The 57,671-nt window shown below is 33.8% G+C and carries 51 protein-coding genes (2 of these 51 running past the window's edge); 39 read left to right on the top strand and 12 right to left on the bottom strand.

Annotated elements, in window-relative coordinates:
- From EG346_RS02175 to EG346_RS02135, 9 genes are all read left to right on the top strand, one after another.
- A protein-coding gene (locus EG346_RS02175) for a DUF4138 domain-containing protein (RefSeq protein ID WP_123876859.1) crosses the window boundary here: on the top strand, window positions 1-317 show its end. 553 nt of this gene lie to the left of the window's left edge; 317 of the gene's 870 nt are visible here — the last part of the coding sequence; the start codon falls outside the window, past its left edge; the stop codon is at window positions 315-317.
- A 5-nt stretch (window positions 318-322) separates the two neighbouring features.
- On the top strand, window positions 323-589 hold the full coding sequence (locus EG346_RS02170) for a hypothetical protein (protein WP_123876858.1): 267 nt from the start codon (window positions 323-325) through the stop codon (window positions 587-589).
- Window positions 590-593: 4 nt separating this feature from the next.
- Window positions 594-2,585, top strand: coding sequence for a type IV secretion system DNA-binding domain-containing protein (locus tag EG346_RS02165; RefSeq protein WP_123876857.1), 1,992 nt, complete (start codon window positions 594-596; stop codon window positions 2,583-2,585).
- 1 nt (window position 2,586) lies between these two features.
- Window positions 2,587-3,435, top strand: coding sequence for a M23 family metallopeptidase (locus tag EG346_RS02160; RefSeq protein WP_228426549.1), 849 nt, complete (start codon window positions 2,587-2,589; stop codon window positions 3,433-3,435).
- Window positions 3,425-4,132: a hypothetical protein gene (locus tag EG346_RS02155; RefSeq protein WP_123876856.1), complete on the top strand. Its 708-nt coding sequence runs from the start codon at window positions 3,425-3,427 to the stop codon at window positions 4,130-4,132. The genes EG346_RS02160 and EG346_RS02155 overlap by 11 nt, the downstream gene beginning before the upstream one ends.
- A gap of 16 nt (window positions 4,133-4,148) precedes the next feature.
- On the top strand, window positions 4,149-7,400 hold the full coding sequence (locus EG346_RS25015) for a DUF3945 domain-containing protein (protein WP_123876855.1): 3,252 nt from the start codon (window positions 4,149-4,151) through the stop codon (window positions 7,398-7,400).
- 79 nt (window positions 7,401-7,479) lie between these two features.
- Complete coding sequence (locus EG346_RS02145; RefSeq protein ID WP_123876854.1) at window positions 7,480-8,160, top strand: hypothetical protein; 681 nt, start codon at window positions 7,480-7,482, stop codon at window positions 8,158-8,160.
- Window positions 8,157-13,361, top strand: a complete 5,205-nt coding sequence (locus tag EG346_RS02140) for an Eco57I restriction-modification methylase domain-containing protein (protein ID WP_123876853.1) — start codon at window positions 8,157-8,159, stop codon at window positions 13,359-13,361. Before EG346_RS02145 ends, EG346_RS02140 begins: the two co-directional genes overlap by 4 nt.
- A gap of 145 nt (window positions 13,362-13,506) precedes the next feature.
- Window positions 13,507-13,944: a DNA-directed RNA polymerase subunit alpha C-terminal domain-containing protein gene (locus EG346_RS02135; protein ID WP_123876852.1), complete on the top strand. Its 438-nt coding sequence runs from the start codon at window positions 13,507-13,509 to the stop codon at window positions 13,942-13,944.
- A 229-nt stretch (window positions 13,945-14,173) separates the two neighbouring features.
- Here EG346_RS02135 and EG346_RS02130 read toward each other — a convergent pair whose 3' ends face one another.
- Entirely contained in the window at window positions 14,174-15,778 is a 1,605-nt protein-coding gene (locus EG346_RS02130) for a helix-turn-helix domain-containing protein (RefSeq protein ID WP_123876851.1), read from the bottom strand.
- 376 nt (window positions 15,779-16,154) lie between these two features.
- Here EG346_RS02130 and EG346_RS02125 point away from each other — a divergent pair, with 376 nt between their 5' ends.
- From EG346_RS02125 to EG346_RS02115, 3 genes are all read left to right on the top strand, one after another.
- On the top strand, window positions 16,155-16,355 hold the full coding sequence (locus tag EG346_RS02125) for a hypothetical protein (RefSeq protein WP_123876850.1): 201 nt from the start codon (window positions 16,155-16,157) through the stop codon (window positions 16,353-16,355).
- 127 nt (window positions 16,356-16,482) lie between these two features.
- Window positions 16,483-18,000 carry a MauE/DoxX family redox-associated membrane protein gene (locus EG346_RS02120; RefSeq protein WP_123876849.1) on the top strand — a complete coding sequence of 506 codons (1,518 nt, stop codon included), beginning with the start codon at window positions 16,483-16,485 and terminating at the stop codon, window positions 17,998-18,000.
- A 21-nt stretch (window positions 18,001-18,021) separates the two neighbouring features.
- Window positions 18,022-18,297, top strand: coding sequence for a DUF6520 family protein (locus EG346_RS02115; protein ID WP_123876848.1), 276 nt, complete (start codon window positions 18,022-18,024; stop codon window positions 18,295-18,297).
- Between the two features lie 164 nt (window positions 18,298-18,461).
- Here the strand turns inward: EG346_RS02115 and EG346_RS02110 are convergent, their stop codons facing one another.
- From EG346_RS02110 to EG346_RS02100, 3 genes are all read right to left on the bottom strand, one after another.
- Complete coding sequence (locus EG346_RS02110) at window positions 18,462-21,098, bottom strand: S9 family peptidase (RefSeq protein WP_123876847.1); 2,637 nt, start codon at window positions 21,096-21,098, stop codon at window positions 18,462-18,464.
- 14 nt (window positions 21,099-21,112) lie between these two features.
- Window positions 21,113-22,501 (bottom strand): RagB/SusD family nutrient uptake outer membrane protein, encoded by a 1,389-nt coding sequence (locus tag EG346_RS02105; protein ID WP_123876846.1) that lies wholly within the window; start codon window positions 22,499-22,501, stop codon window positions 21,113-21,115.
- Window positions 22,502-22,663: 162 nt separating this feature from the next.
- Window positions 22,664-25,555 (bottom strand): SusC/RagA family TonB-linked outer membrane protein, encoded by a 2,892-nt coding sequence (locus tag EG346_RS02100; RefSeq protein ID WP_123876845.1) that lies wholly within the window; start codon window positions 25,553-25,555, stop codon window positions 22,664-22,666.
- 932 nt (window positions 25,556-26,487) lie between these two features.
- On the opposite strand from EG346_RS02100, the gene EG346_RS02095 reads away from it, so the two are divergent.
- From EG346_RS02095 to EG346_RS01975, 25 genes are all read left to right on the top strand, one after another.
- Window positions 26,488-27,021, top strand: a complete 534-nt coding sequence (locus EG346_RS02095; RefSeq protein ID WP_123876844.1) for a helix-turn-helix domain-containing protein — start codon at window positions 26,488-26,490, stop codon at window positions 27,019-27,021.
- 465 nt (window positions 27,022-27,486) lie between these two features.
- Window positions 27,487-28,233 carry a DUF6577 family protein gene (locus EG346_RS02090; protein ID WP_123876843.1) on the top strand — a complete coding sequence of 249 codons (747 nt, stop codon included), beginning with the start codon at window positions 27,487-27,489 and terminating at the stop codon, window positions 28,231-28,233.
- A 22-nt stretch (window positions 28,234-28,255) separates the two neighbouring features.
- Window positions 28,256-29,323 carry a nucleotidyl transferase AbiEii/AbiGii toxin family protein gene (locus EG346_RS02085; protein WP_123876842.1) on the top strand — a complete coding sequence of 356 codons (1,068 nt, stop codon included), beginning with the start codon at window positions 28,256-28,258 and terminating at the stop codon, window positions 29,321-29,323.
- Between the two features lie 745 nt (window positions 29,324-30,068).
- A complete protein-coding gene (locus EG346_RS02080) occupies window positions 30,069-30,896 on the top strand; it encodes a DUF695 domain-containing protein (protein WP_164466374.1) in 828 nt (275 codons plus the stop codon).
- A 75-nt stretch (window positions 30,897-30,971) separates the two neighbouring features.
- The gene (locus EG346_RS02075; protein ID WP_123876840.1) at window positions 30,972-31,193 is read left to right on the top strand and encodes a hypothetical protein; all 222 of its coding nucleotides are present in this window, start codon (window positions 30,972-30,974) and stop codon (window positions 31,191-31,193) included.
- A gap of 14 nt (window positions 31,194-31,207) precedes the next feature.
- The gene (locus tag EG346_RS02070; RefSeq protein WP_123876839.1) at window positions 31,208-32,302 is read left to right on the top strand and encodes a hypothetical protein; all 1,095 of its coding nucleotides are present in this window, start codon (window positions 31,208-31,210) and stop codon (window positions 32,300-32,302) included.
- 8 nt (window positions 32,303-32,310) lie between these two features.
- On the top strand, window positions 32,311-33,396 hold the full coding sequence (locus tag EG346_RS02065; RefSeq protein ID WP_123876838.1) for a putative toxin: 1,086 nt from the start codon (window positions 32,311-32,313) through the stop codon (window positions 33,394-33,396).
- A gap of 24 nt (window positions 33,397-33,420) precedes the next feature.
- Complete coding sequence (locus EG346_RS02060) at window positions 33,421-33,786, top strand: hypothetical protein (RefSeq protein WP_123876837.1); 366 nt, start codon at window positions 33,421-33,423, stop codon at window positions 33,784-33,786.
- Window positions 33,786-34,763 (top strand): hypothetical protein, encoded by a 978-nt coding sequence (locus EG346_RS02055; RefSeq protein WP_123876836.1) that lies wholly within the window; start codon window positions 33,786-33,788, stop codon window positions 34,761-34,763. The genes EG346_RS02060 and EG346_RS02055 overlap by 1 nt, the downstream gene beginning before the upstream one ends.
- The gene (locus EG346_RS02050; protein WP_123898009.1) at window positions 34,763-35,542 is read left to right on the top strand and encodes a DUF2314 domain-containing protein; all 780 of its coding nucleotides are present in this window, start codon (window positions 34,763-34,765) and stop codon (window positions 35,540-35,542) included. Before EG346_RS02055 ends, EG346_RS02050 begins: the two co-directional genes overlap by 1 nt.
- Before the next feature lie 191 nt (window positions 35,543-35,733).
- Window positions 35,734-36,141 carry a hypothetical protein gene (locus tag EG346_RS02045; RefSeq protein WP_123876834.1) on the top strand — a complete coding sequence of 136 codons (408 nt, stop codon included), beginning with the start codon at window positions 35,734-35,736 and terminating at the stop codon, window positions 36,139-36,141.
- 110 nt (window positions 36,142-36,251) lie between these two features.
- The gene (locus EG346_RS25535) at window positions 36,252-36,365 is read left to right on the top strand and encodes an immunity protein Imm33 domain-containing protein (protein WP_456236598.1); all 114 of its coding nucleotides are present in this window, start codon (window positions 36,252-36,254) and stop codon (window positions 36,363-36,365) included.
- 28 nt (window positions 36,366-36,393) lie between these two features.
- The gene (locus EG346_RS02035) at window positions 36,394-36,957 is read left to right on the top strand and encodes a hypothetical protein (RefSeq protein WP_123876833.1); all 564 of its coding nucleotides are present in this window, start codon (window positions 36,394-36,396) and stop codon (window positions 36,955-36,957) included.
- Between the two features lie 8 nt (window positions 36,958-36,965).
- Entirely contained in the window at window positions 36,966-37,547 is a 582-nt protein-coding gene (locus EG346_RS02030) for a hypothetical protein (RefSeq protein ID WP_123876832.1), read from the top strand.
- Window positions 37,548-37,611: 64 nt separating this feature from the next.
- The gene (locus EG346_RS02025) at window positions 37,612-38,310 is read left to right on the top strand and encodes a DUF4240 domain-containing protein (RefSeq protein ID WP_228426539.1); all 699 of its coding nucleotides are present in this window, start codon (window positions 37,612-37,614) and stop codon (window positions 38,308-38,310) included.
- A 380-nt stretch (window positions 38,311-38,690) separates the two neighbouring features.
- Entirely contained in the window at window positions 38,691-39,767 is a 1,077-nt protein-coding gene (locus tag EG346_RS02020; protein WP_123876831.1) for a PDDEXK nuclease domain-containing protein, read from the top strand.
- A 1,029-nt stretch (window positions 39,768-40,796) separates the two neighbouring features.
- A complete protein-coding gene (locus EG346_RS02015; protein ID WP_123876830.1) occupies window positions 40,797-41,033 on the top strand; it encodes a hypothetical protein in 237 nt (78 codons plus the stop codon).
- 40 nt (window positions 41,034-41,073) lie between these two features.
- Window positions 41,074-41,472 carry a single-stranded DNA-binding protein gene (locus EG346_RS02010; protein ID WP_123876829.1) on the top strand — a complete coding sequence of 133 codons (399 nt, stop codon included), beginning with the start codon at window positions 41,074-41,076 and terminating at the stop codon, window positions 41,470-41,472.
- A gap of 12 nt (window positions 41,473-41,484) precedes the next feature.
- Window positions 41,485-41,694 carry an addiction module toxin RelE gene (locus EG346_RS02005; RefSeq protein ID WP_123876828.1) on the top strand — a complete coding sequence of 70 codons (210 nt, stop codon included), beginning with the start codon at window positions 41,485-41,487 and terminating at the stop codon, window positions 41,692-41,694.
- Between the two features lie 18 nt (window positions 41,695-41,712).
- Window positions 41,713-42,150 carry a hypothetical protein gene (locus tag EG346_RS02000; RefSeq protein ID WP_123876827.1) on the top strand — a complete coding sequence of 146 codons (438 nt, stop codon included), beginning with the start codon at window positions 41,713-41,715 and terminating at the stop codon, window positions 42,148-42,150.
- Window positions 42,151-42,201: 51 nt separating this feature from the next.
- Entirely contained in the window at window positions 42,202-42,753 is a 552-nt protein-coding gene (locus tag EG346_RS01995; RefSeq protein WP_123876826.1) for a PRTRC system protein E, read from the top strand.
- 11 nt (window positions 42,754-42,764) lie between these two features.
- Complete coding sequence (locus EG346_RS01990) at window positions 42,765-42,983, top strand: PRTRC system protein C (protein WP_123876825.1); 219 nt, start codon at window positions 42,765-42,767, stop codon at window positions 42,981-42,983.
- Between the two features lie 86 nt (window positions 42,984-43,069).
- Window positions 43,070-44,245: a hypothetical protein gene (locus EG346_RS01985; RefSeq protein WP_123876824.1), complete on the top strand. Its 1,176-nt coding sequence runs from the start codon at window positions 43,070-43,072 to the stop codon at window positions 44,243-44,245.
- Between the two features lie 41 nt (window positions 44,246-44,286).
- Window positions 44,287-45,033 carry a PRTRC system protein B gene (locus EG346_RS01980; protein WP_123876823.1) on the top strand — a complete coding sequence of 249 codons (747 nt, stop codon included), beginning with the start codon at window positions 44,287-44,289 and terminating at the stop codon, window positions 45,031-45,033.
- A 2-nt stretch (window positions 45,034-45,035) separates the two neighbouring features.
- Window positions 45,036-45,842 carry a PRTRC system ThiF family protein gene (locus EG346_RS01975; RefSeq protein ID WP_123882535.1) on the top strand — a complete coding sequence of 269 codons (807 nt, stop codon included), beginning with the start codon at window positions 45,036-45,038 and terminating at the stop codon, window positions 45,840-45,842.
- A gap of 184 nt (window positions 45,843-46,026) precedes the next feature.
- Here EG346_RS01975 and EG346_RS01970 read toward each other — a convergent pair whose 3' ends face one another.
- From EG346_RS01970 to dinB, 4 genes are all read right to left on the bottom strand, one after another.
- On the bottom strand, window positions 46,027-46,566 hold the full coding sequence (locus EG346_RS01970; protein WP_123876822.1) for a transposase: 540 nt from the start codon (window positions 46,564-46,566) through the stop codon (window positions 46,027-46,029).
- A gap of 100 nt (window positions 46,567-46,666) precedes the next feature.
- Window positions 46,667-47,287 carry a hypothetical protein gene (locus EG346_RS01965; protein ID WP_123876821.1) on the bottom strand — a complete coding sequence of 207 codons (621 nt, stop codon included), beginning with the start codon at window positions 47,285-47,287 and terminating at the stop codon, window positions 46,667-46,669.
- Window positions 47,288-47,612: 325 nt separating this feature from the next.
- Window positions 47,613-50,666, bottom strand: a complete 3,054-nt coding sequence (locus EG346_RS01960) for a DNA polymerase III subunit alpha (protein WP_123876820.1) — start codon at window positions 50,664-50,666, stop codon at window positions 47,613-47,615.
- Between the two features lie 8 nt (window positions 50,667-50,674).
- Complete coding sequence (gene dinB / locus EG346_RS01955) at window positions 50,675-51,820, bottom strand: DNA polymerase IV (protein ID WP_123876819.1); 1,146 nt, start codon at window positions 51,818-51,820, stop codon at window positions 50,675-50,677.
- Between the two features lie 77 nt (window positions 51,821-51,897).
- Here dinB and EG346_RS01950 point away from each other — a divergent pair, with 77 nt between their 5' ends.
- Together EG346_RS01950 and EG346_RS01945 are read left to right on the top strand one after the other, a co-directional pair.
- Window positions 51,898-52,677 (top strand): XRE family transcriptional regulator, encoded by a 780-nt coding sequence (locus tag EG346_RS01950; protein ID WP_123876818.1) that lies wholly within the window; start codon window positions 51,898-51,900, stop codon window positions 52,675-52,677.
- Between the two features lie 3 nt (window positions 52,678-52,680).
- The gene (locus tag EG346_RS01945) at window positions 52,681-53,160 is read left to right on the top strand and encodes a thermonuclease family protein (protein WP_123876817.1); all 480 of its coding nucleotides are present in this window, start codon (window positions 52,681-52,683) and stop codon (window positions 53,158-53,160) included.
- Window positions 53,161-53,329: 169 nt separating this feature from the next.
- Here the strand turns inward: EG346_RS01945 and EG346_RS01940 are convergent, their stop codons facing one another.
- The 4 genes in view from EG346_RS01940 to dndD are tightly spaced (at most 7 nt apart) and all read right to left on the bottom strand, a layout consistent with a single transcriptional unit that may run on beyond the window.
- The gene (locus EG346_RS01940; RefSeq protein WP_123876816.1) at window positions 53,330-54,553 is read right to left on the bottom strand and encodes a DNA sulfur modification protein DndB; all 1,224 of its coding nucleotides are present in this window, start codon (window positions 54,551-54,553) and stop codon (window positions 53,330-53,332) included.
- 7 nt (window positions 54,554-54,560) lie between these two features.
- Window positions 54,561-55,079: a hypothetical protein gene (locus tag EG346_RS01935; RefSeq protein WP_123876815.1), complete on the bottom strand. Its 519-nt coding sequence runs from the start codon at window positions 55,077-55,079 to the stop codon at window positions 54,561-54,563.
- Window positions 55,080-55,085: 6 nt separating this feature from the next.
- Complete coding sequence (locus EG346_RS01930) at window positions 55,086-56,663, bottom strand: DndE family protein (RefSeq protein WP_123876814.1); 1,578 nt, start codon at window positions 56,661-56,663, stop codon at window positions 55,086-55,088.
- On the bottom strand, window positions 56,653-57,671 hold the 3' end of the coding sequence (gene dndD / locus EG346_RS01925) for a DNA sulfur modification protein DndD (RefSeq protein WP_123876813.1). 1,099 nt of this gene lie beyond the right edge of the window; 1,019 of the gene's 2,118 nt are visible here — the last part of the coding sequence; the start codon falls outside the window, past its right edge — the gene reads right to left on this strand; the stop codon is at window positions 56,653-56,655. Before dndD ends, EG346_RS01930 begins: the two co-directional genes overlap by 11 nt.

Here is a 57,671-nt window from a genome sequence, read left to right as displayed (position 1 = left end):
GTGATTATATTTTTTTAGATATGACCATAAAAAATAATTCTAATCTGAGCTACGATATTGAGGATTTGAAATTTTCCTTAGAAGACAAAAAAATTCACAAAGCAACCAACAACCAAAGTGTAGATCTGACTCCCATTTTGCAACTGAATCCTCAAAAACATTTCAGGAAAAATTTCAGAAATATTTATGTTTTCAAAAAATTTACTTACCCAAACAGTAAGGTAATGATGATTCGTCTCATTGAAGAACAACTATCGGGGCGCACTATTGAAATGAAGGTGAACTATTCTGAAATTCTTAAAGCCGATACTTTTTAATTATTATGGAATCAACATTATTAATCATTGCACTCCTTCTTTTTTGTTTTTCTCTATTACTCTTCTTGTCTTCTTTATTAATGGTACATCACTACAAAAAAGTTGCAATTAAGGTAAAGCAAGATATTATAGAAACAAATTTGAAAATAGCTGAAACGCACAAATATTTTGAAAGACTTGATAAGATAAAAGAAGATTTTGACAAGTCAAAAATCCAATTAAAAGCTTTAGAATATTTTAGAACCTCATTGGGACAATTTTCACAAAATTAAGATCATGCAAGAACAACAACATCAAATAAAGATTTATGGCTTTCTTCAAAAAGCAGTGTATGCTGTCGTTGTGTTAGATTGTGCTTCGCTTTTTTACCTTAATGCCGATGTTCCGGTAGTATCCAACTTATTGAAAAATTTTTCAAAGTTGAGTTTTATTTATCCTCCTGTCAATGCCAAGTTTGCAACATTGATTTTGATTGGATTAGTAGCTGTCGGAACAAAAGCCAAGAAAAAGAAAGACCTCAATATTAGTACAGAAATTATCGTCCCTATGATTTTAGGATTGCTGATGATTTTCTCTTCACTGGTGTGGCAAAATGAGGCAGGAAATGCAAAACTTCCAAAAGTATTTCCAGGCTTCAATCTCTATCAGGTAATTTACGCCGTACTCTCTTTCTTAGGAGCCGTTATTCTTCAAATGGGTGCAGACAGTATTTCAAAACTGGTGCAGCAGAAAATGGGAAAAGACCGGTGGAATGTTGAAGAAGAATCTTTCGATCAAAATCGAGAATTAATAAACACTGATACTTCGATTAACATTCCTTATATCTTCAGATATAACAATAAGACATATGAAGGGTACATTAATATTGATCCTTTTAGAGGAACGATGGTCATCGGAACACCGGGTTCCGGGAAGTCGTTTGGTGTCATTAATCCTTCAATAAGACAAATGATAGCCAAAGGTTTTTGCCTCTGCATCTACGATTTTAAATTCCCGGATTTAGCCCAAATTGCATACTACCATTATTTGTTGAAAAAAAGTAAGGAATCCGACTACGATTACCATTTCCACGTCATCAACCTGAATGAAGTTGAAAAATCAAAACGAGTTAACCCGTTTCATAAAAAGTATATCCAAACTTTGGCAGAAGCGCAGGAAATGGCAGAATCAATGGTATCATCTTTACAAAAAGGAGGGTCGAGCTCAGGAGGAGGTTCTGAAGCTTTCTTTACCCAATCTGCGATCAATTTCCTTTCATCCTGCATTTATTTTTTTGCAACATTCGAAAATGGAAAATATTCGGATTTGCCTCATATTCTTTCTTTTATGAACAGAAGTTATAAAGAAATTTTTGATACTCTTTTTACCAATGAAGAAATTTTCTCTTTGCTTTCGCCTTTCAAAACGGCTTATGACAACAAAGCTTTTGACCAATTGGAAGGACAGGTTGGAACACTTAAGATTTTCCTTTCCCGCTTGGCGACTAAAGAAAGTTTTTGGGTGTTTTCCGGCGATGAAGTGGAATTGAAGATAACCGACAGAGATAATCCTTCCATTATTATTCTGGCATCAGACCCAGGGACACAAGACATTAATTCGGCGCTTTATTCTTCAGTATTAAACAGGACGTTGAGATTAATTAACTCCAAACACAATTTACCCGGAGGAATTATCGCAGACGAATTTCCGACGATTTATATTCATAAAATTGATAACATCGTAGCAACCGCACGAAGCAACAGGGTTGCTGTAATGCTTGGATTACAGGAAATTCCGCAGCTCCGGCAATTCTACAAAAAAGAAGTTGCTGATACGATTTCTGCAATTGTTGGAAATATTCTTTCCGGGTCTGCAAGAGACAAAAATACACTCGATTGGTTGGAAAAACTATTTGGGAAAATTAAACAGAAGTCATACTCACAATCCATTTCCCAACAAGGAACAACGACCAGTATTAATGAAAAAATGGATAATATGATTCCTGCCGGAAAAATTGCGGCTCTGAAAACCGGAGAAATGGTTGGAATGATCGCACAGGGAGAGGGAAATGATGCTGAGGAATATAAAACGTCTGCAATTAGAGGTAAAATTAATTTGGATATGAAAGCCATTCAAGAGGAAGAAAGCAACTACGTGAAAATGCCTTCTTATTATTCTTTTGTGGATAAAAAAGGGGTTAACCGAAAAGAAGAAGTGTTGATGACCAACTTTAGAAAGATCAATAAAGAAGTGGAACTCATTGTGAATGAAAATATTAAAGCTGCATAAAATGAAAAAACTAAAATCAAAATACACATTTACTTTGATGGTACTGTTTTACAGTTGCTTATCATCTGCGCAATTCAATACGATTACAGCAACAGTACCGAAAAAATCTGAAAATCCAAAAGCATCTGAGAAATTGAATATCGAAGAGCCATTAAAACAAAAAAAGGATAAAAAATCATGGAAACAAGTTTTAAATATCACCACAAAATCGGATTTAAAAAATGAAATAGATTCCTTGAAAACTTTAATTAAAGAATATAGCAGTGTGAAAGAAGTAAGAAAAAATGAGTTTGAAAAATTGAAGGATTCTTTGATCCTGCTAACACAGCATAAACTGGAAGAGAAAAAGCAATCATCAAAAAAACTAAACTCATTGGCTACTTATGATTTTGTTGAAGAACCGGAAGCCTATTTGTCAAAAATTGTGATGCCCCTTAAAAACAAAATTACAGTTACATCTTCCTACGGAACAAGAATGCATCCTATTTTCGGAACAAAAAAAATGCACAATGGCATCGACCTAAAAGCCGGTTATGAAAATGTGTATTCTGTAATGGACGGAGTCATTACTTCGGCTGGATGGGATTCTAAAGGCGGAGGAAATTTCATAAAAGTAAAACATTTTGAACGTTTCGAAACCTCGTACCTACATCTCTCAGAAATATATTATCGAGCAGGAGAACAAGTAAAAGCCGGCTTTATCATTGGGAAAAGTGGAAACTCAGGAAACTCTACAGGTCCACATCTGCATTTTTCGGTAAAAGAATTCGGACAAAGCATCAATCCTGCTCATTTTTTAAACGACCTCATAAAAGTAAACAATTTAATAGCAAACCATTATGAACACTAACACTTTACCCACAGACGAATTAAAGAAATACGGAATTATTAATGAAGATAATTCTTTCTCTAAAAAACTGAATACAGAGGATATTCAGAAATTTTTGCAAGGATATACCATTGTTGCAGATCACGACAAAAACAGGGCAACTTTTCAGCTTACGGATAATAATTCCAAACTGAAAGTCATCTTTTTAGAAAGAGACAAAAATATTTCTGAAATTCTCGAAAATAGTAAAAATAACATTCAATACACTGATACAGAGAATGTTTCTAAATCTGCAAGCGAATTGAATTTTGAGAAAAAAGCCTTCATTTTCGACAAAGAAACCAATCAAGTTGTGGAGTTTGATTTCATTAAAAACGCAAGAGAATTGACCGCAATTATAGCAGATAAAAAGAATACTGAAGAACTCAATCGTTACAAAACGGAACTTCTAAAACTAAAATCTTTCCTGCAAGATAAAATTGACCAATTCCCCGAAATGGCAAAAGAAATTACGAATGATTTGAATATTGTGTCCAAAGAATTCAATACGGTTGCTGGAATTTCTGAAAAACAAAATCACTCTCAAAAACGGGAGAAATCAGATATTCAATTGAATGTGAATGACCCTGATGTCTATCAGGATGCTAATCGCATTAGAGAGGAGGAAAGCCAGGAGCAGGACGAGGAGATACAAAAGTCACGAGGATTTAGAAGGTAATTAAGAACTTGAAAAAATGGAAAATGAACTAACCTGGATAGATAGGAATATTACTCCAAGAACCGGAGCCTATAAAAATTTTGTAAAAGAAATGGAAAGTACTTCTCCCGAACTATTTTTTCGGGACGGAGAGCGGATGTTTAGCGATAGAGAGAAAAAGTTTATGGCAATTTATCAATCTAAGGGTAAAGAATTTATTCAAGGTTCAAATTTTACATTGAAAACATTTTTTAATTCAAATCCGGATTTCCCTATTGAAGATAAATTTAATAATCCCGTTGAATTAGTCAGATTCATTGAAAAGGAACAGCTAAACAATAAAGTAATGATTCTGCAAAATGCTATGAAATTTACTGAAACAATTATTGACAGCGAAGGAACGAAGCATAAACTACTTTCAGATTTCTGGGCTCAGGAGCTGGAAATAAAAACTGATTTAAGTTCTGGATTAACAAATAAACAAATTGACGAACGCCAGGCTTTTCATTACCGCAATTATGAGCGTGAATCTAAAATGTTAGGGATAGAAGTTACTCCTTTTAATGAAATAGGAATTAAAGCATTGGCTGATAAATTACAAAGTCATTACGAAATAAATGAAGAACCGACTTGGAATTTTTCTAATCCTTATGGGTTTGAAGTTTTAAAAGCGGCAATAGAAGTCTCTCATATGAGGGAAGACGTGAAAAATGCAATATTTAACTACTTACAAACTTTTCCCCCAATGCTTCCGGAAAGAGAAAATTATTTCGACGGTAGTTACGATCAAGGTCAGAGTGATTATGAAAGAGCTCTGGAAAATTATGAAACTAAGAAAGAGCCTGAGTATATTGATAAAATTACTTCAATAGAAAAAATTCTTGTTGAAAATAATATTGCACTCGATAAATTGCCAGTACTTGAAGAACTAGAAGCTAGTGAATTTAAATATTTGGTAAAGGAGTTAGAAAAATATTTTTCTAAAGAAATCCAAAATATTATATCCGAAAAACGTGGTATTTTTAATATTGAAACTACTAAGGGCAAACCGGCCAATAATTCTGTTAAAGAATTTAAAGCTCCTACAATAATTGAAGTGCTTGACCTTTCTGATGCACAGAAAAGATTTTTAAAAACAACAGGTGTTCTTCATATTCCACAAAAAAATAGCGAGGATGAATGGAAAGTTAGTTTGACAATTGAGAAAGATGGAAATATTTCAGGAGTGTGGGCAAGTGGTGAGGAATTTACTGTTAAAAAAGAAGATTTGTTTACAGAAAGAAATATAATTCTTAATGATATTAAAGTAACTCCAGAGCAATCTAAGGCTATTTCAGAATATTTTGAGTACAAAACGGGTTCAATAATTCCTCTTACAGATGAACAGTTATCTAAAATACCAGATGTAATTGAAGGTAGGCGAATAACAGATTTTCAAAAATTAGAACTTGCAACCGGAAATTTAGAATTTTCTAATACCGGGACTGAATATTTCATTAAGAATAATAGTATTGTCAAATCACAACTTGATGAAGATTTAATACCGGTTAAAACATTTTTAAAAACAACTGATGTTTCTTTTGATAAAGTACAGGTTAGAGAAAATGATATTCAAATAGTTGGAGGAAAAATAAAGGATATTGCAGCTGAAGCTTTGAAAAATCCTCAATCATTAGAAAAATATGATTCAGTCTCTCAGAGTGTAATTAATAAATACAACGACACCAATGGCGTAGAAACTGACTTGCAAGTTTTGGAAAGTAGTCATAAATCTTTACTAGAGACAGCAGATAAATGGAAGAATGAAATATATAATCCTACTGAATTAAGCCAAGGCAGGACTTTTAGTGAAGTTCAAGAAATGCAGCATTATTTGTCGACTCTTATCGATAATTCTAATAAACGGATTAACACAGAGAAAAGTAAAGGATATATAGAATCTCCAAGTGAAGAATTTCATCTCAACATTAGTGAAATTAAAAATAAACCAAGAGAGCAGCAAAAATTAATGATTCCTGACTTCATAAATAGAAGTTTCTTATCAGATAATCAAAGGGAAAACTTAATTTCAGGGAAGGAGGTTACTTTTTTAGATAAGTACGATGACTTAGATCAAATGTTGCAACTCAAAGACGATGGAAGAATTTCATACTTCTATCCAAGTGGGGAAACTGGCTATTTATTGAATAAAGATGTAAAATTCAGTAATGCAAGAATTGATGGACTTGCAAAAGAAGCTCTACAAAATCCTCTTTATCTGCAAAACTTCGATTACACTACTCAGGACATAGTCAATAAGTATATCTACGAAAATACCAGATACTTTCCAATTTTTGAAAAAGATATTGCTATAGCATATGAACCTAAAATAAGGCAAGATATTGATATATCTACACATTATGTCAATGATGCTAAAACTAATTTAGAGACAAAAAATGGGGATCTATCAATTGACCAAATGAAAAACATCGCTAATTCCCTAGCCGCAAACATTACATTTTTTAAAAATAATATTAACAATCAAAATCCAAACATTATGGAAACACAAAAAGAATTCGATCAGGTTCAATACCTAAAAGACCAGTTAAAATACCTCGGCTTCGGAGAGGGAGAAAAGCTTCACAAAGATCTGGAGAAAGGAATTAAATCTGTCAAACAACAATTTGACATTAAAACGACTTCCGACAAAGCATTGCCCGAAAACAAGGTAGGTTTTATATTGAAATTCAATAAAACCGAAAGCGGAGGCGTTTTTCTCAATTCGTACAACGCAAAATTAACCAATGAAAAGGGCGAAGAAATTTCTCATAATTTTCCGGTAAACAGGGAAAATACATTTACCGCTAAAGAGGCAGTCAATCTTTTGGAAGGCCGTGCCGTGAAAATAGAATTTCAAAATCCCAAAACCGAACAGATGGAGCCCGCATTTGTCAAATTCAATTTCAGTGAGCCAAAAACTGAAAAAGGAAATTATAATTTCCAGAATTTTTACAAAAATTACGGTGTGGATACTGCCAATATCGTTGAAAAATCCAATCTGATCTTTGATAAGCCGGAATATAAAGAGAACACTATAAAATCTCTTGAAAAAGGAAATATTGTCAAAGTCAAATTTGAATTGGAGGATAAAGTGATAGAAGGCAAAGCGGTACTGAATCCTCAATACAAAAACTTGAATCTCTATGATTCCGATATGACCAGGATCAATACAAATAAGCCTTTAGAAGGTTTGGAACAAGATAACAAGCACGAAAAAAACAATGTGAAAGAGCAGAGTATTAAGCGATAGATAAGAAATATAATCATTCATTTATTTCCTAGCGGTAGACCAAATTATTTAAGCTGCCGCTTTTTTAAACTCTATTTTTATGAAAAAACTTTTAATACTACCCGGTCTTTTTTTTCTTTTTGTAAGCAATTCCTGCCACAAAGAAATCAAATCCGAAAAAGGCGGAATCGATGTGGTTTCCAATGTCTATTTCGATGCTTCCAAAAATCTGAACAACATCCAAAGTTTTCATTTGTCAAGCCTTAATTATTCAGGAGATTCCATTATAGAACGTATTCCGGATGTTGACGCTCCCGAAATAACCCAACAAATTTATTTCATTAAAGATTCATTATGCTATACTATTGAAAATGAAAATCCGGGAAAAATCATTCTGTCTGATATTACAAAAAACCAAAAGCCGATTTTAGTTGAAAACAAAAAAGGTGGAACACTATTTTCTCAGGAAAAAATCCCCAATTACAGAAACAGGAAAAATCTGAGTGATACCGTTTTGTTTAAGAAAAAATACAAACGATTTGAAATCAATTCACCCTGGATGTATACTCGATTTTACATTTATCCAACGGATACTATTTTACCGTACTCAATTTACAAACACGTCGAAAAAGACTACCACGGAAGACTCGAAAGAATTGATTCTTACAATAAAAAGACGGATATATTCGTAACGCTTCAATTAATATCGAGAAAAAACTGGGACAGTGAATCCAAAGAAATTTTTGAATTTAACCACTTCGTAAAAAACAGAAAAAAGTGAAAGATCAAGAATTATTTAATGAGATAATTGATAACATTTCAGTAGTTGAAGGAAATAAGAAGGAACTTATTGTTTTCACAAACAGTAAGGATACATTTTCATTTTTAGAGCTTCTTCAATTGAATAAGCAAATCAATAATAGAACACTTATTACCCTTAATTCCGGTTCAAATGCCAAAAAGTTCCTCAATAGATACCAGAATTATGATGGCAAAATATTTCTTTGTCTTACCGGAGATAGAACGGGAAATATGGTAACGCTTAAAATTCTGACAGAATTTAATGGTAAAAACATCAAAGACGTTCGTCCTTTGTATGAAATTTCTGAAAACGGGAATCAAAACCTGACCGAATATTTAAAGAATAAACTCAATCTTCAAGATAAAAATACTAATTTAGTTGAACCAAAAACTTCAGAAAATGAAAACAATGCAATTGAATCCGGAAGAACATCCAATCCTCAGCAAGTGGGAAACGGAACACTTGAACACAACACTGGAGAACATAGCCCAAAAATCCAATCCGAGCAAAACGGAAATTACGGAAGCGGACAAGCAGTGGGCGGCAACTATGCTGGAAATGGACTTGCAGGCACAGAGTGGAGCAATTTGGGAGGACGAGACCGAGGAGGACGACCCAATGACGACTCACAACAGAATGATGATGAAAAAAATGAAGGAAGAGAACATTCCTTGGGCGGAATCGTATCCGGGAGAATTGTATCCGATAGAAGAGAATCTGGAGGACGAGTTTCCGAGGTAAATGAAAATTCTACTCAAAATTATGAGTTAGAAACGCTTATCGAAAAATATAAAGGTCAAAAACTGACCAATGAACAAGTTGTGGAAGTAGTTTCTGCAGCTTGTTTTGTTTCCGACGATGACAAAATTATTCTGAAGGAAAATCTTACAATCACTGATGATTTAAAAGAGATTTGCAACCAATTCCGAAGCGGCGGAACCGCAAAAGAAGGACGAGGAATTTTAGATGAATATTACACCGATTCAAAAATTGTTGATACAGTCCGCAATTTAATCAAAGACCATTTCAAAAATCAAAAAGAAATATCCGTTTTAGAACCCAGCGTCGGAACCGGAAATTTTCTGTACACCACTCACGAATTATCGGTAAATTCTAAAATTACAGGTTTTGAAATCAATGAAACCACTGCGAAAATTGCCAAAATTCTGCATCCCGAAGCGGATATTAATCTTCGCTCTTTTGAAACCGAATTTATTGATGAAAAAGGAAATAAAAAAAAATTTTCTCAGCAATACGATTTGGTTATCGGAAATCCGCCTTACGGCGAGCATCGGGGGCTGTATAAAGGATTAGGAGAAGAGCCAAAAATTTCAAAATATGAAGATTATTTCGTAAAGCGGTCTTTAGATTCTTTAAAACCCAACGGAGTTTTGGCAATGGTACTTCCATCAGGTTGGCTGAACCGACAAAAGAATTTGCAAAATGCAAATCTTTTGGAAGCATTCCGTTTACCAAACGGAGCTTTTGCAGGAACGCAAATCGGAACAGATATTATCATTCTAAGAAAAAACAATCAAAACGTCTCTGTTGATATTTCCAGTTATTTTCAAGATAATCCCATGAAAGTTCTTGGTGAAAACCGTGAAAAAACCAATCGTTTCGGACGTTTGGAAAATTATATCCACGGAAATTTAGATGAAGCTCTCTTCAAGATTGAGCAATTTAAAAAGAAGAAGGAGACCGAAAGAATTGGAAATCTTTTTGAAGATCTATTTTTAGAAAATACTGAGCCGAACCCTATTACAAAGGCTTCACCACAGAAAGAAATTATTGCAGAGGAAAAAGACGAGTTGAATTTAACAGAAACTCAAGAAAAAATTGAATTGGCACTTTCTAAACTCAATAACATCAAGTTTAAATCTCCCACAATTACTATTGAAATTAGCAAGTATGAAAAACTTCGCAAAGATTTAATCACAAAACCAGCATCATTTTCAGAGGAAAAATTAAAAGAACTTATTGAAAAAAGTGACCGCATTATTTCCATCCACAATACTAAGTTGGACAACGAATACAAAATCCAAACAAAACCGGAAATAAAGAAAAGTATTTTAAAATATCAATTCTCAAAACAAGATGTAATTGTAAACACATCTTTGCAAAACAGTTCGGAGATTACCAAAGAACAAATTGAAGCATTTAGGGATACTTCTTATGATGGAACTTTAAACAATCGTGGTAAACACTACCAGTTTGCCAATTATATCGATGGAAATTGGGTCCACGACTTTTACTACACGGAAGGCAATATCTACGCAAAATTAGAGCAATTGGAGCGGGATTTTATTGATAAAAATGCAATTGGGGGAACGGTAGATCAGTATGAAAAGCAAAAAACATTATTAGAAAATGTTTTGCCAAAAGCAAAATCTCTTGATGAAATATTCATTAGTCCTAACCACGAATTTGTACATAAATTTGGTTTGGGTACCGTTGAGAAACTTCGTTACAATTCAGCGACAAGAAGTTCTGAACCCGTGATAGAAAATTACAATCTTGCAGAAAAATTCAAAGATTTCGTATCCGATTTGCCTAGCGAAGCCTTTGCAGGATCGTCGTCGTGGGAAGTCAAAACTTTTGTTGATAATGAAACAGTTACGGGAAGCGATAAAGAAAGAAATGCTTTAGTCCGTGAAAGACGAAAAGCCGCTGCCAATGATCTCTTTCACAAATTTGTTCGTGAAGAATTATCCGATGAATTAAGAAATCGATTTGTAAAAGATTTTAACCGTAATTATAATAATATCCACGTTCCCGACTATTCCAAATTTCCATTGTTTTCCAGAATCTATCAAAATTTTAAAGGAAAACCCTTAAAGTTAGCCGAGGTTCAGAAAGCAGGAATTGGGAGACAGACCACAAAAGGAGTAGGGCTGTTAGCGCACGAAGTAGGATTTGGGAAAACTTTATCAGGAATCCTTTCTATGCACGAAGCAATGGAGAGGGGAAATGCAACAAGACCACTCATCGTGGTTCCCAACGACAGTATTTTGAAACAATGGGTTGAAACAATATTTGAAACAATTCCCGATGCTAAAGTCAATGTTTTGGGAAATCTCGGCAAAGATTATGATCTCTCAAAATTTGACAATAAAGACGGAGAAATTACCATAGTTACTTACGAAGGTTTTAACAATATTGGATTTTCATCAGAAATTACCGAAGAGCTTTCATCAAAGTTCAACTACATCTCAGCCAGTGAACTAAAAAGTGTTACCAACACAGAGAGAGACCTCCAAATCGAACTTCAGAAAGAAAAGGAAATTGAGGGCAAGATGAAGCGCGGTAAAATCTATGATTGGGAAGATTTTGGCTTTGATCATTTGACTTACGACGAAGTTCATAACGCCAATCATATTGTTGGAAAAGTGAAAATAGAAGACCGAAGATTTGCTTCCGATTTTAGAGGGCAGAACCAACAGACTTCCAAATTAGGAATCAATACGTGGATGGCTTGCCAATATATCCAAGATAAATGTGATGGGAGGAATGTTACTTTACTCTCAGCAACACCTTTTACTAATAAACCTCTTGAATATTATTCTATTTTGTCTTTGATAGCTAATAAACGTTTGGAAGAATCGGGTTATTTTAATGTCAACACATTCTTTGAAACTTTTATGGAGGCGGATAATGATATGGAGATTGACGCGAAGGGAGATGTGAAATTCAAAGCAAATGTTCGGAGGTTTAAAAATAATTCTCTTTTCCAACAACTGCTATCGGAATTTATAGATATAAAAGGAGAAGAGGACAATCCAGAATTAATTCGTCCAAATAAAATCAACAAAGAATATAAAATTGAGCAGAATGATCTTACAAAAGAACAATATGATTTGCTCAATGAAAATTTCAGTGAAACTGAAAAAGGAGCAATTCTAACGCATATTCTCAATGCCCGATTGATTGCAATTTCGCCATACCTATCACCTTATTACACAGGATTGGAACCTTCCGATAAATTTTTTGTTGAAGATTCTCCCAAACTGAATGAGATGATGAATCTAATTAGGCAGAATAAAAAAGATATTCCTGAATCGGGACAAATTATTTATTCTGAATTAGCTGTTTCAGAGTTTCCAAAATTAAAAGACTATCTTATTGGTGAAGTGGGCTATAAGCCTGAAGAAGTAGGAATCATTACCGGGGCTACAAGCAAAAACCAAAGAATTTCTATTCAAAATGATTTTAATGTTGGGAAAATAAAAGTTGTTATTGGAAGTGAAGCCATTCAGGAAGGAATGAATCTTCAGGAAAATACAACAGATGTTTATATGCTTACATTACCCTACAATTTTACTTCATTGCGACAGGTGGAAGGACGAGCCTGGAGACAAGGAAACAAGAACGAAAATGTGCGGGTTAATTTTATGCTGACCAATGACAGTATTGATGTCTTTATGCTTCAGAAGTTGCAGACTAAGCAGGCAAGATATTTAGAAGCGATGAAAAAGGGCGCTGATGTTTTGGACATATCTGATATTAGCACGCAAGAGCTCAAAACCTCCATCATTACCAATCCCGAAACCAGAGCGAATATTGAAATTGAATTGATGAAGAAAAGGATTGAAAGTGACAAAAATAAGTACCTCGCAGATAGTGCATTTGTTTTGAGGAAATATGAAGTTTTTCTTAAAATAAAAGAAGAAGTTACAAAAGCTGAACATTCCTACAACAGAATTTTGGGGTATTCAAAAGAGGAAGGGGAGGATGCAGAATATTGGAAAAACCAGCTTCCATCTTATCAGAAAACGATTGATTTAGCTAGAGCTGAAGTTCAGAAGGCGATTGACAATTTAGCCGAAAAGGGAGTGAATGTTATAGAAATTGAAAAACAAACTAAAGCTACAGCTGATAATATCACAGAATTGGATAAAAAATTGGAAGAATTGTCAACGACTAAAGAGGGATTAATCGTTCAATATAAATTTGAAAAGGAACAGCAACTAAAAATGAATGAGAACAGAGATTACGTAAAGGAAAGGGCTGAGGAAAATATTTTTCTTTTTAAAGCATCTGAAATATTTGATACTAAACAGAATCCAATAATTGAAAGCAACCTCCTAACATCAAAGAATCTTCTTTCTGTAGAACCCGAGATAAACCCAAAAGTAAATGTGAATCAGGAACAAGGTGAATTTATATCAAGAAAAAGGTAGGTAATAAAAACTAAACTGATTCATTTAAAGCTAGTAAATTAAATATATCAAGAAGTGCTCCTGAAAAAAAATTGCATTATAATAAACCTTTATCATAAAACTGATATATGATATATTTCTTAAATTTATACTCATAACGCATTAGATGAACACAATAGAAATTTATTTCAACTCAGGTAAAATTACAGTCAAGAGTAATTGTCGATCAAAGTATGAGCTGATGCAAATTCTAAATAAAACCATTTTAGAATTTGAAAACTATGCGATAAAAAATAGACCGAATGCAAAATATGAATTCGAATATTCCTTAAAACTGAATGAAAACATTCTAAAAAAAACAATTTTTAATACAGCAATTAAATCTCATTTAAGAAATTCAAGAATAGGGTCTGCTTTAACAGAATATGAAATAGAAACGATCTTACAATTGGTAAAATTGAAAAAAGAAAGATTAAAATTTATTCGTGGATTAGGTCCAAAAGCTATAAATGAAATAGATGACTGTGTGAAAAAATTAGGATTAAAATTCGATATGTCAGATGAAGAAATATTCGTCTACTGTGAAAAAAACAGTAAAAAATAATCTATATCGTAAACAGGTTATTGTTAAAAATTTCATTAAAAATCATTGTAAAGAATGAATTTCTTGAGGATTTTTGAACAAATTTTCCAGAAAAGAATGAGGGAATTTCTTAATTATCTATATTTTTTGGGATTAAGAGGTGTCTTTTTGATATTACTTTCTGTTGAATCAAGGCAGTCAATGCTCTTTATAGGTGTTTGGAAGATATTTTATTTGAAACTTCAAATACTTAATCAGGCATTTGCTTAAGTTCACCTTCTCTCTTCCTGATAAAATCAGCAGGACTGATATTATTTACCTCAGTGAATACTTTAGAAAAGTTAGATCTGTTGCTGAAACCACATTCCTTAGCTAAAGTTTCTATAGAATAGCTTCGCCATATCTTGCTTTCATAAAGTTTTTTGGTAACATACTGGATCCTTAGGTGGTTTAAATATATATTAAAATGGTGTCCTTTATATTCGTTAACAATTTCAGATAGATAAGTGGTGTTGGTTTTCAATTTTGAGGCCAGCTTATTTTGAGTAAGCCCCTTTTCAAGAAAAAAATTAGTCTGCTCAAGAATATTCAGCTTATTTAATAGATCACTGACCATTTCTACAGATAGTTTTGAATTTTTCGGCTTATGCACAAATTCATCCTTTGGTTTTTCAGTATTATCCTGTGCTATTTTTAGAAGTAGTTCTTCATACTTTTTATGAATTTCTCTTTCTTTCCGCCTTCTGAAAAAAGTGATAGTAAAAATTAAAATAAGTAGAGACATTGAGAAGGCTGCTATTCCATAGCCATATAGCCTTGAATTCTCCAACCTTTTTTTAGCCCTCAAAAGATCTTTTGTATCATATTCTTTATGAATTTTCTCTAAAAGATATCTAAAATCGGTGGAAAGGATAAGATCAACCTTGAGAAGTTGGTTGGTGAAATACAACTCTATCTTTTCATTTTTAGTTTTTTTAGAATGATTTATCAGGATCTCGTAATTCTCCCTCACTTCGGGCAAAATAAATTGATGTTTACTAAATATGGAATCTACCTTTTTAAAATAACAAACAGCATTATTCACGTCATTTTTACTCAATAGGCTTTTGCCCTTATAAAAATATATTGCTGAGGCATTGGTAAAATCGTTTTTCTTTTCTACTCCTGCTAAAGCGTTATTAAAATTGGATATTGCCTTATCATAGTTTTTTTTCTTAAAATCAATGATACCCTGTAACTTATAAAAATAACTTCTTTCAATATAAAAGTCTATGTGAGATGAAGCTCCGGTAAGCCCTTCATCGATCAACAGGGATGCTTCGTTGAGACGATCCAGCTCAATGAGACAGATAATATTCTGATGGAGACTATTAAGATAGCCTTTCTTATTATTATACTCTAAATTTGGAAATCCAGGAGGTATCTTTTTACTGCTAAAATAATTTCTGCATTTTTCAAAAATATCCAATGTTTCCTCATGATATCCTAGATAACTTTTTACAACACCAATATGGTAAAGGTTTTTATAATAAAGATATTCATCTTTTGTATTTTCTAAATAATTCCAAGCTTTCAAATATTCATCTAAAGCAAGTTTAAATTTTTTATGATTAAAATAGAAGACCGTGCCTTTAGTTAGATAAGAAGCACCCAACAAATCTTTATCTCCGGTTTTGGAAGCCGCCCATATTATACTGTCCGCATAGTACAATTTGTGATTTGGCGAAAAGCTGATAGCATCTTTATAGGCCTGTGCTAATTCGCGATAGTTTTTTTCCTGTTTTGCTTTTTGAATATAAGGATTTAAAAAATTGAAAGCCCTTATATCGTTTTCTTCAAAATTATCGTAGCGCATTCTATAATCAGAAAATTCCTGACTATTTAGTCGGATGCAATAAAAAACGAGAACAAGTAAAATTTTCCACAAAATAAATACAATATTTATATCACAAATTTATGAAATTACCACTATAAGTCAAATATTTGCAAGCGTAAAAGTGAAAAAAAATCAATTATTAAATATTACATTATAAAAAATAACAAAAAACTTGTAAACGACTGATAATAATATAATTAAGTCCAAAATATTTATGATCTGATTTGTAAATCGTATCAGTACGATTTACAAATCAGGTCATGCTTTCCTTTTTTCAGGATCAATCCTTTTCTACATTCGTCCTAGAATTCTAAAGAAAACCGGCCGGGATTATTAACTAATTAAATCCCAAACAATGAAAAAGTATTTTTTATTTATAACTACAGGAAGTATCATCTTGTTTTTAAATTCTTGTCGTGAGCACGATACATACACTGACGAGACTGAAAAGTATGTAACTGATCAAAATACCTTTAAAAGAGATAGTACAGTCGCTAAGAAAATTGGAGAAACTGACCCTCCGAAAGATCGGGATAATTGGAGAATGAGCCAGTGAATCCGTAAAAATTGAATGGGTATGGAAAATCACAATAGTTTTCATATCAAAACTACAGAGAATCAACAATTCTGATATTCAGGATGTATCCTTTTACTTCTAACCTTTTGATTTTACATGAAATATTATGAAAAAACTGACCATCTATTTTCCTACTGGAATTGCCTACTTCTTTATACTTTTGTTCTGTTACGCCAGCATTAGTAAAATATTTGATTTTGAGAATTTCCAGGTTCAAATTGGGCAATCACCTCTGTTAAGCGCTTATGCAGGATTTGTTTCTTATGCTGTCATTATTATAGAACTGCTGATTGTGCTTGCACTCATTTTCACCAATACAAAAAGATTAGGGCTCTACGCCTCTTTGGGAATTATGGTTGCATTTACTGTATATATTTTTCTCATCCTTAATTACAGTGAATTTATACCCTGTTCCTGCGGAGGCATTTTGGAGAAAATGGGATGGATAGAACATCTGATCTTTAATATCGTCTGTATTCTTTTGGCAATGGTTGCCATCATCATCCTTGAAAAAGAGAAAGAAAGAAGACTTGCTCATTATATTTCTTTGATGATCTCGGTAATTATTGTCAATATAGGAATTGTTACCTATCTGTTTTTCTCTTCTGAGCAGATTATAAAAAAGGAAAATAATTTTACCCGCCGGTTTTTAATGCATCCAACATTAGAAAAGAAGCAATTACAGTTAAGCGATTCTTACTATTATTTTGCAGGGTATGATGATAAAAACATCTATCTCGGAAACAGGAAATTCCCCCAGACACTGCTCACCTTAGATACAGCACTTGCAGGAAAGCGGGTAACAAATATCAGTCTGGATAACATAAAACATCCATTCAGAAATATTAAACTCCAGGTTAAAGCGCCATATTATTACATTTACGACGGAACAGTACCGGTTATCTTCAGGGGCAGGCTCGGAAATCCAAAATCAAAAACCATCAGTTTTAATGAAGCTTACTTTAATCAACTGATCGTACTGGATTCACTTCGTTTTGCGATAAGGACACAAAGCAGTAAGACGAAGCAATTTGTACTGGCTGATCTTAATCTTAATTCGGCAGGTGAAAAGCTTACGCTGTATTCCGATATCCTTCAAAAACAAATCGATGGTGTTTTTGATATTGACGGAAACTTTATCACAGATGGCTTTCGTTCGCAGCTAATATACACTTATACCTACAGGAACCAGTTTATAGTGATGGATAAAGATTTAAAAGTTCAAAATCAAATGAACACTATTGATACGGTACGAATTGCTAAAATAGAATCAAAGCGCCTTGCAGACGGAATTCATAAAATGAGTGCTCCACCCTTAAAAGTCAACCTTCGTTCGGCTGTCCATAAGAACCTTTTATTCAACCAATCTGATTTGATGGGAAAACATGAATCAAAAAAAACATGGCAGGAAGCGAGTATTGTGGATGTCTATAAGACCGATGAAAATGAATACATCGGAAGCATGTACCTCTTTAAGAAAGATAGCCACGGTGTTTCTGATTTTATCGTTACCGATAAATATCTCTATGTAATTATTGACAATAAAATTATTCAGCACCAATTTACAAAACCTATAACTAAATATTTTATATCCGGAGAAGCCGAAAACCGGTCCAAAGAGTAGGCACAAATACCATTTTATACTATGAAAAAGTTCATTTTTCCAGTAGCCTTAGTCCTATTGGGTACAGGTTCAGCGTTTGCTACCAAAGTGGCAAAAGAAAACAAAAAAGCTATTGTAGCAGGTTATAGGCTTGTTAACAATGGAAACGGAACCTTCAGCTGTCTAAATGCTGAGAAAGACTGTAGTGACGAAAACGTAGGTCCTGTTTGTACGTGGACATCAGATCCAAGTGTACAACTACGTGAACTCGTATCGCCAACCATGTGTGGAACCTTATTACATGAGATCCCGCAGTAATTAAAATGAGCCGCCTCCGGTGAGGCGGCTTTTATTTTTGTGGTACAAAAAAAGAATGACAGGACTTGTCATTCTCAAAACACAAATGATAGATTAAAATATCCATTTTGAGGTAAATATATAATATTTTTTGAAACTCAAAAATTAAATAAAAACCGCATACATCATTGATTGCGTTCATATTGATTCATTTCTTTCTCTATCCACGGAATATTTTTCTCGTCTTTTAGGAAATACCTCCACCAATCTAACGTTTTAAGGTTTAAATCTTTACTTTCCTCACTTCCTATTCCCAAATCATGCTCCCTATGTGGATACATTAAAGCAATAACAGGTTTACGGTTTCTTACAAGCCCTGCAAAAAATGCCATCGTCTGGTCAGGGGTAACATTTTGATCTTTTGTGCCTGCCCACAGCAGCATCGGGGCACTTACTTTTTCAACATCATGAATTGGATTATTCTTAAAATACTTTTCCTTATTTTCCGAAAACGGAACATTCATTTCATATTGCCCATTTTCCAGTCTTGCATAATCCATGAAGCTGAAATGCGTGTTAAAGGAAAAATAAGACTTCACAATATTACTTATGGAAGCTCCTGAAAGATAGGCAACAAACCGATCAGATTTTGTGGCAATAAAATTGGTTTCATAGCCTCCCATGGAATGCCCGGTCAGTCCTATTTTCTTCTGGTCAATATTCGGATAGGTTATTAATTGATCCAGTCCGCTGTTCACACAATCCAGTGCTGAGACTCCCGTTCCCCTTTCATCATAAATAATATCTGGAAGAAATACAAAATATCCATTTTCCAAAAGCAGCCTCAAATTAAAACCATCTTCATCATAATCAGGAATTGGATAAATACCGGAGGATTCAGACTGCTGCTGGTAAATCCTCACCACCATCGGGTATTTTTTATTCAGATTAAAACCTATCGGGTAATACAGCATTCCTTTTAAGGGTGTTTCCGCTGTATTGGTATATGATAGAATTTCCTGTTTTAGATTTTTAATGATTTTATCTTCTTTTCCCGATCTGAATATTTGTGTTTTTACGGCTCCTTTATTGCTGTACCGATACAATACCGGCGGACTGTTGTAATTTTCTTCGATACTGAAAATACTGTTTCCTCCTTCATTATATTTAAAATCTTTAATTCTATTTTGAGATGGTGGAATAATAACTTCAGATTTTCCTTTTTTCCAATTAATACATGAAGTCAAATTCCTTTCTTTATCGCGTACTTTTAAAAGCATGGGCTTTTGAAGATCAACTGCTCTTAGTTCGACGCTCACATTAAACTGCCGGAATAGAGTTTCCGTTATTAAATTGCTGATTTTTACATCCTGATTCGGAGCAATATTCAGCCTTTTAACCTCTTTGGTTTTCAAATCCATCTGCCAAAGGTCATTTTCACTCTCAAAAAGAACAAACTGATTATCTGAACTAAAAACCGGCGACAGCTTACCTTTATTTTTTACAGGAATAAAAGCAGATTCGAGCGTATCATACAATACCCATCCCTTGATTTTTTCATCATAAGCACTAATATACCTTCCATCAGGACTTACAATGATCCGGTAGGTCTTTGTAAAAATACGTTCAGAAGAGCCCATCAGTTTGTCGTACAAATGCATCGAATATAAGTGGGTGCCACTGGTATAATTGAATTCTTCGTCTGAATTAAACGCTAAAAAGTAACGATCGCTTCCTATTGAGGCGTAGGATGAAAATTGATCTGTCGGAAGCTTTACCGATTCATTGAGTTTAGGATTCCAGAGCAAGTACTGATGCTGCTGAGACCCATATTTCTTTTCCCGAAGTTTTTTATCCGTTCCATACCAAATTTCCACCATTTCCTCTTTGACAAGAGGTATTCTTTTATCAAAATCAATAAGGTAAGAATTACCATTCTGAATTTCACTCACCATAACAAAATCTGCTTTCCCTGAAAAACTTTTGAAATTTTTTTTTATTGTTGAAGACCTTGTGCCAGTTTCTACGAATGTGATTTGCAAAAGATCAGAATCCCTTATTTTTTCTGTAACCGTTACATATTTTCCGGAAGGTATAAGCTCCAGTTTAGTGATTTCATTCTCCGTTGAATATAAAGTTTCTTTGTCAATGCTCTTTTTGTCATTTAATAAAACTGATACCATAGTATTTTTCATTTTCTCCAGTTTTTCGGAAACGAAAATTTTTGATTTTTTATCACTTACATAGTCCGCAACTCCGGAAGTAGAATGTATTAGTTTAGCATTCTTATCATATAGACTGAGGTTTTTATTTTTGTCTAAAATAAAATATTGGTTGCTTTTATTCAATACTTCAGCTCGTTGAATGTTTTCATACACTTTCTTCTGATTCATTTTTACATCCAAAAACTCTGCTTTTCCGTTTCCTGAGGTAAGTATATAGCCACTACCCAAAAAGAAATTCTGAGGTCTCTTAATGATGGTATGAATCACTTGATCCGGCTTGGTGGAATCAAAAACCAACACCGTATCATTATTTCTTTTGTAGATTTTATTAAGCATCACCCATCGGTTGTTCTTAGAAATTTTCATAGTTCCCAGCGTATAAAATTTAGACATCCATTGTTGTAAGGTGTCTTTATCTTTTTTATGGTGATTAGGATAGAATTTTATAGGGCTGTCTTTTAGGTTTTTCGCTTGCTGCCCTAAAGACGGTTGAAATGCCATTATACTTATTAAAAATATAATGGTGAAAAGTCTTTGAACAATCCTCTCCATGGCAGCCTTTATTACATTTCTCTTTTCCTCTGTTTCTCTTTTCATACTATATTATTTCTTTAATAGCCTGTATTCTGAGGATTAAGGTTGATATTAAGCAGGAGTTCTTTCTGAGGAATTGGAAATACCCTGTGAAAATCTTTCCAATTAGGCTTTACCGAAACAAGTGTTTGCAAACGACTGAGTCTTTTCAGATCAAAAAAGCGGTGCCCGAATTCTGTAAAAAATTCCCTTCTTTTTTCCAGTAGTATTTCATTAAGTAAATTTTCTTTGGAAACAGGATTCGTAATCACTGTCAGTCCAGCGCGTTGTCTTGTAGGATTGAGATATACTAAAGCTTCAGCCAATTTATCCTGCTGGGCTAACGCTTCTGCCAAGAGTAAATAGACTTCTTCCAAACGGAACACAACTGAATATTCCGTCGTATTATTTGACCTGTTTTTATACTTTTCTGCTCTATACCATGTATTTGCACCCACAGTTACAGCAGCTATCCAGTGTTGCTTCCTTAAGTCACCTGCCGCAAAAGCATTCACCAGATCTTGCGATAAAGTAAATGAGCTGGGAGCTGCGCCCGTAAAATAATAGATACTGGCTTCTTTTACGGCATCACCCGGATTCTTAGGCTTAAGCTGCCATAAAATATGAGTTCCGGTTTTGATAAAAACCTTGGTGATATCATTCTGGAAAGTATAGGGCGGACTTTGAATAATATTTTTTAACAAGATTTCTGCTTCCGCCCATTTTGTCAGGGTATTCTGAGCCATATAAGTTTTGGCAAGCATGAATTGAGCTACTTTTTTATTGGGGAAAATTCTTTCCGCATTGCGATAATCATCAGGGATCAGGTTTATTACGGAATTTAGATCTCCATCAATCTTTGTTAAAGCTTCATTGGAACCGATTTTAGGAAGAACTTTATTGAGATTGTAATCGGTAGTCGTCGGTAGAGGAATGTCTCCATAGATTTGCTGTAAATAGAAAAAGAGCATCGCTCTAATTAATAAAGCTTCGCCTTTCAATCTGTTCCTATCCGTTGTAGAAAGGGAAACAGATTTTTCAACTCCTTCTATAATGGCATTTGCCATATAGATTTTCTGATAAGTGGAAGCCCAATAGGCATATACCGCTGCATTAGAATCGGTATGGGTATTCTGATACAAATCTAAAATACCGTTGGTGGAAGTCGTTGCATAATACGAAAGATCATCGGTATAGGTTCCGAGGAGCTTTCCGGTCTGATCGCCCGCTAACGGCGAATTATCCCACAATCCGCTGTATAAAGCAGCCAAAGCGGCATCCGCTGTCTGCACATCCTGAAAGACCTGTTCTGAAGGTATTTGGTTTTCGGGCAAATCGACATCGATCATTTTCTCACAGGAAATACAGAAATATTGTAATAAAATGAGAAAAAGGATATAGGTTATGGTGTTTATATAGGTTTTCATTTTTTCTTTTTTAGAGTTTGTTTTTAAATAGAATATTTGCTCTTTCATTCATACTGTCAAGATTTACACATCTTTTTAGCAAGTATTTTTCAATATTTTTAATTATCATTCATCATTATCAAATACTATCAACCGTAGGCGATCAACTATTGGCCATTGTGATTAAAAGCTGATTTGCATTCCTAAAGAATAGGTTCTTAGGGGTGGTAAAAAGCCGATGGAAGAAAATTCGGGATCAATTCCAAAATATTTTGTCCATGTGTACAAATTCTGTCCCTGAAAATAAATCTTAGCTTCTTTGATGATACTTTTATTACTTTCTATCGGGATTCTGTATCCTATCTGAAGATTCTTCAACCTTATAAATGAAGCATCTGAAACACTAGCATCACTGCCCTGAAACAAAACATGGGAAGCAGTTGCTGTAGAATGATACGGTATATAATAGCCATCAGGATTTTGAGCTGACCAAACGTCAAGTGCCTCTACCGGAAGGTTGTTCATAATTCCCGGAGAAGGCATAATATAATTGTAGTTCCTGTTCTGCTGTTTCACAAACTGGAGTAAAAATGAAAGATTCCAGTTTTTATAAGTGAAACTGTTGTTAAGCCCTCCGAAAAATTCGATCCCTATATTTTTAATCACCTGCCTGTCGTCAGGGGAAGTAATTTTACCATCTTTATTATAATCCGTAAACTGGTATTGTCCGGTCTGTGGATTGATACCTTCCAGATGATAGAGCTTTACAATAGAAACAGGCTCACCAATCACATACGAATTAGTATAGGTAGAGCCCTCAAGTCCCGGAAATGCAATCAGCTTGTTTTTGGGAAAGCTGATGTTAAAGCTGGCGTCCCATTTGAAATCATCGCTGGATATAGGTTTTCCGCTCATTTCAATTTCCAGTCCTGTATTCTGCACTGTAGCATCCAGATTGGCAAGTACCGAAGTAAAGCCTGTTATTGCCGGAAGTTGGTATCCTACCAATTGATTCGAAGAACGGTTTCGGTAATAGGCTGCCGTCATGTTCAAGCGGTTATTAAAGAATCCTAGTTCCAGTGCCGTTTCCAGTTTTACCGTTTTCTCCCAACTGAAATCGGGATTAAACAATCTTGATGGGGATAATCCTACGACTCCATTATAGATAAGGGTAGATGAAGTAATAAAAGTATCCCTGTATTGGTAATCGCCTATATTATCACTTCCTGAAGAACCGTAACTTGCTCTCAGCTTTCCAAAGGACAACCATTTTAAATTGAGAGATTTGAATACATCTTCTTTGGAGAACAACCATGCGGCTCCTACCGCTCCAAAATTGACAAATTTATTATTCGGTCCGAACCTGCTGCTCCCATCTCTTCTCCCTGTAATATTTAGGATATACTTATGGCCAAACTGGTAGTTGATCCTTCCGAATACCGCGGCATATTTATACTGCGTCTTTATCAAGTCGGAAATAATCTTGGTCTGTGCCGATCCAATATTCTGGATAAAAGCATTGCTTTGGAATCCGTATCCCTGAAGCGATTGCTGATTTGTCACATCACTTTGATAGGTTCCCCCTACTAAAACATCCAGTTGATGTTTTCCTTTTTTAAATAAATAATTTAATTGAGGCTCAACAATGAATGACAATTTATTGCTGTTTGCAGTATATGCCTGTGAATACGCCGGGGTTAATCCTGATGAGGGATTGTAGATCGTATGAGGAATTAAAGACCATTCTTCAAAGATTTGATAGTTCGAACCACTGTTGAGCTTGATCTTAAAATTCGAAAAGAGTTCATATTCTGTACTCAGATTATTGAGGAATTGTAAATTTTTATTGGAATAGGTAGAGTTATAAGCCGCTACAGGATTATTAAATGTATTATTCTCCCAATTCAGGTTCCCATCTTGGTCATACAGAGTCGGAGCATTAGATGATAATATAAAAGCATTTCTTGTAACATCCTGATTCAGCACATTATTTTCCTGCATCGAAAAAAGATTCGATACATTCAGCATAAATTTCTTGTCTGACGAACGATGCGAGATATTGCTCGAAATATTGTTGGTCTTATACTTGAAATCTTTTCCAAAAACCGTGGTTTGTTCCTGATGTCCGAGACTGAGTAAAAAAGTAGTGGTTTCACTTCCTCCGCTTAAGGATAATTGGGTAATAGATTGAGAGGCGGTATTCCCGATCAGGGTTTTCGCCCAGTCTGTATTCCGGTTCTGATCCCATACTCCATTGACATCATACGCAGTGACGGGATAATTCGTGATTCCGTCATTGGCAAAAGCCTGTCTTCTTACACTCAAATACTGCTCGGTGTTCATCATTTTCAAATTAGAGAAGGCTTGGCTTAGGGCATAAGAGGTATTCAGGCTGAGCGACAGCTTTCCTTTCTTGGCTTTTTTGGTGGTAATCAAAACCACACCATTCGCTCCCCTTGAACCATAGATCGCAGTGGCATCAGCATCTTTTAACACTTCGATCGACTCAATATCACCGGGGTTGATGCTGTTAAGCGGATTAATACCTGCTTCAGGTAAAATCGCTCCTGAATAAGGTGACACGACATTTCCTCCTATTGGGATGCCATCTACAACATACAATGGCGCATTACCGTCAATACTGCTGTTGCCCCTGGTTCTAAGGCTGTTTCTTCCACGAATCTGGATATCGTAGCCACCCCCCGGAACGCCGCTGTTTTGGACAATATTAACTCCCACCATTCTTCCCTGAGCAGCAGAAAGAACATTTGTGACAGGCTGGTTTTCGATTTCTTTAGCGGAAACTTTAGCAATGCTTCCCGTTCTTTCTTTTTCTTTGACTTTGTAGTAGCCTGCATTCAAAACCACTTCTTCAATATGCTGTACTTGCTCTGTATCTGGTTTAGATAAAGGGGATAAGGTATCCGTCTTTTTCTTCAACATAGAGACTTCAGAGGTATTGTTTCGTGGAATAGTATCTGTAATTCTCCGTACCTGCGCTTGAAAAGAAATGCCTGTTACCGTCAGTATAAGGGCAAAAGAAATGCCTCCTATGCTGGTGTAGGATTTTTTCATACTTTTGAAAAGTTTTAATTCGTTAAACGATTGCTCTTTCTCTACGGTCTGCAAACTTTAAGGGAAAGGGCTTTTTTGTTGGTCTATATGGTTGATTAATTTTTACTGTCTGGTTTGTACTTTAATTGTTTTAAAGACCTTTCGGGAGGAAGTTTTACCAGTGCAGAAAACTCCCTGCCCGGACAGGTCAAAAATTAATATGAATGAAAATTAACGTCTCGTGAAAGCTGTGAAGCCGCAATGAGTTTTAAACTCAATGTAAAGTGTCATTTCTAAATGAGAAAACATTTTAATGAAATCTAAAAACAGCCGTAACCATCTGAATTATACAGACCGTTCACTTTTTTTTGTCTTTAGTAATAAATTCCCTTCGTGCTGAAAAATAATTTGGAAAATTGAAAGAAAGCGAGTACTTTTAAGGTGTGGGTTTAAAGCGTAGTCTGGCTTTCCTTTTACTATTAAAGGAATTTCGGGGTGTCGGTTATTAAAAAGTTATATGCCTATCCTGCATTTAAAGCAGGCAATGTGGTATACAGCTGTTAGTTTTTTTCTGGTTTGCTAGCGGACTACTCCGGTGGGCAAATAAGAAGAATGGTTGAAAATGTCGTTCTCATAATATTTTGTTTTTAAAAATTTTGTTATGAGTTCTGGAAGGATTACTATAAAAAATAGCGGAGGATAATCCCTCACCTTCCACTGCCAAACAGGTACGACCAAGCACCCTAGACACAGCTTCCAGCAAGGGAATATCCCCCGCATTTGTGCAAATGTACAAAATTAGCGGGGAAATTAACTCCCTCGGGCTCCGTGTCTTAAAAATTGGTCGTTTTGTTTGACGGAACTCATTTGTTAATTATAAAACATTATAACTAACTGAAGCAAAAATATAAATAATAATCGTAATAACAAAATATTATAGTACGATTTTAATAATGATTGATAATTTGAAATCAGAAAACCAAAGAATCAGAGATTTAATTAGGAAATATCGTGAGCATTATAAATGTTCACGCAAGGAAATTGCACTTTTAACAAAGTTACAAGAAGCACTATATACTTCTATTGAAAGTGGGACAGGTAATATTGACTTTGATAGAACCGCCATCATTGCCAAAATTTATGGACTTTCATTATTGGATTTTATTAATCCCAAACAAAAAATCCCACAAATTGAACTCTTGCCATCAGCAACGAAAAAGGTCGTATTGAAGAATAAGAACAAGCAAATCCCTATTTCAAATATTAATCTGAACCTTCCAGAAAAAATTAGATTAATATTAGATTCAAAACAACTTCCTAAACAGTTTACAACAAAGGATATCAAAAGTTTACTTCCTCAAAATCTACAAGAGGTAATTGCTACGTCTAGAATAGCAGATACTATTACCCGAAAAGGTTTTGAAGATTTGGTTGAGGTTGGAAAAATTGGTAGAAGCAAGTTGTATGAATTTAGAGGAAAACTTTAAAACCAAGAATCTTTACTAACACAGATGCTATTGCGTTTATGGGGTGGGGAATTTTTCAGGATCGTCTCTTTGATCGCTTAGGATCTATGCCCAAACATGAGGAGGCTGGAATTCGCTTTGATTCTACAGACCCACTATTTGCAATTGAGATGCTTAACCAAATGATTTCTACCTAAGTTTGGATATTCCCTCGCTCTTAAGCAGCTTTCTTATTGGTACTGTTTAATATTCATTGTAATTTATTGAGTGATTTCAAACTTTTGGCAATAAATTAAACTTACTGCCGAAAGTTTGAAATACTTATTAATCTTTATTTCATATATTGTTTTTTTTTGAAATTATAAATATCAGTATGTATGTATTTAGTTAATAATAATTTGTAACTTACATTAATCTAAATAAAAATCAAACTTACGGCAGTAAAATGATATTTTTGCCGTAAGTTTGTAAAATATTTTTATTGCAATGGTAAAAAAGGATAAGGATAAAAAGGATAAAAGAGCATTACAGGAATATTTTGGGAATCAATCAGAACTTTCCTTAGATGATCTGCGTGCTTATTTTAAAATAAATGACCCTAAGATTCCAGATACTACCATTAGGTGGAGAGTATATGATCTTGTTAGATCCTCAATACTGCATAGAGTAGGAAGAGGATTGTTTCAACTCGGAGATGCCATGCTATATCGGCCGGAACTATCTTCCAGGTCAAAAAAAATCGGCACATTTATCCGGAAAAACTTTCCTGATGTTTCTTTTTGTTCTTGGAACTCAGACTTGTTGAACGAGTTTGCCCAGCATCTAAGCGCGTATCCATTCGTGCTGGTAGATGTTGAACGTGATGTTGCAGAGTCCGTGTATTATCAACTCAAAAATAATTTTAGTGGTGTATTTTTACGTCCTTCGGAAATGCTGATAAACGATCTTCTTCCTGATTTCCGTTCACCCATTATAGTCCGATATCTTACAACTGAAAGCCCCTTAAATGAACAAAACGGGTTACCCATTATTAGCATTGAGAAAATGCTGGTCGATATATTCTGTGATCCGGAGTTTACATTCTTAGCAGGGAGTGAGCTCAGAAGCATATTTATGAATGCATTTAAAAAATACATTGTAAATGAAAACAGGCTTTTACGATATGCTGACCGAAAGGGCAGAAAACAAGAGCTGATTAAATATATATACGACTCTCGCTTCCTTAAACAATAACCATTATAAATTCTAAACTATTATGATATCAAAAGACAGCCTTACTACTGAATGGCTGAACAGTGTCTCTGTTAAGAATAACAAAGCAGACAAAATTCTTATAGAAAAAGTGATCCGTGCACTACTTCTCCTTGAAGGGCTCGTGAAGGCGGAAGTTCAGTTTGTTTTTAAAGGAGGAACAGCGCTCATGTTATTGATGCAGAGTACCAAACGACTTTCCATCGATATTGATGTAATTATTAGTAATCCTAAGCAAGATCTCGAAGAAAAGTTCCAAGGGTTTTTATCTGAACAAGGCTTTACACGCTTTGAGGTGCAGCAGAGGCAAACATCCGGTGACATTGAAAAGGCACATTTCAAGTTTTTTTATATACCCGTTCATAAGTCTAATATGACCGAAGACTATGTATTGCTGGATATTCTTTTTGAAGAACCACACTATGCGAAAATTCTAAATTTTCCGATAGATTCAAGTTTTGTCATACAATCTGGTGACCCTATAAAAGTAAATATCCCATGCCATGAAGACATCTTAGGAGATAAACTTACAGCCTTCGCGCCAAATACCACGGGAATACCATACGAGAAAAGTGGCGATTCCAGAACGATGGAGATCATGAAACAGCTTTTCGATATTGGAAGCCTTTTGGAACCTGTTGTTGATATCAGTATTATTAGTCGGACTTTCGATATTTTTGCGAAAACAGAGATTGGTTATAGAAAATGTGAAACTGATGCAAATGGAGTTCTTGACGATATTTACGATACGGCACTTCATATCTGCTCCCGTGGAGAAAAAGGCAAAGGAGATTTTAAAGCACTTTCAGCAGGTATCAACCAGGTGAAAAGATTCATATTTTCCGAAAGTTATCATTTAGATAGAGCTATTATCGATGCTGCAAAAGCTGCCTATCTAGCAACTGTGCTGAAATATAAAGTAAAGGAACTTGAAAAATATAAAGGTATAGAAAGTATCAAGGAGATGGTAATCGATCAAGGGTTTGATTCCAAGCTCAATAAACTTAAAAAGGGGAATCCTGAAGCCTTCTTCTATTGGTACCAGATCTCGCTTATAAGAAAATCCCAATAATCAAACTGGCGCCAGCAAAGCTGTAGTCTTGCAGTAATTAGTGTAGCACATAGAAAATCAATAGCTGAAAAAATAAAGGAATCTAGTAAAAATGTTGAAATTAAAGTGGATTGGCAGATTCTTAATTTTTCAGAATAATTAAGTGAACTTATCGAATGGTAATTGCAAATTTATATACTCGATCTAAACTTTACATCTATTTTATTTAAGTGCGAGATAACCCGTTGATCTAAGGAGATTGTAGAAATCCAGTAAGGCTTACAACTTTATTTTTCGTACAATCGTAAACAACTTCAACATAGAAATTGAATAGTTTGTATAAAGCAAATTTTACATCGTCCTTTTGGGATGTGTCAATAAAATCGCCGTGGGTTAGTGCCAATTCGTATTATTTATCTTTTGCCAGTTGTGAGAATTCGTAAAAGGAAAGCTGCTTCATTTCGCAAATTTAATTATTCGTAATAATTTATAGGTAATTTTCTTCCATTTTACGGGAAATCGTAATTTTAAAAGGGAGGTGTTTGTAATTCAAACGCAGGTTAGTAGTTCGGCTTTTTTTACATTATATCTATCTAATACCACAATGACAAATTTTGTTCTTAAATATTTACAAATGTTTTCTAAATAAGATAATTGTTTATATTTGAGTGTTACCTCCAAGTGTAACAGATGACACAAAAACCGATATCGAAAAGAAAATATAATCGGAACAGCAATATTGGCAATAATAACAACGGCATTTAATATGGGACTTTTTGACAAATTATTGGGCAAAACAAATAAGAAACAATCGGGAATGATTCCTGCCACCAAAAAAGAACACGAAGAGGAATGGGATTTTTATTTCAGCAACGTAAATGATAACTTAGGTTCGCTCTTTGTTGACCTTGGAGTTCGTGAGGTTGCACCAATAAAAGATAAACCAAATATTGTTTGGGTCTCTATCAGAATGAACAACCCAAGAGAGGACGGACTGTCCTCACAAGAAGAAAGCGGAATTTTGGCTGATATCGAAGACGCTTTGGTCGCAAGAATTATCTCTGAACACAACGCCGTCTATGTAGGACGACTTACATCAGCGGGCGACAGAGATTTGTATTTCTATTTTGGAGACACTATTCTGTATGACAAAACAATTTCAGAGGTGATGGTTGCTTACCCAAAATACGAATTTGACTATGGTTCAAAGGAAGACAAAGAATGGGATGACTATTTTGACTTTTTATATCCTACGCCACAACAATTTCAAAGTATTCAGAATAGACATGTAATTGAACAACTTGAAAAAAATGGAGATAGTTTAAATAAGGCAAGAGAAGTTGACCATTGGATATATTTTCAAACAGAAACTGATAGAGAAACATTTCTGCAAAAAATATCAAATGATGGATTTAGTATAGTGGACAAAGACTATGATAAAGAATTGGATGAAACACCATTTAAGTTACATATAAAAAGAATAGATTATGTTGACCAAAATAGCGTGGACGTGTATGTAATTTATTTGTGGAAACTTGCTAACGAATTAAACGCAGATTATGACGGTTGGGAAACTTCAATTGAAAAGGACTAGCAAATTGATACTTTGTGCTGAAAAATATCCGCTTGAAAGCAAAATATTAGTGACAACTTTAAAGCGAAATTCTATATGAGTAAAGAAGAGAACCATTCTGAATGGCTCGGCAACATGGGAAGAGAAGCCAACAGACAGCAGAGTGAAGAAATTGCGGAAAGAATAAAGCAGATGAATGCTGAAAAACAGAGAAAAAAACAGGAAGAACTGAAAAAAGCGCAAGAAGAAAAAAGGCGGATTGAGGAGAAAAAAAAGAAAGAAGAAGAAAGACGCAGGCTTTTTTACCTTAAAACATAAATGAAGATATATCTATGAAAAATTTATTACCACTTACAATACTTATTTGGTTGCTCAGTTCCGGAACTGCCAAAGCTCAGAGCAATCAATTTTATAATGATTCTTACCAGACCATTGATAATATGTTGGAAGGCAAACAGAAATACAGCTTTAAAAATGCTGTTTTCAGTGTAGAAGAAGCCTATTATCAAGGGAAATTGGATACTGTAGCTCTCAATAAAGAGATCGAGTTTTTAAAGAGATTTGCACAGAGTATTTTAAAAAATCGGGATCTGGAATATAAAGAAGCTGATAAGGAAAAGGTTAGCAAATATTCTGCGGTCTATTCTATCATGTGCCGATCTCTTCCGATAGCTTATAAAGATACTGTTATTCAGTATAAGCCTTTTGCTTATGATTTTACCGATGTTTTCGGGCACAACGACCTCCCTAACCTGTTTGTTTCTAAATTGTTGATTACAAAAAAAGGAAATTGTAACTCTATGCCCTATTTGTATAAAATATTGTCAGAGGAATTAGGTGTAGAAGCCAATTTAGCATTAGCACCCAACCATGTATATATCAAACATCAGATAAAATCTATTGGTTGGTTTAATACCGAGTTAACAAGCGGTATATTTCCGGAAGATGGATGGCTGATGGCTTCTGGATATATTCATTTGGATGCCATTAAAAACGGTGTTTTTATGAAAGCACTTAACAATAAAGAAAGTTTAGCACTATGCCTTTTTGACTTAGCTCAGGCATACAATAGAAGTTTTCCGGGCAATAATGGAGAGTTTGTATTAAAAGCTCTAAACAGGGCTGTAGAAGTATATCCTAATTTTGCTAAAGGTCTTATTTTAAGGGCAGAAACTCATAAAAAGCAGTTTGAAAAGCAGATGCATTACCAAAATCTTGACCCTAATAATTCTGCTAATATAAAAATTGCCCAACAAGATCCAAAAACAAAGGAACTCATGGAACTCATGAAAAAAGAATACGGGCACATTTATGATCTTGGGTACAGACAAATGCCGGAAGATATGTACTTAGACTGGCTCGTATCATTGAGAACGGAGAGAAATAAATATGAGAATAAAAAATTAATAAATAACTTCGACAAATAATCACAACCATGAAAAAATTATTTTACTTTATTATTATCCTGCTTACAGGATTTTCCAATGCTCAGGTACAAAATAAGGCTATTCAAAAGCCCGAAAAGCCATATGTAAATCCTGTAAAGCTAACTAAAAAAGAACGTGCTAAACCTTATATGGATGAAGTGCTTAAATCCAGAGATTCGCTATCTCCACAGGAAGCAGAGAGAAGAAGAAAAAATATTGAACTGGCAAATCCTTTTAAAAAATACGGTTTTTACCCTAAAATAGCCACTTTAAGCAAGGGAAAATATTTAGAGGTTCACGATATTGACAGCGTTATTAGTATAGGTTCTGTCCGTTTTAACAGAAAAACGAGAGATATTGTTGAATTTAGGGAAATTGATTTGAGCGATCCAGATGCACAGCCGTATCTTGATACCGCAGGGCGTTGGTTCTCTCCTGATCCTTTGAGTGAAGAGTTTTCGGAATGGTCGCCTTATAATTTTTCTTTCAACAATCCTGTTCGTTTTGTTGATCCGGATGGGAGAGCTCCTGAAGAAGTGAACGGCTGTTGTTGGTGGCTGAGATTAATGCCATTATTTGAGGAATCGTCAATTAAACCAAATATTGTTGAGCCTCTTACAAAAGTCGGAGAGGTAGGAACGAAAGCGACTGAAAATTCAGTACGACAGGAACGCTTTAATTTTGGTAGATATGTCGAGAAAAAAGAACTGGCTAAAATGGGAAGAGAAAAAAATACAGAAACTTATGAATTTACTGATCCTAAGACTGGAAAGACTGGACGAACAATTCCTGATGCTATGACAGAAGAAGGTGGAACAATTGAGATAAAGCATGTTGTTAAACAGTCATTAACTAAACAACTCAGGGGTCAACAGCAAATTTCGAAAGGCAATGGTCAAGAAGCAATATTACATTTAAATAAGTCGGCAGAAATTACTAAGCCTCTTGAAAACTCAGGAATCAAGATACAAAGATATGCTCCACCTGCAAAACCTAAAATTGATAATCTCAAAGTTACTCCTGCTCCTGCACCAAAGTTTGCACCAGTGCCAAAACCAAGAGATCCTTGTGCTGGCATTCCTGGTTGTGCATAAGTCAAAAATATATTATATTTAATTATGACTAATATTGAAATATTGCTTGAAGCAGTTAAAGAGCAAGCAGAGAAATTTTTACTTGAAAATGGGGTATTTGCTCCATATGGAACTTATATCAGAGCGAACGGAAAATTAACTTACGTGGGTGCCTATTCCGAATCAACTGACTCAAAAGAACTATATAACATTTTATTAACTGGAGCTTTTGACGAATTGAAAGATGAGGATGTACGGGTTTATGCTCTTGCTATGGATGGAAAATATCAAGAAAAGGATGTATTAGTTATTGAATTCATACTGTCATCAGACGATATATATCAGCAAATTTATCCCTATACAATAGAAGATAAAAAAGTAATATTTGGAGAAAATTTATTCAAAAAATAATGACAAATAATTCATATTTAACTTTTAAAAATGATGAATTGGCGAAATCCAAAATTTTAGCCAAAGAACTAAATATTTCTGAAACTGATTTTATTAATATTCAATTTTGGTTTGATTTATTACTATTGAAACATGAAGAAGCAACGAGTAATCATGATGAACAATTAAAAGTAGAAAAAGAGTTAGAGACCAAATTCAATGAAATAATTTCATCAGAAATTGAAAGGAAAAGCTATCTATACATCCTCCCTAAGTTATTGCATTATAATAATGTATTCAATGATGCTTTTTTAAGATCGCTATATGTATCAAGGTTAGGAGCTTTACTTAGAGATAATTTGATACCGAAACTTGTTAATGACAAGACAATTGTCTATTCACCAGAAGATTTCTTTCATGTTACTGTTTATCTTAAAGACAACTATTTTGTTTCTCCTAACAGCAATTTTTTAGAAGATATACTGAAAATAGAAAATGTTCGTGGTATTTTTAAACAGGCTACTATCAAAGTTAAGTTTGAAACTTTGAAAAATATATTACACATTATATATCAGAAAACCTATCATCATGATATTATCTGTTTTAAAAAGATTTTAAAATTAGTATCAGAAACCGATTCCGAATTAATTGGCTATTTAAAGAACTTTCAAGTAGAAAATAAACAAGGTTGCTATAAGATTATTAAAGATATTTTGAATTTGGATTTGTTTAAAGATAATTGGAATGACTTTGAGATAAAAGTTCAGTTAATTAGTTTTTTCGATACAGCCAGAGGTGCTAATCCTACTTCCAGTTGGAATAATAAATTTCAAGAACTATCCGCAATTATTGATAAGAAAATGTTTTTAGAAATTGTACATGCCGTTTTGAAAAATGAAAACTGTAGAATTTATGAATTTGATTATGGGGCGCAATGGGGTGACGATACAGCAAAACGATTTTTAAAATCTGCACAGTGGATAAAAGATATTTTGTAATGAATAATAGTGCAAAAATCGAAGAAGATAATATTTATCAATACAATTTATATAAGGCAAAATGTACTTTATGGTATTTTAACGACCTTATTAAAACTGGGGTTTCAGGATATAATTCTGTTAAATTTAAAAATAGTGAAGATGTTTATGTATGGTTAGAAAATGTTAAAATTGAAGGGAATTATTATTTAGGCAACTTGGCTGAAAACGGCATTTCACAAAAGATTATGATTGATAATGTCATAGACTGGATGATTATTGAAGACGGAAGATTGATTGGCGGTTATACTATAAGGCATTATAGAGATACTCTTGATGATGAAGCAAAACTAAACTTTGATATAGATTTTGGAGTTAAAATAGATGATGGAAATGATTTTTTCAAGCCTGATTCATCAACTCCAGAGGGCGTAATTATTAAAATTGAAAATTATTATTCAAATAAAGATTTAAAAGGTGTAATTTCTTGTAGAGATTTTGAAATGGAAGCGAAAAATTTACTGGAGGAAAGAGACGCAATTATTACCGCAGAGACAAAAAATAAAATAGCAGAAGCATTAAAATCATCTTTGGTTGAAACTTTTCAATCAAACGAATTTCCAAATTTCGAAAATATAGAAAGATGTTTTACTCTTTTAGAAGAAAAACAGAATCAGCGATTAATTGAAGAAAAAGTTATCTATCAAAATGGAAATTTTACATTCAACAAATTATGGGTATGTCAGTCTAAAGAAGGAGATTGGAAAATTTTAAATCTGGTTGAAGATTATCAAGTGTAATAATTTTATGAAAACATTAATTTTAATAACAATTTCATTATTATTTATAAACTGTTCAAATACTGAAATGTTCATTTCGTTATATAATTTAATTAATTTTGTATATAAATGTAAGGTTATAATAGTAAATATTATATAAATTCTCAGAGCCAATATGTAAATTTGCTAATAATAAAATTTATAATCGCAAAATGAAAAAAATTATACTTTTAATATTTCTTTTATCCGTTGTATTTAATAATGCACAAAGTTTAGAATACAATGCTCATATGTCAGTTAAATATAACACAGAGAAAGGGAAATGGGAAAATAATGACTCAGAAGGTAATTTCAAAACTGCTGTTAATATTGATGAATTCAACAGGCTAATAAGTGTAAATTATATTGGAATTAAAGACCAAGCTACATTGGAGTTATCTGTTATTGAAAAAGCACCTATTGAGGATGGCTCAACAATGTATGTTTGCAAAGGAATTAAAAGTGATGCATTAGATAAAGTACTAATTACTTTCAATAAGCTAAAGACAGAAATGTCAATAATGTATAAGTGTAAAGAAGACGGCAATTGTGGAACAGCAACTTATCATACCAACAAATAAAATTCGATGGAAAAAATATTTTTCATAAGTTGGGGTCAGTCTATTAAAATTTAAAAATCAATAGATTTTATCCTTAACGTACAAAATTTTACTTTTCGTCGACTGACCCCATAATAAAATATTTAGGACTTCCTGCCGGAAATCGTTTTTTGATAGACGACAAAGGTTTTGAAGATGTCTGGTTTGATGAAAATTTATTAACAAATGATACTCAACAATCATAGTCAAAATAAAATTGAAATATGAATACTTATGGAATCATACTGGGAACAAAAATTTATTTCTCTTTTACATAAGACACCAAAAACGAAAGAAGAGGTTCAAGAAATGGAGAATGCAAGAATAGAGTTTGAAAAGGAACTTAATAATGAAACTTTTGAATTACTAAATGAGATTAAAAAAAATGGATTAATCCTTACTAATATATGGGATTTGGTAAATACAAAAGATTCTTATGTAGAAGCAATTGAGCCTTTGACAAAACATCTTTTACTACCATATCATCATAGAAATAAGGAAGGAATTATAAGAGCATTAGGAGTTAAGCAATCAGGAGTAACAACGCTCAGAGCATTATTAGTTGAATATCCTAATTGTAGCAATAAATATATTTCTGACGCAATAATTTTTTCAATTTTTAATATAATTAAACCTAACAATGCAAAAAAGCTTTTTGAGCAAACCAAAGAAAGTGATAGTCTATTGAGGGATATTTTACAAATTTTTATTGATAATAAGAAAACAAATGTCAATCAGTTCTATCGACTATTTATAGAAAATTTTGAACAAAGGCTCGTTTTTCAAACTTTAAAATAATTTATATAATGAAGAAGTTATTATTTTTAACAGCAATAATTCTATGCATAGGAATTTGCCTTAGTCTTACATTTTGCTCAACAAAATCTAAATTAAATGATTTTAAATTAGTTTCTTACGATGTTGAAAATAATGGAATTTTAATATCATCATATTCAGCATTTGATGAAAAAGGAATTCTTAAAGTTTTTTTAAAAAGATATAATGATTCTGCATATTATAAGTATCAATTAACAAAAAATGAAATTGAGAGTATAAATAAACTGTCCTCTAAAAAACTAAAAGATTTTATCATTAAAAAGAAATTTGAACCAGGTTCTGGATATTCTGGAAGTTCAAATTATTTGTCTTTTAAAATAGATAATAAAAATGAAAATTTATGCTTTATACTTCCTTTTATGGATAATGAGTTCAATGAAAGTATTAGTTTATTAGAAAGCAAAATTTTTAGTCAAAATGACTCATGCAAAATATCCGGATTTAATATTGATTTTGAAAAGGTAAGGAGGGAAATAACAAAACAAGAACAAATTGATAATTATCTTCCAAAAAAACAATCTTTACCTCCACCTATTAAGAAAACTAATTAAAATAATTTCTATTTAAGTACTGCAAATAAGAATAATAACAAAAATGATTGTTAGCTGAAATTACATGAAAACACTTTTTTTAACAACAATTTCGATAATATTTTTAAGTTGTTCAAATACTGAAAACAATAACTCTATGGGACTATTCGGAAAACTCTTCGGAAAATCACAATCAAACGAAAAAAAATCAAGTAAAAACAATTTTAGCGACATTGAAAAAACTGCTGAAATGTTAGATGAAAATATTTTTTGGAAGATAATTGATAATTCATTAAAAAATACCAATAATCAGCAAAATCAAGAAGCTTTTCTAATTAAGGAAATTGAAAAATTATCCCCAAAAGAAATTATTGGTTTTCGTTTAAGAACGGACAAACTACTATATGATACTTATAATTCAAAAATGTGGTGTGCAGGATATATTATGAATGGCGGTTGTTCTGATGATGGATTTGAATATTTTAGAAATTGGGTTATTTCGAGAGGAAAAGATGTCTATTATAAAGCAAAAGAAAATCCAGACACTCTTATAAGTGAAAAGGAAAATGGCGAAGATGAAATGTTTGACTTTGAAAGTTTTTGGTATGTTGCACTAGAGGCATTTAATAAAAAGACAGGGAAAGATTTATATGATTTTATCGACTATGAAAAATTTAAAACAAATGAAGGAAATTATCCTCAATTTGAGTTTGACTGGAAAGAAGAAAATCCTGAAAGTATGAAAAAACTTTGTCCACAATTATTTGTCCACTTTTGGAATTAGAAAAACTTCTGCTAAAAAGGGATCAGTTATATCATCTTTTCATTGATAATTTTGTTGAGGTTTGTTGTTCGATATTTAAAATAAATTCATTTAATAAAGAAAATATTATATTTCAAAGCATTAATAAAGGAAAAGATGTTTTAAGCCCAAAAATGGTTCGATGAAGGTTTATTAGTTATGATATTCAACAGGGTAAAATACTTAAAACACAAAGTAGGATGGAGTAGAATGCTGAGTGAATTAACAGAAAATTTTAACAGTAATTTGTCTCAAAAATAGCTGCAAATTCATAATTTGATGGATGGCAGGTAGCTAGTAATTAACCATTTTTAAAACGAATAGAAATAATAATTCGTATTTTCGCATATATCAAGAATACTATGGAACAACGTTTTGCAGATATAATTTATTTAATTAAAGAATCTCGTAGCAATGCAATAAAAGCGGTTAATACCGAGCTGATTAACCTTTATTGGAATGTTGGAGCATACATCAAACAAAAATTGTCCATTTCCGAATGGGGTGATAAAACTATAGATGAACTTGCTGGTTTTATTCAGAAAAATAATCCGGAACTGAAGGGGTTTAATCGCAGGGGACTTTATAGAATGATGCAGTTTTATGAAACTTATGCTTCACATTCAATTGTGTCCCCAGTGAGGGCACAATTACAAAATACTGACAATCAAAGTAATAATATTACGTCCCCAACGAGGACACAACTTGAAACAAAGGATATTAGAAACACTATTTTAGTTCAGTTGAGTTGGACGCATCACCGTACAATTTTCTCACGTTGTAAAACGGAGGAAGAACGGGAGTTTTATTTACGAATGAGCATCCGGGAAAATTACAGTGTAAGAGAGCTTGATCGTCAAATTTCCGCAGGTCTTTTTGAACGGACAATGATCGGAAGTACCACATTGTCTCCACAGATAAAAGAAATCCACGCTGATATTGCCAACACATTTAAGGACAATTATATTTTTGAATTCCTGAATTTGCCGGAATCGCACAGTGAAAATGATCTTCAAAAAGGATTAATTCAGCAGATGAAAAATTTCATTCTTGAATTAGGAAGGGATTTTATCTATATTGATGAAGAATATAAGGTGCAGGTTGGCAACAGTGATTTTTATATTGACCTATTATTTTATCATCGCGGTTTGCAATGTTTGGTTGCATTTGAATTGAAGGCGGATAAATTTAAACCTGAGCATTTAGGGCAACTCAATTTCTACTTGGAAGCATTAGATCGTGATGTGAAAAAGGAAAACGAAAAACCAAGTATTGGTATTCTATTATGTAAAGACAAAGAGAATGAAGTGGTAGAATACGCATTAAGTCGAAGTCTGTCCCCTACATTGGTTACTGAATATAAGTTACAATTACCAGATAAGAAATTGCTGCAAAATAAATTACACGAATTATTCGAAAACAGTAGGAAAATCGAATAAAATGAATCCAGTCATATTTTAAGAGTTATTGTAAATTTGCTGCACATCAATTGGGTGACTAAAGAGTAGCTCGTCTATTCTGCCTAAGAAGTGTACAAAATGTTATAAGTCTTTTATCCATAAAACTTTCCCCTTCTTTCTTTATTTGTTTTCTCCAAATCATAAATCCGGTGGATAATAAAGTCTACATTTTCAAGGATAAGTTGATTTGTCTTACATAAAAATTACTACGAAATCCAGGTTGTAATCATAGTGAAGGTGTTATCAAATAACTTCAATAGTTTACCCTTTTATTCTTTATCAAAAATACGATTACCTATTGCCACTAAGCAATCGGGCAGTACAAAAACAAAGTTAAATAGGACCTATTCTGAAATTACATATCCATATTTTCAGTCCAATTAATGACCAGATTGTCCAATTTCCAATTATCGTTTCTTGTTTGCAATAAGTAAAATAAATAATTTCTACCCAAGAATTTAGGCAATTTCATTTCTATAAAAAAGAATGAGTTTTTCTACCAATACATTTTAAAAAGCTGTTCCTTTTTGTTTTAGATTTTATTTTTTTCAATTTTAAAGAACGCCCATCAAATCACTCCTAACTGTGGTTTTTACTTTTTACTGTTGCAAATGTAGCACAGTATCATTCACTCAAAAAAATCTTTTTGGGTTTCTACAAAAATTCTTTCCACTTTGTTCCAATAATTTTTCCAGACACTCCTGAATCCTTCGGACAAAAAGATTTCCAGCCCGATTCAAAGCCTGTATTCTATTACGGGTCTTGAATCGGGTTTTGTGTGGCTGCTACTGTCCTATAATCATCGGCAAAGAAAAAGTCGGAACCTCAGTTATACGAATCAATTTAATAGCAGTCGCTCTTTGAAATCAACGAAAAAAACAAAATAAAAACAACAAAGAATAGTGCTTTTCCAATCTGGTAAAAGTAAAAAAGAAAAGAGCCGAGTGTCCTCGATACCAAATCAAATCACTCTCAAATTTCAACCAACAACTAAAAAATTAAAATAATATGAATACTACTATTAAAAGAAAAATTACAATAACAGAAATTGAAAAATTATTTGAAAAAAGAGAACTGATAAACATTAGATATTATCACTGCATCGATAAGAAATTTTCAGAAAATGAATTAGAAGTACCCTTTTTATTTGAAATTACAATAAGGCATAATGAAGATGAGAATGTAATGAAAATTTGGACAACCGCCCATAAGGAAATTAAAAATCAGAAATCTCAAAATTATTAACTCCAAAAAATTAATTATTAACAATTAAAATCGAAGTATTATGAACACAATTATCGGTAGAGTTACCAAAAACGCAGAAATCAACAATTTGAAAAACGACAAACAGGTCGTTAATTTTTCAGTAGCCATCAATGACAGCTACAAGACCAGACAAGGCGACATAAAAGAACAGATCACCTATTACAATTGTTCCTATTGGATAAGTCCCAATGTGGCAAAAATTCTTACCAAAGGAACTTTGGTAGAATTGACAGGTAGAGCAAGTTCGAGTGCGTGGATTGGAAAAGACGGAGAAATAAAGTCAGGTCTGAACTTCCATACTTCAAAAATAAAATCACACGGCGGAGGGCAGAAATGGGAGGCACAGGTCAAGCCAACCGAAACATCAGAGAAAACGAATGTGTTCGCAGAAGACACGGATGACGATTTACCATTCTAAGAATTCAGAATTATGGAAGCACAGTTTAATTTTCAGATGAAACACCGAAAGGATAGAAGAGGATGGGAAGCGATAGAAGTCTATTATAAGACCCATTGTGACAGAACCAAAGCAATACGCTATGCAAGAAATCTTTCAAAGATTTTCAATTCGGAAATACGAATGACACAGGGAACAGAACCGCTAAAGTTAAGCGGAACATACATTTATGAAAACCATTAATTCAACAAAAATAATCAAATGAAAACATCAATCACAGCAACAGAATATCTGCTCATCAAAGCAATGACGAACAGTGAATGGGATAATGGCGATTTTGCCATTATCCATATTACAGAAGATTGGAAGCAAACCCAAAAGAAAAGATTGGAAGCCGTAAAAATAGTCGAAAACGATTATGATTTGAAGTGGCTGAACTATGCCGATACCAACGTTGAGTTTTTCAGGTTTTCGGAAGAAAAATATCCCGAAGTTAAACAATGGCTTTCGGAGAGTAGCAGGATTTTTATCGAATTGGAAAAAGAAGATTTGAAAAAAATGTTGCAACCTGAAAATAATCTGAATTGCTACCAAATGCAGGTTTTCAAAAGTGGAAACGCCATTTACAATGCTTTCGGAAAACACACGAGTGAAGAATTTTGGACAGAAGAATTTTCATTATGGGAATTGATAAAATGATTCAAGATTCAAAGTGAAAATCTAAAATTTAAATTCTAAAATCAAAGTATTATGCAAACCAATTTTTTCAGACAGATAGCCAAGTTGAATCTTACCGGAGATTTACAAATCACACTCCGACAGACCACAGAAAACAGTTTTGTCCTTTCCGTATTGCTCAACAATGAGCAATGCGGGGATGAAGCAAGGAAACTCATTCCACCACTTAATTTGAGGGGGACGGCAGAGGAATTGGACAACGGATTTTTTGAAAATATTTCGATACCGCTACAAACCGCTTCGGGATTGATGGTGGATATGGAAAGTTTTATGAAACAGGTTGAAGAAGCCAAGAAGAAGTCGGCAATGGAAAAGGAAAAATACGACAAGGAGAAAAAAGAAAAGGAAGCTAAAGACAAAAAATATAAAGATGCCTTGCAGAAAGCCGAAAACCTCGAAAAAGAAGGCAAGTACAAAGAAGCGTGGTCTGTACTTCCAAAAGCATCGGAATATCCCGACTATGCAGAGAATATCCGCAAAAAGCAGGACGAATATGAAAGGCATTTTGCGCCAAGTCTTTTCTCTGAAAACCCCACCGAGAACTTAACTGAAACTCAAATTTAAAAATCAAAATTATGCTACTTGCAACACTATTAGAACGAGTTTTTATACTGAAAGATAACGGACAAGAAATCAAACTTCCAGACCCCGAACCCAAATGGAGCGTTGAATCCGTAATGAATTTTTACGCCAACACGTACCCGATTTTGACCACTTCAAAAATTTCAGCGCCGAAAATCAAAGATGATGCAGTTGAATACCAATTTGAAAGTGTAATGGGAACGAAAGGGTAACAGGCATATTGCGGTTTGCTTACAGCCAACTGCAATTTTGCAAAAATTCCCATCCAATCAACTATCAACAGACAACCAAAACCAAAATGAATGCAACGAAAGACCATATCGGGAACCATTCAACCACCCGAAGAAAAAAAGCAAAGACGACTGCACCAACAGTTGAGAGAGTACGCACAATGGATGAATCAGATGAAAAACAGCTCGGAAGTTCAGAAAGACCAACGGAAATCAGTTCCTATGTCCCAACTTCCGATGCTTTTCTGAAAACCTGCTTTATGCCGAAATTAAAAGAAAATGAAATAACAGCAAAACAAGGCAAACGTAAGTCTGCTAAAACAGAAAGGGATTTTTATAAGTCCCTTTCTCAATTGGCAATGCATTATGAAATTACTCCGATTCCGACACAGCATTTTAATTACCCCTATAATATCAGCCTTTCCCTTTGGGATATTAAAAGACAGTTGAAAAGCAAGACTGAAAATTGGGATAACATCAGAGTGATTGAAAAAGGAAGTAAAACCTGTTTTGCTGTCCAGGAAAGATGCAACACAGGAACGATATTGTACTATGTTCCTGTTAGACCCCTTTATCAGTTACTAAAAAACAAGGCGCATAGAAAAGCAGCCTGCCTGCTCTTGTCGGTTTGCTCTTACTTATACAGAATTGCAGACATACCATATTACAGACAGGAAGGCACGTATCTCTACGGGATATATGAAATGCTTACCGATTGGATGGAGCAAGACGAAGAAATGGACGATAGTCACAACGGCAAAAAAGAACTTCAAAGTGCTGAAATTATTGGAGATATAATGGGACAGAAAATATCCGACCCTCATAATCTTCTTTTTTTTGAGCAACGAGTGAAAGGTTTTAGACCAAAAGACAGATTTGAAAAAGAGTGCCTTGCATTGGCAGAAAAAGCCTTCCAACTGTATTGTGATTACCCTAATGAAAGCATATACAGGAATGCTCATTATAACAATAATGTCAAGTCCAACGATGTGGATGAAGATGACTATTACAATGAGGAAACGGTTATCGCAATGGATAAATACATTTCATTTTTTGCCGAGAGTGAAGGATTAATCTATGATAATCTGATGGACACCATAAATAACGAGTTCAATGAATATGCTGAAACCCAAGAACCAATGATTTTTAAATCCTTTGACGGAAGCAATCTAACCGACAAAAACCTTGATTTTGAAAATAGGCTGTTTAAGCTCTTGAACGAATTGTGTGGGTTGCTCAACTAATCAATATACACAAAACTGAATAATTCAAATTATACAAAATTATGAGACATACAGTACATACAACCGAAAAAGAAGAAACCGACATAACCAATAATTTTGGAACACTATACCATCCTAAATCAGCATTGGTCTTTTATGAGACAGAGGGTTATAATCCCGATGGCTACGTTGAATATTTTGATATTGACCGTAACGGAAACCCCATTAACGCACATCCCTTGACCGTAAGGGAAGCACAGCGTCTATCAAAAACGCTGAATATCCAAAACAAAAAAGATAAAGATTTTCTAAGACCGAGCGGTATTATTTCTGAAAACATACTTTTTACAGATGCATCCGATAATGGGAAAGTGATATGGTTCACAAAATCACAGGAACGACCGTTATTATTTACCGAGCAACTTTCTATTCCAAACGGATTAGCGAACGTACCACCTTTAGTATGGTGTGCCAATAAGCAAGGGATGAAAATATTCGCTTTGGAGAACAACCAACGTCCGAATGCGGAGACACCCCTTTTTCACGCTCCTTTTTTCAATGTGTATGAAAGCGGAAGCGTTTGTATGGGAACAGTCGATGTGAATATTAAAAATTCTGTATCTCTTGAAGAGTTTACGGAAAAATGGGAAGACTATTTTTTCAATTCTTATTTCAGTCATTTGGTCAACAGCCATAATCCGATAAATGGAAATTGTGTGAATCTGTGGAAAAATTTAATTCAAAGTAAAGAAGCTTTTCCGACAGAGGTCTTAATCAATTCAAATCTAACCTTAAAAAATCTGCTCTAATGATATATTCAGAAAAATCAAAAGTTCATTTTACCGATGACAGCCTTATATATCCGACCAATCCTATTACCGTAAACCTTATAGGAGGGGGCGGGACAGGGTCAAAAGTCCTAACCGCCTTGATGGAAATGAACCATTCCTTGATTGAATTGGGACATGCAGGAATACAAGTTCGGCTGTGGGATGACGATATAATCACAGAAGCGAACCAAGGCAGACAGCGTTTTGCAGAATGTGAAGTAGGATTGCCAAAGGCAGTTACACTGATAAATCGGGAAAACCGATGGTCGGGTACGAATTGGAAAGCCGAAGTCAGAAGGTTTGAAAGAGATTCTTTGGGTAGGATTCACGAGAGTATGCAATCTGCAATTTATATCTCTTGTGTTGATAATGTTAAATCACGATTTGAAATTGCTGATATTCTAAACGAGTTGAAAGAGGGTAGGAGATTATACAGAAATCAGGCTAAATATTGGATTGATGCTGGAAACGGTAAATATACGGGGCAAATTCTTTTATCTACCATTGGAAATATTCAGCAACCTAATTCCGAGAAGTACGAAACGGTGTCGCATCTTCCTTATGTAACGGAAGAATTCGGAGAACTACTTAAACAATCAGAAACCGAAGATGATACACCAAGTTGCAGTTTGGCAGAAGCTTTGGAAAAGCAGGATTTGTTTATCAATTCTACGTTGGCACAAATGGGGTGTTCGTTGCTTTGGAATTTATTTCGCAATGGGCTGACAGAAAACAGGGGATTCTTTCTCAATCTAAAAAATTTCCATTCCCAACCCATAAAACTATAAAAAGCCGCCTGATGAAAATCGGGCGGCAAAAATGCAATTCCTCCCGTTGGTCGGAAACGCATTTTTGCGGAAAGTGGAGCAACCACATTTCTAAAACATTGCTAATACTTTTCCTTGAGATGTTTTTGAAAAAAGGTTGCGTTTTTATATTTAAATACCTTGAATTTTAATATTCAAAGTATTATTAATTCCAGACAACTTTTATATCTCTAAATTCTAAATTCGATTTCGTTTTTTCAAATGTGTTTCTTTCGTGCTGTGAAGTGGTTTTAAACCTGAAAATTTTAATAAATAAAGGTTCGCCTTGTATATCTTTAAATGAAAAAGTAAGTTTGACAGGTACATTCAATGCTAACTCAGGATATGGCTTACTGGATTTATACAAATCAATTTTATATTCATTTCCTTCAATGTCTACGACGAAAACATCTTCAATCGTCATTTTTTTCTTCTCATCTTTTGCTTCAATAAGAAATGAAATAGCTATGCTTTTTTCGGTTTTATTTCCAACAACCTTTGTTATTTTAAATGATGAATTTTCTTTTTCCGTTTCAAGAATTGGTTTGTTAATATCAAGCACCTTTTTAAGATATTCATTTTCTGAACCCAAAATTTTATTCGTCGACTGTAAATTTTCATTTTCCTTTTTGAGAGCTTCGCAATTGACTTGGCTATATGCTAATGAATAGATTGATATGACTGATAGAAGTAGTATTTTTTTCATTTTATTTTTGTTGGAATTATTAGATATTGGTAAGCAGTTCAAATATAAAAAAAAATGAGAATGAATTTTATACTCTTTATTTTTATTAAACAAAATAGTTCTATATGGCAGTCTTCTTTTTAAATTCATAAAAGCCTTCAAATTCATCTTCAAGATTTTCAAATTCTATGAACTGGACGAATTCCTCCATACATTTTCCCTTGAAGCCTCTATATTTTGGATAGTCTGTAAGAGGAATGTCTGTCAAATCTTTAAAGGTCACAATGTCCATCTTGTTTAGCATATTCCTAAGTCTGCTGCTGAAAAGAAATGAACTTGCGGTGATATTTCTGTTTTGGAGTTCGGTTTTCCTTGGTCTATTTTCGGATGAAGCCTTAAAATCTGATATAAATTCTTTACTGAGCGGATTTATTTTTTCTTTTAACAGGTCAATCTCCCTGATTAACCCTGAAACAGATTTTACCTTATAAAATACATTTTCGTAAATCTTTCTTATAGATGCAAATCCCACATTATATTTTTCAGAAAGAATCTCTAAAGGGCATTTATCAATAAGTATTTTCTCCAGAATTTCATATTCCCTTTCTGAAAGGATATTTTTGGACATTTCAAGATAGAATTGATTAGTCATATCAATAATTTTCTGTCCTGAAATACGACTGATTTCAGCATTGTCATTAAAAGCTGTATTGAAAGAATCTTTTTTGTTGTCAGCACTCATATTTCCAGTATTTACTTTGTGGAGTGCTACAAAAAAAAGGCGTAGGACACTACACTTACCGACATTGAGGCACTGGTATACCCGACTACGAATAAGCGAGCGCCCACGCCAAAACGTGAGCGTTCTTACTTATTGTCCCGTAGTCTTAAAAATTACCAGTTTTCAATGTGGGACTTAAAGAAAAACACTTTAAGATTAATATTTTATAGTACAAATATAAACAAGCTAAAGCAAAAATTGACATCTACTTTACAAATTACGGTATAATTGGCTGTCTCAATAAATTCAATGCAAGAATCGGAGCCGACTTTTTTTGCTTATCATTCTATTCCATCTTCATTCTGGGCAGTCCTATTTCGTGCTCCTGCGGATAAGGTTTTCGCCACGTCATACTGACATCTTCGCGAATATTGTTATAGGCATCGTAAGCCTTTTCTTTATACAAAGAATATCTCGGGTCGGGAATGAATGGCATTTTTGCCATTTTCATTATAGTAATAGTGGGGAAGTGAAAATCAACCTCCACGGTCCCTAGCAACAGATAGCATCCACCTCCCTGGAATGGATACCGGGAAAGGTTATCAGGAAAATGAGCTGTATCAAAGTACTCTCCCTCCGCATCGATCCACGTTCCGAAATACATTGTCCCCCTCTTGGTGGGAACTTGCTTTCGGGAAATCAGGTAAGCTAACATCTTTACCTGTTTTTTGTGGTATTTCGTCAATTCCTTTGCCATTACGCTCCCCTTGTATTTTGTCTGAAGCATATCGAATGGACTGAAAGAAACTGGGAACCCCAAAATTTCAATTTCATCAAAGGCATCTTCAAAAGGGTGTCTTTGTACTTTGGGTAGTTTATAATTTTTCTGGGGTTCCTCAAACAATGTCAAATGCCTGTAATCAGTCTTTTTTCCTGCCAACAAGAATCTTGCTTCTATCAGGAGTTCGTGCTTTTGCTTTCCTGTAAACCGGAAAGCTCCGATGAAAATTAGTATATGCAATGTCTCAATACCGATAGGGACTCTTTTGACAAAGTTTTCCAATGATAAATAATCCCCATTTGTTTTTCTTTCCTCAGGAATTAAATGAGCAGTTTTGCTCTCCAATTTCTCAATGTGCATCAGTCCGAGATAGACATCTTTTCCATAAAGAGTAGTTTTGCACTCACTCTGATTGACACAGGGATTAAGGATAACAGCTCCTGACATTCTGGCTTCGTGAACATAGACCTCCGGTCGGTAAAAACCACCACCATTATTGATTGCAGATACCATAAATTCAATAGGGTAGTACACTTTCAGATATAGGCTTTGGTAACTTTCAACAGCATAGGATGCGGAGTGGGCTTTACAAAAGGAGTAGCCGGCAAACGATTCAATTTGTCTGTATACTTCTTTGGATAATTGTTCCGGATGTCCAATCTTTGTGCACGATTCAAAAAAATGGTCTTTCACTTTTTGCAACGCAGATAAAGACCTTCCCTTGCCACTCATTGCTCTTCGCAACACATCCCCATCTGCAGGTGTTAATCCACCAAAATGCAACGCAATTTTAATAACATCCTCTTGATAGACCATTATGCCGTAAGTTTCACCAAGTTCCTTTTTAAAGACCTCGTGGAAATATTCAAACTTATCAGGGTTGTTGTGCCGGAATATATATTCTTTCATCATTCCGCTTTGGGCAACTCCCGGTCTGATAATAGATGAAGCAGCTACCAGCACTTTATAATTATCACATTTCAACCTGCGGAGCAGTCCTCTCATTGCAGGACTTTCAATATAAAAGCAGCCGATTGTTTTTCCTTTGCTTAAGTATTCATTGCATTTTTCTTCATTTTTGGAGATTCTCACATCCCTTATGTCTACCTTTATGCCACGTTTTTCCTCAATCAATTTCACAGCGTCATTTATCGTTCCTAAACCTCTCTGGGAAAGGATATCGAATTTCTCAAATCCTATCTCTTCGGAAACGTGCATATCGAACTGAACAATCGGAAATCCCTTTGGAGGCATTTCCAATGCGGTGAAATTAGTAATGGGTTCCTCGGAAATTAAAATTCCGCAACTGTGCATACTCCTTTGATTGGGAAATTTTTCCAACAATTTTCCATACTTATAAACCATTCTGGTAACGGAATTATTATCGTGCTGCTCAATAGGCTTGGGGGCCAATATATCCAGTTCCTCTTTCGGTAGCCCAAATGCTTTTCCAACCTCCCGGAAAATTGATTTGTATTTGAACTGTACATTCGTTCCGCAAAATGCAACGTGGTCTTTTCCGTATTTATCAAAAATATATTGCAATATGGTGTCTCTGTCGTGCCAACTCCAGTCAATATCAAAATCAGGTGGTGATTTACGGTTCAAATTGAGGAAGCGTTCAAAATAAAGATCCAGTTCGAGTGGACAGATGTCAGTAATGCCAAGACAATAGGCAATGATACTGTTGGCCCCGCTACCTCTCCCAACGTGCATAAATCCCATTCTATTGCTATACTGGATAATATCCCAGGTTATAAGGAAATAAGCACTAAAGTTCAATTGGTCGATCACGCCTAATTCTTTTTCCGCTCTGGCTTGAGCTGTGCCGTCATCATCTGGATATCTTATTGCAAGTCCTTTATATGCCAGCACTTTTAATAACTTAAAATCATTTTCTTTGCTGTCGGTAAAATGCTTTTTATTTTTTGGAGTTGAACAATCAAGCTCAAAATAGCATTCTTCTAATATCCGCTTTGTATTTTGGGTGATTTCAGGATACTGTTGAAAGGCTTTCAGCAATTCAGCAGGCGGAACAAATTTCTCATTATTTTTACAATAATCATTAACCTCTAATTTTGTAACCAAAGTATTGCGATCAATAGCACGTAAAATCCGGTGAAGATGGTATTCTCTTTTAGTCGTAAATGTGACAGGCTTTAAAATGACCATTTTATGAAAATATTTTGCTAATGACGGATTCACTAAAAGATTGATTTCCTCGGGTCTTATCCCAATGTATTCATTCCGATTAAGTTTTGGAGGAAAATCATTTAAAGGATAAATGACCGTCACATCGGTAAAATTCGGATGATATTTAGGAAGTTCTTTCCCATCGCAATTATGCACGGTAAGAAGCCTGTTGATTTCTGAAATTCCAGTTCTGCTTTTTGCTAAGCAGATATAATACAAGAGGTTTTCTTTTCTTATCTCAACACCAACAACGGGTTTGATATGATGCTGTAAGCACAACTTATGAAATTCGTAAATTCCGGTGATCGTATTGATATCGGTCAATGCAGCCACCTCGATACCCAGCTCAACACATTGCTGAACCAATTCCTCTACAGAAATTGTTCCGTATCGAAGACTATGATAAGAGTGGCAGTTCACAAACATAATGGCAGTTATTTTATTATGAGTCCCGATGCCCTCCCGACACTGGTAGCGCCGAATCTCATTTTTATTTTATCCATTGTCTGATAAAGACTAATAAGTTCTTCAGTATCTTCAAACAAATTCATCTGGTGGCATCCGTTGACCAAACCTGTAAATTTTATTCCGATCAGACGAATTCTCATCCTCCTGGTATAAGCCTTAGCCAAAAGTTCAAATGCATATTGTAGCAGGATATGGTCAGAAGAAGTATAAGGAACTTTGCATTGTTTGGTTTCTGTATCAAAATTAGAGTACCTAATTTTTATGACGACAGCCGATGTCAGCCATTTTTCTTTCCGGAGTTGAAAACATAATTGTTCAACCATTCCTGACAGTAAACTTTTAATGCCTGAAATATCAATGGTGTCTTGTGTAAATGTATGTTCCTTTGAAATAGATTTTCTTTCTGAATATGGAATAACGGGAGTTTCATCGATCCCATTGGCTTTTTTCCATAACTCCGAACCATTTTTTCCTAAAAGCTGATGCAAAACGTCTACGGGCATTTCGGATAGGCTTTGGATATTTCTAATACCAATCCGGGAAAGCAATTGAAAGGTTACATTTCCGACCATCGGAATTTTCTTAATGGACAGAGGATTTAAAAAAGATTTTACATTTTGTTCTTGAATCTCAAACCTCCCTATTGGTTTTGATTCTCCGGTTCCGATTTTTGAAACTGTTTTATTGGTCGATAGTGCAAAGCTGATAGGCAATCCTGTATTTTTGGAAACAGATTCTGCAATTTCAGTCGTCCATTGATAGCATCCGAAAAATTTATCCATTCCGGACAGATCCATATAAAATTCATCTATACTTGCTTTCTCCAAAACCGGGACTTTCTCCTGAATAATTTCAGTTACGGTATGGGACATATTGGAATACATTTCCATATCTCCTTTGATAACTTTTGCTTCAGGGCATAATCTCAAAGCCATTTTGATTGGCATTGCACTTCTTACTCCAAAATATCTGGTTTCGTAAGAACACGATGCCACGACACCTCTGTCCCCACCACCAATGATAAGTGGAACTCCTTTTAAGCTGGGATTTTTCAGCCTTTCACAGGACACAAAATAGGTGTCCAGATCCATATGTACAATTGAGCGAGTCATTACTATTAAATTATTCAACAAATTTGGTAACATTTTTCACAAATATCATTACATTTGTTGTGATTAATATTCACAAAATGTCTACGCTATCTATTTTATCAGATAACATCCTGTATTTAAGGATGCAGATTCCTAAAATGACACAAGAAAAAATTGCTGAGAAGTTGGTTGTTTCAAGAGATTCTTATGCTAAATATGAGACTGGAAAAACAGCCCCTCCATTAGATGTGCTATTAGCAATTTCTCGTTATTATCAAGTTAGTACTGACTTGCTGCTTACAGTAGATCTCAGAAAATATTCTAGAGAGGATATGATAGAGCTACCGAATAATCGAAGTGTTTTGCCCATATTGGTTGATGAAGCCGGCGAGAATAAAATTGAAATTGTTCCTCACAAAGCTTCAATGGGATATCTTAACGGTTACAACGATCCGGAATATATCGGAAACCTTCAATATATGTCATTACCTTTTTTACACAATGGAAAATACAGGGCGTTTCCTGCTGGTGGAGATTCAATGCCCCCTTATAATGATTCCACATATTTTGTGGGAAAATATGTGGAGAGTAGAAATGACCTCAAAAAAGGGAAATCTTATTTTTTTGTTACTCGTGAAGGATTTGTATACAAACGCTATACAGATCAAAATCAATACGGTACTTTGGTGAGTTTTGACAATAGCTTTTATGATCCCTATGAAATTGAGTGGGCAGATGTTCTGGAGATCTGGGAATATGAGTGTAGTATCAATAAAGATGATCTGGGACTTTTAAATCCTGTCCCTATGGAAATACAGTCAATGTTTTTATCTTTAAAAAACGATATACAAATTGTGAAGGACAGCTTAAAAAAATAATTGATGAGAAAACTGATATTTTTAATCCTACTATTACCACTTAGTGTTTTTTCTCAGACAGTATCAAAAGTTGTAGCTATTACGGACGGTGACACGATTACCGTACTTTTGGATGGCAATATCCAAAAAAAGCTCCGGCTGGCAGAAGTGGATTGCCCTGAAAGCGGACAGCCTTTTGGAAAAAATGCAAAGCAATTTACTTCCGAACAGGTTTTCGGAAAGCAAATTTCATTTATTGAAACCGATACCGACCGTTATGGACGGACTATTGCCAAGGTCTATTATGATAATGAAAAGTATCTTTCTGCTGAAATCATCAAAGCAGGACTAGGGTGGTGGTATTACCACTTTTCCAAAGATAAATCTTTGGGTGATTTAGAGCAGGAAGCCAAACTGAACAAATTAGGTCTATGGCAGGATGATAATGCTGTTTCACCTTGGGAGTATAGAAAAATGAAGCGTGAAAATATAATTTTGGAATAATAATACTAAAGATTTGACTTTTTCTTACTGTCAATGCCAATGAAATTTGCAATATAACGGCTATTAATCTTAAAATAATGGAATTTGCTACTTTTTTCGAAGTTCGACTTATTCCAAATTTCATTGCTAATTTGTCAGATATATGTACAATGATTGTCCTCCAAAAAAATCAAATTTGTTCAATATGATTTTGATACTCTTGATTATTTAAGTTATATACTCTTGTCATTTCCCTATGTATATTTACATCAGTATGTTTTCCTAATAAAAATAACAATAAATTATTTTTAAGTTTAGCTTCCTTGCCAAGCATTTTTTCATTCCAAAAAATGTATTTCCAAATATTTCCACTTAAATTAAAATCAATAAGCCGAAGCTTTCTTTTAAATTCAGGCAATTCATTTGCCAGGAACTTTGTATAAGCGTTAGCAATCAATTCCTGCCCAACTGGTCTTAATAGCAAACTTCCCCCTGAATTATCATTTCTTAGAATTGGTTTTTCGTTTATTGTTAAATTTTCCACTTCGTCAGTATAATTTATTAATTCAGGGAAAACTTCAAATAAAGTATTCCAAAAAGCGACAGATTTTTGATATAGACTTTCAATTATATCATCAGCAGGCCTCACAGTATAGTATGAAGCGTTTTGAGAATATAGCTTCTTATTGATACTATATAAAGTAACTAATGTCGTAAATGACTTATTATCATTTGTGGGAATAGCACCGGATTTCGAAGAAGATAATGCATTAGGCTTGGATAAAATAGGATGTTCAATGACTAATCTTCTAGTGTTTATGGCTGCAACATCATCTTCGTCAAGAATTATCAATTCTGCACCTTTAGGTTTTTCAGCATATTTATTTAGTACAGTAAATAAACGCCTTGTCTTTTCAACTTGGTTATGATTGTGAATTACAAATATTACAGGAATTTCAAGGTCTTCAATAGTCTCATCTTCTTCATAGGCTTTTCGTAAACCCTTTAAACGGTGCTGTCCATCTAATGCAAATATTTCTTCATCTCCATTTAGAGATAAGATACCAAATTTGCTTCCCAAAAAATTAACTTGTTCTTGGTTAATTTCACTACCGTCGATTTCAATTCTTTCAAATAAATCAATATCAGACCATTTGGGGCTTCCTTTATGAACGGCTACAATTAAACTGCTAAAGAAACGTTCATCATTTTCTTTGATATATTTTTTCAAAGATTTTATTCTACTTTGATTAATTTCTCTCTGTAAAATTCGATTAATATTTTGAGTATATAATTCTTCAGATTCTGAAACAGTAATAACACGATTGTCGGTAACTAAATCCTTAATCTTGATAACTGTAGAGTAGTATGTCCAGTATCCGATATTCCCTCTAAGACAGGCTAAGTGTATCATAGTATTCTTAGTATAAGTTTCTAGATTGTTCAGTTTTACCACCAATCTTTGAATTGAGTGGTGGAACTATTTTTTTTATTATTTCGTCTTCAATTCTTGCAATTTCATCGTCTGTAAGATGGTTTAGACTGTAAAAATAAACGTGTGTGTAATCTGGCCAAAGATTTGTGAGTAAAACTTTGTTAAGACTTCCGTTTATATTTCCTATTTGATTTTTATACTCATCAAATCTTTTGAAAAAACTAAAACTGGTTTGTCCTTCCCTTACTCTTCCTATATAAAGCAGATGATTTATTATGGGCTCAAATGGATGCGAAGGTTCTAAGAAAAACATATAAAGACCTTTATTGTTTTTTATTGCTTGAGGCATATTAACTTTAATATCTTCATCAAATTTGACTTTTGTTGGCTGGGGAAGCTGGGGAATATTAAGTGTACTCCATAGATCTGGTTGATGAATTACATTTAAAAGATAGCGATTGTCAATAAAATGGTTATTTATTTCCTGTACATTTAATACTGCCATAATCTATCAACTATTATAAAACTGTTTAATCTCAAACAACTCACCCTTCGGAAATTCTTTCATATTGGAAATAGCCTGTCCTTTTTGAATCTTTTCAAGACTTCTATATGCTTTCAAACCATCTTTTTCACTAAATCCTAAAAATTTATTAATTGCCTTTGTGTTGTTTTTATCCTTTATATTTAATAAAAACGAAATTTCACACATACTCGAAAAATCAAAAGTCGGTTGGTTGAACTCTTCAATTCCTTGTGATAAAAGAACTACGGAAACACCTTTAGAACGAACTTCACGTAAAATTTTCTCTAAAATATCTTGGTATTTCTTTTCTTTGAAAATAACGTGTGCCTCATCGATTAAAAGAACATATCTCATAGCACGAAAGCCATTTTCCGTAGGCGTACTATCCATATTCATAAAGACATTATAAATATAGTTTATAATCAAAAATAATGAAGTGAATCTTACAGAATTAGATAAATCTCCAGATAGGGACAAGTAAATATTTTGGTTAAGAAAATTCTTAACTTTTTTATCTTCTTGGAAAACATTATATCTACTTAGTTCATCAATGATTTCTGTGAGCGTATCTCTTTTCTCTCCAACAAGTTCCAAAAGTTGCTCGTTGATTTCAGAAAAACTCGGATAAGCACCAGGTTTCATTTTCTGAAAAGCCTCTATTGTTGCTTCTCTTAATTTACCTCTTTGTTTAATTCCGATATTTGAATATTTACAAATAATATCAACAAACTTGTCAATTCCCATTTGTTTATTAACATCATTAATACTGTCAATAAATGACAAAGGATTTACAGGGAAAGGAGTTTTGGGAGCGTCAATAAACTGCGATTTAGTCTTTTCAAAGAAAGGTTGCATTTCTGCTAAGTCATCATCTTTTAATCCTTTAAAATCAAGATAAATAAAATTGACGTGATGATTTGATTTTTCCGAAATTTCCCTTAAAAGTTGCAAAGCAAACTGGGTCTTACCAGTTCCCGAACTTCCAGCAACTGCAATATGATTGTTGTTGTAGATTCCTGTATCATTGAAGTTTAATACAACATCTTCGGACTTATTTGCAAGATAATTTCCAATTAAAATTTTTATTGGTTCAGAAAAATATGATTTTTCAATACCTTGATTATTATTTTTAACTGCATCTAAACTTACTTTAACGGTATCTAACATAGAGATTCCTTTATCTAAATGTTCCGTCAAAAAGTCTAAAAATGTATAGTTATTATTATTTGAAAACAAATTATCCATCAATTCCAATCCGTGGTCAATGTGCAGTTTAATATATTTTGGAATATTATCATTTGTTTTATAAATCCCATAATACTGACAAACTAAGGCTATGTAAAAATCCCTATATTTTGCATCAAAAAGTATATGGTCTTTGTATTCTTTACCTTTAGAATCATATAAACTAAACTCTGATACAGTAAAACGTTTTCCGTTCTGTAAAGAATATCCTAAGGCAATTCTTGCAATTACATTTTCTTTAGTACCAACAGGGAGTCTAGAGGTTAGTTTTCTTACTATTTCCTGATTGGCTTCGGAAGTTCTAATATTAATTTGCATACAGTTCGTTATATGTATTAATTAAATTTTCTGGTTCAGATTCAACAAAGTTCGATGCGTCTGTACTAATATTGCGAATGATATATGCCCTGCTAATATTCGGTTTCAATAATTCAAATTCACCCTCTGTTAATTCCTTATGAATTAATGGAAATAATATTACTTGTTTGGAGACATTTGGATAAAACTCTCTGATAACATTTTCAGCATGGTCTTTATCAAATTTTTGCATTGGAGAGTCAATAAATACTGGAAATTCAATGTCCGATTCATCAACTAAGGCTTTCAGCAATGCAGACGCATACATTTGCCTTTCGCCCATAGAAAGAGAACCTTTGTCAATTTTTTCATCTCTGGAATTATACAAATTAATATCTACATCATCTCCTGCTTGATTAATATCTACAACAACTTTTTTGATAAAGCCTTTTTTATGCATTAAAATATTAAGTTCACTTAAAACGTTCTCTTCTAACTTTTTCTTTGTTGTTAGTTTGAAATCTTTGATGAAGTCCTTTAAATTATGTATTAAGTCTTGAGTTTTTTTGTCTTTTTCAGAATAACGTCTTGAGTCATCAATCTTTTTACGCAACTCTTCCTGTCTCTGTTTTAAAGTTTTAATTTCATTTTTGAATGCGCCAGTCCTTTCACCCAAATCGTAGATGTCTTTTTCAATCGTGAAAATCCTGTTGTCCAAGCGTGTTTTGTCTTCTCTAAGTTTGGAGATGTACTCATCTTCTGCATCTTTTTCGGCAGCTCTGATCTTCCTCCGTATGGAATCTAATTCATTCTTAGACCTCAAATATTCATCATTAAGTTTTGTGAAAACACTTTTAAATGTATGTTTTAAATTGTTGACAAGAGAATTTAACTCATTTGTTTCAGAATCTGAAAAATCGTGTAAAGAGACAAAACTTGCAGGTAGTTCTGGAATGTCAGAGAAAAAATATTTTTTTATTAAATTTTTTATTTGTAATTCATAAAAATCTCTCACTTTAACATCAACAA

The sequence above is a fragment of the Chryseobacterium carnipullorum genome (assembly GCF_003815695.1).
GTDB lineage: Bacteria > Bacteroidota > Bacteroidia > Flavobacteriales > Weeksellaceae > Chryseobacterium > Chryseobacterium carnipullorum.
This window is presented reverse-complemented; position numbering and strand designations above follow the sequence as displayed.

What these genes read in the sequence shown, in the direction of transcription:
- EG346_RS01940 (WP_123876816.1), bottom strand. Translation starts at nt 54,553, where the DNA reads ATGATACACTTAGCCTGTCTTAGAGGGAATATCGGATACTGGACATAC.
- EG346_RS02125 (WP_123876850.1), top strand. Translation starts at nt 16,155, where the DNA reads ATGAAAAAGTATTTTTTATTTATAACTACAGGAAGTATCATCTTGTTT.
- EG346_RS02130 (WP_123876851.1), bottom strand. Translation starts at nt 15,778, where the DNA reads ATGCGCTACGATAATTTTGAAGAAAACGATATAAGGGCTTTCAATTTT.
- EG346_RS02165 (WP_123876857.1), top strand. Translation starts at nt 594, where the DNA reads ATGCAAGAACAACAACATCAAATAAAGATTTATGGCTTTCTTCAAAAA.
- EG346_RS02045 (WP_123876834.1), top strand. Translation starts at nt 35,734, where the DNA reads ATGAAAAAAATTATACTTTTAATATTTCTTTTATCCGTTGTATTTAAT.
- EG346_RS02055 (WP_123876836.1), top strand. Translation starts at nt 33,786, where the DNA reads ATGACAAATAATTCATATTTAACTTTTAAAAATGATGAATTGGCGAAA.
- EG346_RS02170 (WP_123876858.1), top strand. Translation starts at nt 323, where the DNA reads ATGGAATCAACATTATTAATCATTGCACTCCTTCTTTTTTGTTTTTCT.
- EG346_RS01935 (WP_123876815.1), bottom strand. Translation starts at nt 55,079, where the DNA reads ATGGCAGTATTAAATGTACAGGAAATAAATAACCATTTTATTGACAAT.
- EG346_RS02120 (WP_123876849.1), top strand. Translation starts at nt 16,483, where the DNA reads ATGAAAAAACTGACCATCTATTTTCCTACTGGAATTGCCTACTTCTTT.
- EG346_RS01990 (WP_123876825.1), top strand. Translation starts at nt 42,765, where the DNA reads ATGCTACTTGCAACACTATTAGAACGAGTTTTTATACTGAAAGATAAC.
- EG346_RS01965 (WP_123876821.1), bottom strand. Translation starts at nt 47,287, where the DNA reads ATGAGTGCTGACAACAAAAAAGATTCTTTCAATACAGCTTTTAATGAC.
- EG346_RS01930 (WP_123876814.1), bottom strand. Translation starts at nt 56,663, where the DNA reads ATGCAAATTAATATTAGAACTTCCGAAGCCAATCAGGAAATAGTAAGA.
- EG346_RS02030 (WP_123876832.1), top strand. Translation starts at nt 36,966, where the DNA reads ATGAAGAAGTTATTATTTTTAACAGCAATAATTCTATGCATAGGAATT.
- EG346_RS01980 (WP_123876823.1), top strand. Translation starts at nt 44,287, where the DNA reads ATGAGACATACAGTACATACAACCGAAAAAGAAGAAACCGACATAACC.
- EG346_RS02095 (WP_123876844.1), top strand. Translation starts at nt 26,488, where the DNA reads ATGATTGATAATTTGAAATCAGAAAACCAAAGAATCAGAGATTTAATT.
- EG346_RS02005 (WP_123876828.1), top strand. Translation starts at nt 41,485, where the DNA reads ATGGAAGCACAGTTTAATTTTCAGATGAAACACCGAAAGGATAGAAGA.
- EG346_RS02085 (WP_123876842.1), top strand. Translation starts at nt 28,256, where the DNA reads ATGATATCAAAAGACAGCCTTACTACTGAATGGCTGAACAGTGTCTCT.
- EG346_RS02065 (WP_123876838.1), top strand. Translation starts at nt 32,311, where the DNA reads ATGAAAAAATTATTTTACTTTATTATTATCCTGCTTACAGGATTTTCC.
- EG346_RS02070 (WP_123876839.1), top strand. Translation starts at nt 31,208, where the DNA reads ATGAAAAATTTATTACCACTTACAATACTTATTTGGTTGCTCAGTTCC.
- EG346_RS02060 (WP_123876837.1), top strand. Translation starts at nt 33,421, where the DNA reads ATGACTAATATTGAAATATTGCTTGAAGCAGTTAAAGAGCAAGCAGAG.
- EG346_RS01995 (WP_123876826.1), top strand. Translation starts at nt 42,202, where the DNA reads ATGCAAACCAATTTTTTCAGACAGATAGCCAAGTTGAATCTTACCGGA.
- EG346_RS02105 (WP_123876846.1), bottom strand. Translation starts at nt 22,501, where the DNA reads ATGAAAACCTATATAAACACCATAACCTATATCCTTTTTCTCATTTTA.
- EG346_RS02000 (WP_123876827.1), top strand. Translation starts at nt 41,713, where the DNA reads ATGAAAACATCAATCACAGCAACAGAATATCTGCTCATCAAAGCAATG.
- EG346_RS02135 (WP_123876852.1), top strand. Translation starts at nt 13,507, where the DNA reads ATGAACACAATAGAAATTTATTTCAACTCAGGTAAAATTACAGTCAAG.
- EG346_RS02075 (WP_123876840.1), top strand. Translation starts at nt 30,972, where the DNA reads ATGAGTAAAGAAGAGAACCATTCTGAATGGCTCGGCAACATGGGAAGA.
- dinB (WP_123876819.1), bottom strand. Translation starts at nt 51,820, where the DNA reads ATGACTCGCTCAATTGTACATATGGATCTGGACACCTATTTTGTGTCC.
- EG346_RS01985 (WP_123876824.1), top strand. Translation starts at nt 43,070, where the DNA reads ATGAATGCAACGAAAGACCATATCGGGAACCATTCAACCACCCGAAGA.
- EG346_RS02110 (WP_123876847.1), bottom strand. Translation starts at nt 21,098, where the DNA reads ATGAAAAGAGAAACAGAGGAAAAGAGAAATGTAATAAAGGCTGCCATG.
- EG346_RS02155 (WP_123876856.1), top strand. Translation starts at nt 3,425, where the DNA reads ATGAACACTAACACTTTACCCACAGACGAATTAAAGAAATACGGAATT.
- EG346_RS01960 (WP_123876820.1), bottom strand. Translation starts at nt 50,666, where the DNA reads ATGTTTGTGAACTGCCACTCTTATCATAGTCTTCGATACGGAACAATT.
- EG346_RS02010 (WP_123876829.1), top strand. Translation starts at nt 41,074, where the DNA reads ATGAACACAATTATCGGTAGAGTTACCAAAAACGCAGAAATCAACAAT.
- EG346_RS01970 (WP_123876822.1), bottom strand. Translation starts at nt 46,566, where the DNA reads ATGAAAAAAATACTACTTCTATCAGTCATATCAATCTATTCATTAGCA.
- EG346_RS02050 (WP_123898009.1), top strand. Translation starts at nt 34,763, where the DNA reads ATGAATAATAGTGCAAAAATCGAAGAAGATAATATTTATCAATACAAT.
- EG346_RS02020 (WP_123876831.1), top strand. Translation starts at nt 38,691, where the DNA reads ATGGAACAACGTTTTGCAGATATAATTTATTTAATTAAAGAATCTCGT.
- EG346_RS02145 (WP_123876854.1), top strand. Translation starts at nt 7,480, where the DNA reads ATGAAAAAACTTTTAATACTACCCGGTCTTTTTTTTCTTTTTGTAAGC.
- EG346_RS02025 (WP_228426539.1), top strand. Translation starts at nt 37,612, where the DNA reads ATGAAAACACTTTTTTTAACAACAATTTCGATAATATTTTTAAGTTGT.
- EG346_RS02115 (WP_123876848.1), top strand. Translation starts at nt 18,022, where the DNA reads ATGAAAAAGTTCATTTTTCCAGTAGCCTTAGTCCTATTGGGTACAGGT.
- EG346_RS02015 (WP_123876830.1), top strand. Translation starts at nt 40,797, where the DNA reads ATGAATACTACTATTAAAAGAAAAATTACAATAACAGAAATTGAAAAA.
- EG346_RS01950 (WP_123876818.1), top strand. Translation starts at nt 51,898, where the DNA reads ATGTCTACGCTATCTATTTTATCAGATAACATCCTGTATTTAAGGATG.
- EG346_RS02035 (WP_123876833.1), top strand. Translation starts at nt 36,394, where the DNA reads ATGGAATCATACTGGGAACAAAAATTTATTTCTCTTTTACATAAGACA.
- EG346_RS25015 (WP_123876855.1), top strand. Translation starts at nt 4,149, where the DNA reads ATGGAAAATGAACTAACCTGGATAGATAGGAATATTACTCCAAGAACC.
- EG346_RS02160 (WP_228426549.1), top strand. Translation starts at nt 2,587, where the DNA reads ATGAAAAAACTAAAATCAAAATACACATTTACTTTGATGGTACTGTTT.
- EG346_RS02080 (WP_164466374.1), top strand. Translation starts at nt 30,069, where the DNA reads ATGGGACTTTTTGACAAATTATTGGGCAAAACAAATAAGAAACAATCG.
- EG346_RS02090 (WP_123876843.1), top strand. Translation starts at nt 27,487, where the DNA reads ATGGTAAAAAAGGATAAGGATAAAAAGGATAAAAGAGCATTACAGGAA.
- EG346_RS01945 (WP_123876817.1), top strand. Translation starts at nt 52,681, where the DNA reads ATGAGAAAACTGATATTTTTAATCCTACTATTACCACTTAGTGTTTTT.
- EG346_RS02100 (WP_123876845.1), bottom strand. Translation starts at nt 25,555, where the DNA reads ATGAAAAAATCCTACACCAGCATAGGAGGCATTTCTTTTGCCCTTATA.